Origin of the sequence: Phenylobacterium sp., from assembly GCF_036563385.1 — a bacterium.
In the GTDB taxonomy this organism is placed as follows: Bacteria; Pseudomonadota; Alphaproteobacteria; order Caulobacterales; family Caulobacteraceae; genus Phenylobacterium.
The window spans coordinates 278,676-334,079 of the sequence record NZ_DATCML010000011.1 but is presented as its reverse complement, the minus strand read 5'-3'; the positions used below and the strand labels follow the sequence as shown (position 1 = coordinate 334,079).

The following is a 55,404-nucleotide window of genomic DNA, read 5'->3' as shown; positions in this document are numbered from 1 at the left end:
AAGAGGCGGTGATCAGCTACACCCACTACCTCGCCGAGATCGATGAAGGCCGCAGCGAGAACGTCGCCGCTCCCGAGATCGCCATCCGCTACTGGAACCTGCCCAGGACGGCGACGCTGCGCGACGTGGTCGAGGTGGTCCGCGCCGACGAGGCCCACCACCGCGACGTGAACCACGGCTTCGCCAACGAGATCGCCGGCCTGCCCGAGATCGCCGTGGCGCCGTGCCCGCCCCACGTGGTCCTCGAGCCGAACTGGAAGCAGGCCGCTTAGCGGTCCTCAGGAGGGCGGCGGTCGATGCGGCCGCCGCCCCGTTATCGCCCGCAGCACACTGACATGTTCTCTAAAGTGCCATATTGACTTCAAATCGTGGAGCGATAGGGAGCATTTGTAGAGAGGGCATCCGGTGTCACAGGAGTTCTATACCGTCGAGGCGGCGGCCGGCCGGCTGGGGCTGCACCCCAAGACGGTCTTGCGGTTCATCCGTGACGGTCGGCTCAAGGCGGCGCGGATCGGCAAGTCGTACCGGATCCAGCGGTCCGAGCTCGACCGCCTGGCCGGCGCGCCGACCCGACCTGCGGCCGCGGCGCGTGTCACCAGCATCGTCGACGTGGAGGGGGTCGATGCGGCGCTGGCCCAGCGGCTCACCAGCCACCTGACGGCCGTCCGCGGCGGAGCGGCCCCGGGGCGCGAGGCGCTCAACGTCGACGTCGCGCACGATCCGGAGCACGGGCGCCTGAAGATCATCGTCGTGGCCGGACCGGCGGACGCCGCGGCCATGCTGCGGCTCGTCCAGGGCCTTCTGGAGCCCTGAGGTGGCGCAGGTGGAGATCTTCGCCGGGCGGCGCGTCCTGGTTTGCGACCCGGAAGGGCCGCCGCTCGCCGGAGACCGGCACGCGGGCGACCTGGTGGGCGAGGCCCTGGGCGCCGGGGCCGAGGTGGTGGCGATCCCCACCGCCCGCGTCACGCCAGCCTTCTTCGATCTCAGGACCGGCCTGGCTGGCGCCGTGCTCCAGAAGTTCGTGAACTACCGCCTCGTGCCGGTGATCGTCGGCGATATTGGCGCGGAGCTGGCGCGTTCGTCCGCCCTGCGCGACTTCGTCCGCGAGTCCAACCGAGGGCAGACGGTCTGGTTCGTGGCCGGTCTGGACGAACTGCGGGCCCGCCTCGGCTAGGCCTTGCCGGCCGCCGGTCCCGCCGCCAGCTGACGAAGCCGGTCCAGGCGCTCGCGCAGCCCGACGGTCGCCCGGCCCTCGCCGAACAGCCGCCGCCGGTCGCGGCGGTTGGCGGCGCGATGCGCCAGCAGGGCCGGGACATCGATCGCCGCGCCAGCCGCCGCCAGCACGCCCGCCAGGGCGGGATGGGCGAACTGCGCCAGGCGACGGCGGTGCTGCAGGCCGGCCAGCCGGTCGTCCAGCATGCGCTGCGGGATCGCCGCGCCGGCGAGGTCGCGCGCCGCCAGCAACTGGGCTTCGAGGGCGCGGCGGAGCAAGGGCGTGCTGGCGAGGGTGTTCAGTGCGGCCCAGTCCGGATCGGCCTCAGCGAGGGCGGCGATGTCCAGCAGGTGCCGAAGGTCGAAGGTCCCGCGCCAGTAGTCGCCGTCGTGGAACTGGTCGTGCAGCACCAGCTGGAAGATCTGCGCCGCCGGTTCGGCCACGCGGGCGGCGACCCCGTCCCAGGCGACCCGCCGTTCGCCGCCGCCCCACGCCGCCTCGGCCGCGCCTGGCGGGCCCGGCGCACGCTGGTGAAGGTCCAGGAAGCCCACGTCGCTTGGACGGCCGAGCTCGGCGAAGACATGCACCTCCGAGCCCTGGTAGCGGTTGTGCAGCTCGAACCCGGCGGCCTTCAGGGCGGCGAGGGCCGTCTCCGCCTCGTCGGGCCGCACAAGCAGGTCGAGGTCGTTCAGCATCCGGTCGAAGGTCGCCGGCCGACCCTGCGCGACCCAGAGCGCCGCGCCCTTCAGCAGGGCGGGCTCAATATTGGCCGCATTGAGCGCGCGCAGGGCGTCGGCCAGCTGGGCGAAGAGCCGCCGGTTGCGCTCGCGGTTGCGCGCGCGGACCTCCGTCAGGAAGGGCAGGCCGTCCGCGGGCAGGCGCTCGGATGCGCCGGCCGCCTCGGCCGCAGTAAGGATCTGTGGCGTCACCAGGCTGGTGTTCGCCAGCCAGAGCACAGCCATCCAATCCGCATCGGGCGAGGGCGCGCCCCGCAGGGCCGCGCAGAGCGCCTCGAGGTGGGCGCGCCTAGTCATCCAGCAGGCCGGCGATCAACGCGACGGCCGCGTCGAGGTCGCTGTAGACCAGGCGGTGGGGGCGAGCCCGCGCGACGCTGCCGGCAAGCCCCTGCAGCGCCGCCGCGTCCAGGGCGCCCCGGGCGGAATAGGCGCTCGCCAGGATGGCCGTCAGCGCGTCCACGGCATGCAGCGGCTGCAGGGCCGCGGCGGCTCCGGCCTGCCGATCGAGCAGGAGTACCGCGTCCAAGGTGCGCGGACTGCGCTCGGCCCGGTTCGGGGGGAGGTAGTAACGCACGCGCTGGCTGTCGGCGCGCAGCCAAGTGGGCAGGCCCGCTACGGCCGGCGCAAAGGCCTCGACCAGAGGCCAGGCCCCGGACTTCACCGCAGCCGCGAAGGGCGCGGCGAGCACGCGACCGTCCGGCTCGATCCGCACGATGTCGTCGCCGCCGTACTGGAAGCCGGCGGCGCTCAGCGCGAGCGTCAGCGTCGTCTTGCCCGCGCCCGGATCGCCGCTCAGGAACACGGACCGGCCGTCACGGACCAGCAGCGCGCCGTGCGCCAGGAATGCGCCGCTCACCGCCTGGACGTAATGGTCGGTGAGCGTCGCCTTGATCGCAGGGGCGAGGCCGTCTGGCCCCACCGGCGGCAGCGATCGGCCGCCGACGAACAGGACGTAGAGGGCGCCGATCCCGACCACCGCGAGCCGGACCCCGTCGCCGGGCCGGCCGGCGCAGAGGTGGCCGAACACGGCGTCGACGGCCGCCACGTCCACGCTCCCGTGGAAGGACAGGGTGACCGAAAGCTCGTCCAGCGCCACATGGCGGACGGCGACCGGCGCCTGAGCCAGCGCGTCCAGGGCGGCGGTCGGAATGAGCTGCCCGCCGGCCAGCCAGGCCTGCAAGCAGCTCTTCACGAATGCGTCGGCGTCAGTCGGTGCGACGCCGAGCGCGACCAGGGTTTCGACCACCTGGGACGGCGGCTCGCCCGAGGCGACGCCTCGCCAGATCAGGTCGGCGGTCGGGTTCAACTCGACCAGCTGCTGCCCGGCCTCGCCGAACAGCAGCGGTCGGCCGTCGACCTCCACGCGCACGACCCCTGGAGCCGCCACATAGGACGTCTCGGCGACGGGCGCGGCGAGGTCGGCGGCGAGCAGGCTCACGGCGATCAGCCGCCCTTGCCGTTCTTGCCGCCTTTGTTGTCCGGATTTCCCGGACCCATGTTCGGGCCGGTGTCGTTCGGCGGCGGGTTGCCGGGCGGCTGCGGGTCGTAGCCGTTCCCGACCCCGTTGTTGCCCTTGATCTTGCCGCCGCCGCCGGAGGCGGCGATGGCCGGAGAGGTCATCGTCGTCGAGAGCAGAACGCTCATGGTCGGCGGGACGACGACTGCGAACTTGCCGGCGGTCGCGAGGAAGGCGCGCCGGTCCGTGCCGGAGGTTTCAGGGGTAGGTTTGTCTTCGTGCATGTGCAGCCCCAGTGGATTTCTACGGGCGGTCTCTTCAGGGGGATCCTGACAGTCCAGCCGGCCAACCGGCGGAGCGCTGCCATTGTTCCGCCGCAATGTGCTCAGGCCGCAGAAAAATTTCGCGCTCGGCTGACGACGGTCTCGATTGTCATTGCCGAGCTCGAGCGTCAGGCCGAGGGGAAGCATGGCGACGAGCTTCTTCGCGCCGTAATCGGGCGCAAGACCGCCGGCTGGGGGATCAGCGTGCTTTCCGTGGAGACCACCAAGGTAGGCAGGGGCGACGCCTGCGGCCCACCTCCATGGTCGACGCCATGAACCCCGACGGCTGCTGGCGCTCGCCCACGCGGCCGCCGCCCCCGTAACGAGGTAGGCGGTCGGCGCGCCGAACTCCCGTCGGACTGGATCGTGGCGCGGGTCGGGCCCTAGACCATGCCCGCCTTGCGCAGCGCCTGGTAGGCCTTGATCACCCGCTGCAGCTTGTGCTCGCCCGAGCGGTCGCCGTTGTTGGCGTCGGGGTGCAGCCGGCGGACAAGTTCGGTGTAGCGGGTGCGGATCTTGGCGCTGTCGGCGTTCACGTCCAGGTCGAGGTCAGCCAGGGCGTTTCGCTCGATCTTGCCGATCCGGCGATCCTCGGGTTCGGGCGCGCGGGCCTGACCACCGGCGCCGCCGAACAGGTTGAACGGGTCCTTATAGCCCTCGCCTTTGCCGAACTTGGCGGAGAAGGCGGCGGCTTCGCGGCTGAATCTTCCGGCCTTCATCTCCCAGGTGGGACGGCCGCCGGTGAACAGCTCCTCCTGCTGGCGACGGCGCACCTCGCCCTCGCTCATGCCGGCGAAGAAGTTCCAGTTGCGATTGTACTCCGCCGCGTGCGGCTGGCAGAACCAGTAGTGCTCGTTCAGCATGTCCCGCGACTTCGGCGCGCGCGCCGTGGCGGCCAGCCGGCAGCCGGGATGGTCGCACGCCCGTTCGCCCGGCTTGAGCGCATGTACGTCTGCCTCCCGCGCGTCCTCCTCCTTGGAGGGCGGGCGAACGCGGATGTCCTTGAACTTGGGCTTGTATTGAAACGCGCCGGGCATCCGCCAAGTATGGTGGGAAGAAATCCCCCTTCAAGAATTGAAGACGGAGCCGATGGGCGCTATCCTAGAAGCCATCCACAACAAGCTTACGGCCACGTTCCAGCCGACCCGGCTGGAGGTCGAGGACGATTCCGCCCGCCACCACGGGCACGCCGGGGCGCGGCCCGGCGGCGAGAGCCATTTCAATGTGCTGATCGAGGCTGACGCATTCAGCGGCGCCCCAAAGGTCATGCGCCAGCGCATGGTCTACAAGGCGCTGGCCGAGGAGCTGGCCGGCCCGGTGCATGCATTGTCCGTGAAGGCGCTGGCGCCCGGCGAAACCTAGGGGCTAGACTAAACGCACGTTTGAAGAGCCGCCTCGTGCGGCCGCCGACAATCAGGGAGGGGCGCGCTTGCGGACCACGATCACCGTCAATGGCGAGTCGCGGTCGCTCGACCTCGACCCCCGGACCACCCTGCTGGACGCGCTACGGGAACACCTGAGACTGACGGGCTCCAAGAAGGGCTGCGACCATGGCCAGTGCGGCGCCTGCACGATCCTGGTGAACGGCGTGCGGATCAACAGCTGCCTGTCCCTGGCGGTGATGCACGACGGGGACGAGGTGACCACCATCGAGGGTCTGGGGACGCCGGACCGCCTGCACCCGCTGCAGCAGGCATTCCTGGCAGCCGACGCCTTCCAGTGCGGCTACTGCACGCCGGGCCAGATCTGCTCGGCGGCCGGCCTGCTGGACGAGATCGAGGCCAATTGGCCCAGCCAGGCGACGGACGACGTGGCGGGGAAGGTGGCGTTCACCGACGAGGAGATCCGTGAACGGATGAGCGGCAACATCTGCCGCTGCTCGGCCTATCCGCAGATCGTCGAGGCGATCCGCAAGGCGCGGGAGGCGCTCGCGTGAGGCCGTTCACCTACGAGCGCGCCGCCGACCCGCAGGCGGCCGTGAAGGCCGCGGCCGAGACACCGAACGCCAGGTTCATCGCCGGCGGCACCAACCTGCTCGACCTGATGAAGCTCGACATCGAGCAGCCCTCGCACCTGATCGACGTAGGCCGCCTGCCGCTGGCGCAGATCGAGGATACGGCTGACGGCGGCGTGCGCATCGGCGGCCTGGCGACCAACAGCCAGGTGGCGGCGGACATGCGGATCCGATCCCGTTGGCCGGTGCTGGCCCAGGCCATCGTCGCCGGCGGCTCGCCGCAGCTGCGCAACAAGGCCAGCGTCGCCGGCAACCTGCTGCAGCGGACCCGGTGCAACTACTTCTACGACACCACCAAGCCCTGCAACAAACGCCGGCCGGGCTCCGGCTGCGGGGCCCTCGAGGGGCTGAACCGCGGCTCGGCGATCCTCGGCGCCAGCCACGCCTGCATCGCCACCCACCCGTCCGACATGGCCGTGGCGCTGGCGGCGCTGGATGCGCAGGTGGAGGTGCTGAGCCCGGCCGGCGGCGAGCGGCGGTTCCCGCTCCTGGAGCTGCACCGCCTGCCCGGCGAGACGCCGCACGTCGACACCCACCTCGTCCCGGGGGAGCTGATCACCGCGGTGCTGCTGCCCCCGCCGCCGGAGGGGGGCCAAGTCTACAGGAAGGCGCGGGACCGGGCTTCCTTCGCCGCAGGGCTGGCCAGCGTCGCCGTCGCCGGCGGGCAGGTGGCCCTGGGCATGGTGGCGCACAAGCCCTGGCGCGCGGCCGACGCCGAAGCGGCGCTGGCGGGCGGCGCCACGGCGGAGGAGGCGATCTCCGCCGAGCTGGCGCAGGCCAGCGACAACGGCCGCAACGGCTTCAAGATCACTCTGACCGCCCGCCTCGCGGCGGCGGCCATCGACGAGACCCGGGGGAGGGGCGCATGAGCTCGGTCGCCGACTGGGAGGCTCCCAATCCGGTCAAGGAGAACCGCTCCGGCCTGATCGGCAAGCCGGTCGACCGCTACGAAGGCCCGCTGAAGGTCACCGGCACGGCGCCCTACGCCTACGAGGTCGAGCCGCCCGCCGCGCCGGTCTACGGGATCATGGTCCCGGCCGCCATCGCCCGTGGCCGGATCGTGGAGGTCGACACCGCCGAGGCTGAGGCCGCACCCGGGGTCCACCTCGTGTGGACCCACCGCAACGCGCCCGAGCAGGGCGAGCGGGGCGCTCGGGTCCACCCGCGCTCCACCGCCCCCGCGCGGCCGGCCCTGGAAAACGATCGCGTCGCCTACTTCGGCCAGCCGGTGGCCTTCGTGCTCGCCGACACCCTGGAGAACGCCCAGGCCGCCGCCGACCTGGTGCGCATCGCCTACGCCGAAGAGCCGCCGGAGGCCGACTTCCGCGCCAGCCTGGATCGGGCGATGGACCCGCCCGGCGAGGAGGACGTCCGGGTCGGCGACTTCGAGGCGGCCTTCGCCGCTGCGCCGGTGAAGGTGGACGACACCTGGTTCACCCCCGTGCAGAACCACTGCCAGATGGAGCCCTGCGCCACCACCGCCTGGTGGGACGGCCCGACCTGCGTGGTGCACACCTCGGTGCAGATGGTGAAGCCGGCCCAGCACGGCCTCGCCGAGACCCTGAAGATCGGCCGCGACGACGTGCGCCTGCTGACCCGCTACATCGGGGGCGGCTTCGGCGGGAAGGGCCAGACCTACGACGAACTGACCCTGGCCGCCCTCGGCGCCCGGGCGCTGGGCCGGCCCGTGAAGGTGGCCTTCAGCCGCCAGCACATGATGCACGGCACGATCCACCGCCCGGCCACGCTGCAGCGGGTGCAGCTTGGGGCGACCGCGGACGGCAAGCTGACCGCTATGTCGCTGATGACGGTGACCCACTGCCACCGCGAAGGTCACTTCGTCGAGCACGCGTCCAACTTCGCGCGCAGCCTGTACGCGGCGCCGAACCGGCTGACCGGCCACCGGCTGGTGAAGCTCGACCTGCCAGGGGCCGGGCCGATGCGAGCGCCCGGCGAGGCCTCGGGCATGCTGAGCCTGGAAGCGGCCATGGACGAGCTGGCCGAGAAGCTGGGCCTGGATCCCGTGGAGCTGCGCATCCGCAACGAGCCAGAGGTCGACCCCGAAACCGGCAAGCCCTTCTCCGTGCGCCAGCTGGTGCGTTGCCTGCGCGAGGGCGCGCAGCTGTTCGGTTGGGACCGGCGCATGCCCCAGCCGGGGCGCGTCCGGGACGGTCGCTGGCTGGTGGGCATGGGCATGGCCGCCGCCATCCGGGGCAACTTCCTGCTGCCGGCCAAGTGCAGCTTCTCGGTGGACGCCGAGGGGGTCATCACCGTCAAGCAGGGCATGACCGACATCGGCACCGGCACCTATACGGTGCTCGCCCAGATCGCGGCGGAGACGCTTGGCGTGCCGCTGAAGGACGTCCGCGTCGAGATCGGCGACTCCGAGCTGCCTCCAGCCCCGGGTTCCGGCGGCCAGTTCGGGGCGGCGACGGCCGGCTCGGCCGCCCTGGCGGCGGGCATGAACCTGCGCAAGGCGCTGGCCGAGCTTGCCGCCAACGACCCCGAGTCGCCGCTGCAGGGTGGGCCCACCGACCAGGTCACGTTCGAAGACGGGGTGATCGCCATCGGCAACCGCTCCGAGCGCATCGCCACGCTCGTCCGCCGCGCCGCGCCTGACGGCCTCACCGCGGAGGGGGAGATCCGCCCGGCGGCCGACGCCCGCAACTGGAGCCAGCACACCTACGGCGCGCACTTCTGCGAGGTCGCGGTGGACCCGATCACCGGGGAGACGCGGGTGCGGCGGATGCTCGGCGTCTTCGCGGCGGGCCGGATCCTCAACTGGAAGACCGCGCGCAGCCAGCTGACCGGCGGCATGATCTGGGGCGTCGGCTCGGCCCTGCACGAGGGCAACGCCGTGGACCCCCGCTACGGGTCGTTCATCAACCAGGACCTGGCGCAGTACCTGGTCCCCGTGCAGGCCGACATCGGCGAGCTCGACGCCATCATGCTCGACGAGGTGGACGACAAGGCCAACCCGATGGGCATCAAGGGGGTCGGCGAGCTGGGCATCGCCGGCGCCGGCGCGGCGGTGGCCAACGCCATCTACAACGCCTGCGGCGTGCGGGTGCGCGAGTACCCGATCACCCCGGACAAGCTGCTGGCGGGGCTCGTGGCGCAGGGGCGCTGACGAGAGCGTTTTCAATTGCGCAGAACAGCTCTGCGCAATTGGGCTCTACCGTGACGTCGGTAACCGTCTATCTCCCGCGTCCTTGCTGAAAGGCAGGCGCATCGAGGAGACGGGACATGAAGATCTTGCTGTCGCTGACCTTCCTGGTCGGCGCCGTCGGCATTTCGCTGATCGGCGGCGGGGCGCGCGCGTTCGGCTACCTCTAGCCGACGCGCTCGCGCAGCTCGCCGAGCACGCGCGCCAGGTCGCCCTCGCGGAACGGCTTCTGGAGCACGGGGGAGCCCTTGTCGACGTCGCGCAGGCCAGCGTCGCCGTAGCCCGTGGCGAAGGCGAACGGCGCGCCCTTCTAACGCAGCAGGTCGGCGAGCGGGAAGATCGGCTGCCCGCCGAGGTTCACGTCCAGCACCGCGCAGTCCAGCTCGGCCTCCTTGGCCAGCTGGATGGCTTCGTCGAGACGCGAGGCGGGGCCCACGACGGTGCACCCCAGGTCGCCGAGCATGTCCTCGATCAGCATCGAGACCATCATCTCGTCTTCGACAACCAAGACGCGCAGGCCGTCCAGCTTCGCAGTATCCGTCATTCCGTGGGCTCCAACGCGTGCATCGGCAACTCGATGCGGCAAAACAGGCCTTCCGGCCGATAGTCAAGCAACACCTGGCCGCTGAGTTCACCGGCCAGTCCCTGCTCCAGAAGTCGACCGCCGAACCCGCGCCGTTTCGGCTTTTCCACCGGCGGTCCGCCGCTCTCGATCCACTCCAGGACCAGGGCTCGGCCGACACTAGACGCGGTCACACGTGAACGCACGCTGACTCGTCCGCCGGAAGCGGAAAGGGAGCCGTATTTCACGGCGTTGGTGGCCAGTTCATGGATCGCCATGCCGAGCGCCACCGCCGCCTTCGGCGTCAGCCGTACGTCGCGGTCGGAGTCCAGCCGGAACCGGTCCCCACCCGCGTGGGGCTTCAGCTCCAGCATCAGGATGTCGCGCAGGCTGGCGGCCTCCCAGCTGCGGTCGGTGAGCAGGTTGTGGGTCTGCGACAGCGCCAGCAACCGCGACTCGAAGGCGTCTCGGAACGCGTGGCCGTCTATGGTCGAGCGGAGCGTCTGGCTGGCGATCGACTGGACGGTGGCCAAGGTGTTCTTCACCCGGTGGTTCAGCTCGTTGAGCAGCAGCCGCTGGCGCTCTTCCGCCCGTTTGCGCTCGGTGACGTCCAGAGAGACGCCCGCCATCCGCCGGACGCCGCCCTCGTCGGCCGTCTGAGCCGCCCGCCCGCGGGCATGCACCCAGCGCACATCGCCCGACGGGTGCAGCACGCGGTACTCGATGTCGTACTCCGCGCCCGTGCGGATGGCCGCCTCGATGGCCGCGCGCATCCGCTCGCGGTCTTCCGGGTGGATGGCGGCCAGGAGATCCTCGTAGGTGAAGGTCTCGTGCGGGGCGCGGCCGTAGTTGGCCTTGCACAGGTCGGAGGCTTCGTAGGCGCGGGTCTCCACGTCGAGCTCCCACGAACCTAGGCGCCCGGCGTTCAAGGCGAATTGCAGCCGTTCGCGGGTGGCGAACTCGGCGGTGGCGTCGCGTCGCGCCGCCGCAGCAAGGCGGACGTTCTCGAAGGCCACCGCCGCCTGGGCGGCGAGGCCGTCCATGAGCGCTTCCAGCCGCTGGCCGAACATGCCGGTCGCGGAGTGCCCGAAGAACAGGCCGCCCAGCACTTCGCCCGCGTTCGAGACCACCGAGGCGGCGAGGTAGCTGCGCACCGGTAGGTGCCCCTTCGGCATGCCGTGATAGGGCGGGTTCTTCCCGTATCGCGGATCCTGGGTGATGTCCTCGGAGCGGACGACCGCCTCACCCACGAAGGTCGGGTGGAACACAGCGGTGTTGCGCGGCATGGGGAAGTTCGCGAAGGCCGAGCGGGGCGCCCCGGCCAGCGTATAGAGCGTGTAGCTTTCGCCCTGTTCGTCCACGAGGTTGTAGAAGAAGGCCCCGAACTCGGCCCCGGTCAGCTCAACGCCGCCGTCCACCACCGCCTGCACGACGCCGTGCAGGTCGCCGCCCGCTGCAATGGCGGCCGCGATCCGGTTGAGGGCATCGGCGCGCTGCCTCTCCTCCGCGAGCGCGGACTCGAGGGCCTGGATGCGAAGCTGCAGGTCAGCGGTCGTCCCGGTCTCACGGGCGACTGCGTCGGCGATGGACATCAGCGGGACCGATCCCCCGATCGAAGCTTGACTACAACACCCATCGCCCGGTGGGAGTTCCCTCACGAAACCGCCGATCGAGGGGCAAGGTCAAGCGCCCGACGCGCCAAACCGCGCCACGGGACCTAGTCCGAAGCCGGCTCGGGAGCCGACACCTGCAGCACGGTGAGCTGATTGGCCTTGCGTTCGACGACCCGGAACTCATGGCCATGGAAGGCGAACACCTGGCCCACGTCGGGGATCTGCCGCGCCTCGTGGATCAACAGGCCGGCGACCGTCACCGCCTCGTCGTCCGGCAGTTGCCAGTTCATTGCGCGGTTCAGGTCGCGGATCGTCACCGCTCCGTCCACGATGACGGAGCCGTCGGGCCCCGGCCGCACGCCGGGCGCCATCACGTCGTGCTCGTCCTCGATCTCACCGACGATCTCCTCGAGGATGTCCTCGAGCGTGATGAGCCCTTCGAGGGCGCCGTACTCGTCGACCACCAGGGCGAAATGGCTCTGGCGCTTCAGGAACGCGGCGAGTTGGTCCTTGAGGCTGGTGGTCTCGGGGATGAACCAAGGCGGCCTGACCAGGGCCTTGACGTCCAGGGCGTCGATCTTGCCGTCCGCGCCGGCCAGCGCCCGGAGCAGGTCCTTGGCGTGCAGCACGCCAACGATGTTCTCCGGCTCGTCGCGATAGAGCGGCAAGCGGGTGTGGGCGCTCTCGAGCGCCGCCGCCAGGATCTCCCGGGGGGGCAGGTCCGCGTCGATCATCGCGATGCTCTTGCGGTGGACCATGACGTCGCTGACGTACATCTCGCCAAGGTCGAGCACCCCGCCCAGCATGTAACGGTCCCGGGTCTCCACCAAGCCTTCCGAATGGTGGTATTCGACCGCCCCTCGGATCTCCTCGTGGGCGGCCAGGACGTCGGTCTCCATGTCCAGCTTGATGCCGAACGGGCGCAGCGTCAGTCGCACGATCCATTGGGCGCCGCGCGCCAGCGGCCCGAAGATCTTCACGACCCAGTAGGTCGGGATGGACAGCACCCGCGCCACGTCGTCGGCCCGGGCGATGGCGAGGGTCTTCGGCAGGATCTCCGAAAACACCACCACCAGCACGGTCATGATGGCCGTGGCGATCAGCGGTCCCAGCGCCGAGCCGGGCGGGAAGACCGAGGTCAGCACCGAGGTGGTCAGTGCGGACGCGAAGATGTTGATCACGTTGTTGGAGAGCAGGATCGCCCCGATCATGTTCTCCTGGTCGGCGATCAGGCGGTTGACCCGCCGGGCGGCGCGGTCTCCCTCGCGCTCCAGCTGGTGCATGCGCCCACGGGACGCGGCGGTCATGGCCGTTTCGGCCGCCGAGATCAGGCCCGACAGCGACAGCAGCAGAACCAGGGTGGGGGCGAGCGCCAGCAGCTTGGCGATCACGGCGCCGTTCATGCGGCTGCGCCCTCCGCGAGCAGGAAGTCACGCACGGCATAGGCAGGCACGTCGCGGGCCACGAAGGCCTCGCCGATCGCGCGAGCCAGGATGAAGGTCAGCCGGCCGCCCTCGGCCTTCTTGTCCTGGGCCATGTGGCGGACCAGCCGCTCGGCGGCGAACGGAGATCCCGGAATGTCCGCGAGGCGCGTCGGCAGGCCCGCCGCAGCGATGGCCGCCTGGGCGCGGGAGGCGTCCTGCGCCGGGCATAGCCCTTGCGAGGCCGAGAAGTGGAAGGCCAGCGACATCCCCGCAGCGACCGCTTCTCCGTGCAGCAAGGCCTCCCCGTAGCCGGTCTCGGACTCCAGGGCGTGGCCGAAGGTGTGGCCGAGATTCAGCAGAGCACGGCGGCCCTGTTCCTTCTCGTCCTCGGCCACGATCTCGGCCTTCATTTCCACCGAGCGCGCGACGGCGTGGGTCAGCGCGTCGGGATCGCGCGCCAGCACGTGACGACCATTCGCCTCCAGCCATTCGAAGAAGGCGAAGTCGCCCAGCAGGCCGTACTTCACGATCTCGGCGTAGCCCGCGCGCATCTCGCGGTCGGGCAACGCGCCCAGCACCTCTAGGTCGGCGAGCACCAGCCTGGGCTGATGGAAGGCGCCCAGCAGGTTCTTGCCGCGCGGGGTGTCGATCGCCGTCTTCCCGCCGACCGAGGAGTCCACCTGCGCCAGCAGGGTGGTCGGGATCTGCACGAAGTCGACGCCGCGCTTGTAGATGGCGGCGGCGAAACCAGCCAGGTCGCCCACCACGCCGCCGCCGAACGCCACAACCACGTCGCCGCGGTCAAGCTCCAGCGCCAGGAGACGGTCACAAACGTCCGCCAGCCCCTCGAAGCTCTTGGTCTGCTCGCCGGGCGGGACGATCACCGGGGACACGTCGATGCCTGAGCGGTCCAGCACGCCCGAGAGGCGGGCGCCGTGCAGGCGCCAGACGGTTTCGTCGCTGACCACCGCGACCCGCCGGTTCTTGAGGAATGGCAGGAGCCGTTGACCCGCCTCATCCAGCACGCCCTCGCCGATCACCACCTCGTAGGCGCGGGCGCCCAGCCCCACAGGCACGATGCGGGTCATGGCGCGCGGGTCTCCAGATGGTCCGACAGGGCGCGGATGACTTGGTCCACCGTCACATGATGCGCGGAGTCGCCCGTCTCCACCGTCACGTCCGCCTCGGCGTAGGCCGGATAGCGCGCCTCCGCCTGAGCCCTGAGCACCTCCAGCGGATCCTTGCCGGCGAGCAGCGGACGGTTGTCCTTGCGGCCGACGCGCCTGGCGAGAACCTCCAGGTCGGCCTTCAGCCAGACCGAGACGGCCTTGGACTTGATGAGCGCGCGGGTCTCGGCGTTCATGAAGGCGCCGCCTCCGGTCGCCAGCACATGCGGCGGCTGGTCCAGCAGGCGGGCGATCACCCGGCGCTCCCCCTCGCGAAACACGGCCTCGCCGAGATCCGCGAAGATGTCCGAGATCGAACGCCCCGCCGCCGCCTCCACTTCCGCATCGGCGTCGCGGAACGGCAGGTCCAGCGCGCTGGCCAGCCGTCTGCCGACACTCGATTTTCCGACCCCCATCAGGCCGACGAGGGCGATGGTGCGGCGGCGCAGCGGGTCGAAGCGGTCCATGGAGGGCCGCAGGCTTACACGAGCGCGCGCCCTCGCGCCAACTCCGGCGGTTGGCTATGGTCGCAGGATGGTCCGGATCGTCCTGGCGTTCGCGCTTTCCGCCTGCCTTGCGGCCTCAGTCGCCGCCCAGCCGGTGCAGGTCGCGCCGCTCGCCGCGCCGGACTCCTTCTCGGTCCCGGGCCGCCCGACGGGCCTTGCCGAGACCCTTTGGCAGGGCAGCTCGGTAGAACTGCAGCGCACCGTCCTGCCGATGCTTGCGGCAAAGCCGCTTTCGCCGGCCGCAGCGGCCCTGGCCCGACGCGTGCTGGCCACCGGCGCCCGTGGGCCGGACGGCGCCGAGGATCCAGCCCTACTGGCGCTGCGGGCCAACGCCCTGCTGGCGCTGGGGGACAGCCTGGCCGCCGCCGAAATCCTGCAACGCGCCCCCGGCCTGGAGCGAAACGCCGACCTGTCCCGCGCGGCGGCCGAGAGCGCCCTGCTCGCCGGCGACGACACCCGGGCGTGCGCCATCGAACGTGCGCTGGGGGTGGGCCGCGAGGCGGCCTACTGGCTTCGGCTGCGGGCCTTCTGCCAGGCTCAGGCGGGGGAGACCGCCCAGGCCCAGCTGACCTACGACCTCGCCCAGGCCCAGGCGCGCGACGCCGTGTTCGGCCGGCTGATGGCGGCCGGGCTCGGGGCGGGCGCGGCGGGCGAGCCCTCGCTCCGCAATGGGCTGGACTACGCGCTTTCGCGCAGCCTGGGGCTCGATCTGTCCAGGGCGCCGGCAAGCCCGGTCAGCGCCGGCGCCCGGGAGCCGGAGTTCAACCTCGCGTCGCTGTCGGGCGGCGTCGCCGAACTCGCCCAGGCGATCGCGGGCGGCCAGGCGATGTCGGAGGAAGGCGCCTCGGCGCTCATTGCGGCGGCCGCAGAGGCCGACGCCAAGAGCCGCGCTCGGCTGCAGGGCCAGGCGCTGCTGATCGCCGCCTTGAAGCCGAGACTCACCCCGGACGATCGCCGCCGCCTGGCCGCCTTCGCTGCGCCTGAGGGCAAGGCTCCGGCCGCGCGCAACCTCGCCGTGGAGGACGCCGCAGGACGGAAGCTGCCCGGCGAGACCGCGCTGATCGCCCTTTGGACGGCGGCGGACGCAGGCGCCGCCGGTCCCGCGCTCGCGGACCGGGTCCGGATCGTCCACGCGCTCGCGGAGGCGGGCCTTGAGACCGACGCCCGGGCCTTCGCGCTCGAGGGGCTGGCCACGCTGAAATGAGCAAGGGCGCCGCCTGGGCCGAGGCCTTCCTTGAAATGATGGCCGTCGAGCGGGCGGCCGCGAAGAACACGCTGGCGGCCTATACGCGTGACCTGGCGGATGCGGCCGCCTTTCTCGCGGGCCGGGGACGCGACCTCGCCGACGCCACGGCCGAGGACGTGGAGGCCTATTTCGCGCACCTCGGCGCCCGCGGCCTCGCGCCCGCGACGGCTTCGCGGCGCCGCGCGGCGGTGCGGCAGTTCTACCGGTTCGTGCTCGGAGAGGCTTGGCGGGCCGACGACCCGTCGCGCCGGGTGGAGGCGCCGAAGAAGGGCCGCAGCCTGCCCAAGGTGCTGAGCCGCGACGAGGTGGACCGGCTGATCGCTTCCGCCGCCGCGCGGGACGGCGCCCAGGGGCTGAGGCTCGGCTGTATGGTGGAGCTGGCCTATGCGTCCGGATTGCGGATCTCGGAGCTGACAGGCCTGACGCTGGCCGCCCTGGCGCGCGATCCGGCCTACCTGATCGTGAAGGGGAAGGGCGGCAAGGAGCGGCTGGCCCCGCTGAACGAGGCGGCGCGGGCCGCGGTCAAAGCCTACCTCGAGATCCGCCCGCAATTTCTGCCGAAGGGCGACAAGGCCAATCCCTGGCTCTTTCCATCGCGGGGCAAGGGCGGGCGGCTGACGCCCCGCCGCTTCGCCCAGCTGCTGGATGAAGCCGCCGCCGACGCCGGCATCGATCCCGCCCGGGTCAGCCCGCATGTCCTGCGTCACGCCTTCGCCACCCACCTCCTGGAAGGGGGCGCGGACCTGCGGGTGGTGCAGAAGCTGTTGGGCCACGGGGACATCGCCACGACCCAGATCTACACCCACGTCGCGGGGGACCGCCTGGCGCATGTGGTGGCCAGCAAGCACCCGCTCGCCAAGAAGGGCTAAGAAAAAGGCCGCCCCGAAGGGCGGCCTCCGCAGGTGTGGCTGAGCCGGTTAGCCGGTGATCCGGTAACGGCCCTGGCTGTCGGGGCAGACCCGCACATAGCGGTAATCCTGCCCGTTGGTGTCTACCGGCGCGGGCGCCAGGCGGCACCGTTGGGCGGTGTAGTAGCTGTAGCGCGACGAGCGCTCGTTCACCGCCTCGCGGTACGGGATCGTCTCGTTGTAGCTGAAGTACGGGCCGCGGTTGTCGCACTTGTAGTTGTCGTTGGCCCGGCCGACGGCGGCGCCGAGACCGCCGCCGACCACCGCGCCGAGGACGGCGCCTTCGGTCCGGGCGTTGCGGGCCGCCACGTTCGAGCCCAGCACCGCGCCGGCCAGGGCGCCGATCACGCCGGCGGTGACGGTGGAGTTGTTGTTGCAGCGGACGCTGGTCGCGCTGGCGTTGGTCCCGTAGTAGGGCGCGGCCGGCGCGGCGTAGCCGTAGCGGTCGTTCGAGCCATAGCGGTCGTTCGAGCCGTAGCGGTTGTTCGACCAGTAGGCCTCGTCCCACACCGGTCGGGCGTGCATGCGGGCGTAGGCGCCGTAGCCATAGCGGGCATCGTACCGGGCGCGCTCACGCTCCCAGTTGGCCAGTTGCCGGTCATAGTCGCGCCGCGCCTGATTGTAGTCGCGGCGGGCCTCGCGATAGGACTCGCGGCTGTTCTCGTACTGGGCGCGCTGGGAGTCATACTGCGCCTGGGCAGCCTGGTATTCCGGGGTGGGGCGGTAGTACTGGGCGCCGGCCGGGGCCGCCATCGCCAGGGCCAGGGCCGATGCCATCCCGATCTTCAAGGGGGCGTTCATGATCTTGCTCCGTTTCTCCTCGAGCGCGGCGCTGTGCCAGGGCGTTGATCCGCGCATTCCAAAGGCGCGCGCCAGGTCCGGCCTCCTGCCCCCCATCGGACGTGGGCCCGGCTCGACCTCGGGCACACAAACGATAAGCCGGCGGCCTGGGTTGCACGCGGCGCGCGCCCGGCGCTGACGGTTCCGTGAGCTAGGCGGTCCCGGTCTGGCTGTGCGGGGCGCCCACCGGCTTGCTCTCCGGCGAGCCGCGCTCGCGCAGGAAGATGGCCAGCACGACCAGGACCGCGGTCGACAGGAACTCGCTCTGCCAATTCTGGAAGGACTCAAACCAGAACTGCGGCGCCGCGAGGTACTCCGTCAGGCTGGGCGGCGGCTGGTGGTGTTGCAGCGCTTCCTCCACCGCCTGACGATGGCTGTTCAGCCAGTGCAGCACGAAGGAGCTGCCGAACAGCACCGCCAGCACGCCGCCGAGGGAATGGGCGTAGAGGCCGCGCGCGAGCCCGCCCAAGCGGACCGGGCCGGGCGCGTCCGGCTTGCCGGCGTCGAGGGCGGGGTCCCGATCCTGCGGGGCGGGCTTGTCGGGGTCCTTGGACTCCGGCGATCCCCGCTGGAACAGGTAAGCCGTCAGGGTGACATAGGCCCACATCTGCAGGAACTCGCTCTCCCAGTTCTCGAAGAGGGTGGAGAGGAAGGTCCCCCCGACCAGGAACTCGCCGAATGAAACCAGCGCCTGGCCATGCTCCAGGCGCTCTTGGTTCTCATACGAGAAGCCGCTGAGCATCTGGCCGACGAGGCTGGCGAGGAACAGAAGACTGAGCGCGATCGTCAGCCCATTGTCACGAAGCAGCTTCTTCATACCGGCAGGAAAGCCGCGCCAACGGTGGAGGTTCCCCGCTAGGCGGGGACCCGGCGAGGCCGTACTTGTGGGGGAGGGGGAACCCGCCTAATTTCCGCCGCCTCTCGTCACGGCAGGAGCCGCACCCCAGAATGGCCGCCCACTACCTCGAGTTCGAGCGCCCGATCGCTGAGCTCGAAGCCAAGATCGAGGAACTGTCCAAGCTGTCCGAGACCGCCGGTCCCGGTGCGTTCGACGCCGAGATCGAGGCGCTGCGTGCGCGCGCCCAGGACCTGCGGCGCGACGCCTACGCCAACCTCGACGCCTGGCAGAAGACCCAGGTGGCTCGGCATCCTGACCGGCCGCACTTCACCGACTACGTGAACGCCCTGGTGGAGGACTTCCAGGAGCTGCGCGGCGACCGCGCCTTCGCCGACGACCAGGCGATCGTCGGCGGCATCGGCCGGTTCCGCGGCCGGCCGCTGGTGATCATGGGGCATGAGAAGGGCCGCGACACGGTCACCCGCGTGAAGCACAACTTCGGCATGGGCCGGCCCGACGGCTACCGCAAGGCGATCCGGCTGATGGAGCTGGCCGAGCGGTTCAACCTGCCGGTGGTCACCCTGGTGGATTCCGCCGGCGCCTATCCGGGCATCTCGAGCGAGGAGCGCGGCGTGGCCGAAGCGATCGCCCGTTCCACCGAGAAGTGCCTGCAGCTGGACACGCCGAACGTCACCGTCATCACCGGGGAAGGCATGTCGGGCGGCGCGATCGCCATCGCCGCCACCAGCCGGGTGCTGATCCTGGAGCACGCGATCTATTCGGTGATCTCGCCCGAAGGGGCGAACTCGATCCTCTGGCGCGGGGCGCGGACCGCCGCGGACGCCGCCAAGGCCATGAAGATCACCGCCCAGGACCTGCTGGGCATGAAGATCGTCGACCGCATCATCCCGGAGCCCACAGGCGGGGCGCACTCCGATCCCGAGGCCGCCATGGCCGCGGTTGGCGACGCCGTGGAGGAAGAGCTGCGGACGATGGACGGCCTTTCGGCCGAGGAGCTGCGAAAGCGGCGCGCCGAGCGGTTCTACGCCATCGGGCGCTCGGGCCTGCAGTAGGCTGTCCGCAAATCCGGTTGCCTGACGCCGCGTCCGGCTGTTGAGTTCGTCCAAACGATTGTTTGGAGGAACGTCGCATGGCCTTGAAGACGCGGTTCACCGAGACGTTCGGGATCGAGCACCCGATCGTCCAGGGCGGCATGCAGTGGGTCGGCCGGGCCGAGCTGGTCGCCGCGGTGGCCAATGCAGGGGGCCTGGGCTTCATCACCGCCCTGACGCAACCGACGCCCGACGACCTGCGCCGCGAGATCGACCGCTGCCGCAAGCTGACCGACAAGCCGTTCGGGGTGAACCTGACGATCCTCCCGGCCATCACCCCGCCGCCGTACGCCGAGTACCGGCAGGCGATCATCGATGGCGGCGTGAAGATCGTCGAGACGGCCGGCTACAAGCCGCAGGAGCACGTCGACCACTTCAAGGAGCACGGGATCAAGGTGATCCATAAGTGCACCGCCGTCCGCCACGCGCTCTCCGCCGAGCGCATGGGCGTCGACGCTATCTCCATCGACGGCCTGGAGTGCGCCGGCCACCCCGGCGAGGACGACGTGGGCGGGCTGATCCTGATCCCGGCGGCCGCCGACAAGGTGAAGATCCCGATGATCGCCTCGGGCGGCTTCGGCGACGCCCGCGGCCTGGTCGCCGCGCTCGCGCTGGGCGCCGACGGGGTGAACATGGGCACGCGCTTCATGTGCACTGTGGAGAGCCCGATCCACCAGAAGGTGAAGGAGCAGATCGTCGCCAACGACGAGCGGCAGACGAACCTGATCTTCCGCACCATGCACAACACCGCGCGGGTGGCGAAGAACGCGGTCTCCGACGAGGTGGTCGCGATCGAGAAGCGCGGCGGGGCCAAGTTCGAGGACGTGAAGGATCTCGTGGCCGGCGCTCGTGGCCGGGTGGTCTACGAGGACGGCGACCCCGACTACGGCATCTGGTCGGCGGGCCAGGTGCAAGGCCTGATCCACGACATCCCCACCTGCGCGGAGCTGATTAGCCGCATTGTGCGCGAGGCCGAGGAGATCATCCAGGGCCGGCTCGGGGGCATGCTGGCCGGGCGCAGGGCGCTCGAAACCGCCTGAGCTCTTCCACATTCGCCAACGAAAAGAGCCGCCGGGGCGACCCGGCGGCTCTTCTGTTTTGACCTCGCAGGTCGCCCGGGTCGCGAGGCCCGGGCGGTGTCGCGACTTAGAAGCGGGCGGTCAGGCCCACCTGGAAGTAGCGGCCGATGAAGTCGTAGGTGCCGTACGAGTTGACGGCGGTGCCGGCGTACAGCGGCGGCTCTTCGTCGAACACGTTGCGGACGATGAAGCGCGCCTTCACGTCGTCGAGGCCCACGCCCCAGCCGCCCATCATGTCGGAGAGGTCGTAGGTGACCGCCACGTCATGCAGGATGGAGGAACCGACCTTGAGCGGGTAGCGGTTCTCGATCGTGAAGTCGGCGTTGAAGCGCGACTCGTCGATCCAGTTGGTGGTCCACACGATCGACAGCGGATCGCGGATGTAGCTGGTCTCCAGCTTCCAGCGCCAACGGGCGTTGCCGATCTCGCCGGCGAACCGGTCGAGGTCGAAGCCGAGGCCGGTGACCGAGGTCGACTGGCGCTCCACGTAGTAGGCGTCGAAGTTGAAGTTCAGCGCGCCCGGGTTCTCGTTCCAGCGACCGAACGCGCCGCCCAGCCAGTCGGCCAGTTCGACACGGTAGTCGATGCCCGCGGTGGCGCCTTCGAACACGGTGTAGCCGGCGTTGACGAAGCCGCTGAGCGGACCCGCCGCCGTCTGCCCGTTGCCGATCGCTTCACCCACGCCAAGGATCTGGCCCTGGCGGCCCGCCACGGCGCCGGCCGCACCGCGCTGGAAGCGGCTGCAGACGTCCTCGGGCTGTTCCGGCAGGTCGTAGCAGACCTGCAGGATGTTGATCAGGTTGAAGTTGTTGATCGCGTTCTCAAGCTTGATGTCGATCCAGTCCATGTTGATGGCCAGGTTCGGAATGAACGAGGGCTGGTAGACAAAGCCCACGCTCCACTGCTTGGCGATTTCGTTCACGAGGTCCGGGTTGCCCGAGGTGCGGCCTTGCACCGTGGCGGCCTGGATCTGCGAGGTCAGCGAGAAGTTCGCCGGCAGGCCGAGGGCCTGGAAGGCGGCCTCGCAGTTCGCGCGACGCACGGCCGGGTTGGGACCCGAGTTGATGTTCCGGAAGTCGCACGGGTCGACCGCAGCCGACTGGAACGAGGTAGCCAGCGGCAGGAACAGTTCGGTGATCGCCGGCGCGCGGAACGAACGGCCCTTCTGGCCGCGGATCAGCAGGTCGGGGATCGGATACCAGCGGGCGCCGACGCTCCAGGCCTTGTCCTTGCCGGCTTCCGAGTGGTCGATGCGGCGGTAGGCGCCCTCGACTTCCAGGCGGTGCAGGCCGGGGAAGCTGAACTCGCCGCCGAAGACCGGCACGAGACCTTCGACGTACCATTCCTTGGTGTCGAACTTGCCGCTGATGTTGCTGATCGCGGCCGAACGGCCGACGCCCTGCTCCTGCGGGTCGTTGGGGTCGAAGCTCGACTTCTCGTAGCGGGCCTCGAAGCCGGTGGCGAAGCTGACCGCGCCGGCCGGGAGATCGAACAGGTCGCCGCCGAAGGAGCCTTCGTAGACGGTCTGCAGGATCTTGTACTCGGAGCGGAACTGCACGCCGACGTAGTCGAGCGCCGCCTGGCTGGGCGAGCCCAGGCCGAAGAGGTTCAGCGGCGCACAGCCCGCCGCGCGGGCGGCGGCGTTGGCGCAGACGATGGCGCCGGACGCGTCACGCGTGACGTTGATCGCTTCGAGGAAGCGCGTCTGGACGATGTTCGGGCTCTCGAAGTTGCCGTCCGACTGGCCGTGGGCCCAGGACAGGTTCCAGAAGAAGTCCCGATCGGCGAAGTTCAGGTCGCCTTCGATGGCGAGAACGCCACGGATCGACTCGCCTTCGGCCGAAGTCTTGTTGTTGCCCACGTCAATCGAGCCGCGGGACAGGAAGAAGATGCGTTCGCCCGGGTTCGCGGGGTCCGCCGGCAGCGACATGGAAGCCGGCTGCGCCAGGATCAGCGCCCGCGAGGCCGCAGGCAGGAACGGGTTGGCCGTCGAGAAGCGCAGGGCCGCCGAGTTACCGCCGAAGGTCGTGGCGTTGTAGATCGGCTGGTTGAACGGCTCGACTGCGTTGAACTTCGAGTAGAAGAGCTCGGTGTTGACCCGGATGTTGTCGGTCACGTCGAAGCGCGCGAACGCGGTGGCGACATGCCGCTCGACGGGGGACTGCAGCGAGGACAACTCGGCGAGGTTCGCGCCCTGGCCGCCTGCGGACACAGCCGACGAGAAGAAGGTGCCCGGATCGTAGGGGACGAGCACGCCGCCCGGGCCGAACTGGAGCCGGTTACCTTGGGCGTCGACCAGGATGTTGGTCGGTCCGGCGCCAGCCACCGCCGTGCCCGCCGCGTTGGAGCGGTAGGGCACGCCGCCGAAGGTGAATTCCGCGATCCGGCGATTGCGGATCGGCAAGGCGCCCGGGATGTTGTCGGTCGAGCTGGTGTTCAGCGGGTTGACCGCGAAGTTGTACTGTTCAGCCGTGGTCGGACGGTCGGTGTACGCGAGCGCCGAGGTCTCGTTGTACTCGTAGCTGCCGGAGATGCTCAGCCGGTCGTCCATGAACCGGTGGCCGGCGGTGATCCGCGCGCGCCACATTTCGGCGTCGCTCTCGTCGGAGATGCCGTAGAGGCCGTCGACCTCGACGCCTTCGAAGTCCGAGCGGGTGATGATGTTCACCACGCCGGCGATGGCGTCGGAGCCGTAGACCGCCGAGCCGCCCGCCTGGACGGTCTCGATCCGGTCGATCAGGCCCGTGGGGATCACGTTCAGGTCGACCTGGCCGCCGGCGTTGGCGCCGGTGAACAGCGACGCCGGGTTGCCGCCCACGAAGCGGCGGCCGTTCACCAGGGTCAGCGTCCGCTGCGAGCCCAGGTTGAAGATGTTCAGGAAGTTACGGCCGACGCCGAAGGAGCCCTGGTCGCCCACGGGGCTGACCGGCACGCCCATGGTCGGCAGCTCGTTCAGCGCATCGGCGACGTTGGTGAAGCCGCGCTCTTCCATCGACTGGGTCGTGATGACCTGCAGCGGCTGGACCGAAGTCAGTTCGGGGCGACGGATCCGCGAGCCGGTGACGACGATCTCGTCGACGTTAACCTCAGAGCTCGACTGGGCTTGGGCGAAGGTCGGCGCGGCCAGCAGGCTCGCCGCCGCTGCGGAACCGAGCAGGGCGGTTCGAAGCATGGTTTTCATCACAACTTTCATTCTGCGGCCCCCGGGCCTGGTAGGAATGATGGGCTGCGCAAGGGCGGCGCCCTGACGCTGCTGTCGGCCATCCGTGGTGGTCCAGGCGCCGCCCCCAACAGGCGGGATAGCCCCCCGAACCGCCCAAAAACGGCGAGCGCGCAAGCTGTCACGCACGCGCCGGAGCGGCAACGGAAAGCCGCCACAATGTTACCTCGATGGTTACAGTTGTTTCACATTTCGGCCTAGGTGCGCCCAAGGCGCCACACATCGCCGCGCGCGACGCCCAGCCGGAGGCGAACTCGACTGTTTCCCGCTGGGCGGACGGTGTCGGCGCGGCGCTCAGGCCACCTGGCGCAGGGTCTCGCCCAGCTGGTCGACCGCCTCGGGCGTGGTGGCCCAGGAGCACATGAACCGGACCGAGCCGTCCAGGAAGCGATAGACGAACCAGCCGGCGGCGTGCAGCCGGGCGAGCCGCTCGTCGTCCATCTCCACGAAGACCGCGTTGGCCTCCACCGGGTGGCGGATCGGGAAGGGGGTCAGGTCCGCCAGCCGGCGCGCCATGGCGTTGGCGTGGGCGGCGTGGCGCACGAAGGCGCCGGATCCGAGCATGCCGATGAAGGGGGCCGCGTAGAAGCGGCCCTTGGACGGAAGCTGGCCGGACTGCTTCAGGCGCGCGTCGAAGCGGCGGGCGAGGTCGCGGTCGAAGATCACGACGGCTTCGGTGGGCGGCATGCCGGCCTTGGTGCCGCCGACCACCAGCAGGTCGACGCCGAGCCGGCTGATCGCCTTGAGGTCGAAGCCCGCAGCGGCGGCGTTGGCCAGGCGGGCGCCGTCCAGGTGCACGCCGTAGCCCTTGGCCTTCACGGAGGAGATCAGGCGCCGGAGTGACTCGGCGTCGTACACCGTGCCGTACTCGGTGGCGTTGGTCACCGAGAGGGCGGCGGCGGACTGCCGGTAGGAGACGTCCGGCTGAGCCAGGGCGGCCTCGAGCGCGGCAGGGTCGATCTTTCCCGAGGCGCCGGGCAGGCCGATCAGGCCCACCCCGTGGCCGAACAGGCCCGGGGCCCCCGTCTCGTCGGTGCATATATGTGCGTGTTCGTGCGCGAGAACAGCTTCGAAGGGGCGGGCGAGGGCGGCGACGCTGATGGCGTTGGCGGCGGTGCCGGAGGCGACGAAGCGCACCTCGGCGTCCGCGTCGAGCATCTCGCGGACCAGGTCCGCGGCGCGGGCGGTGATCGGGTCCGTGCCGTAGCCGGACGTGAAGCCGGTGTTGGCGGCCACCACCGCGTCCATGGCTTCCGGCGCGGCGGGGGCGGTGTTGTCGGACGCGAAGTCGTAATGGGCCATGGCCGCCGTTTAGCGGTCAGACCTCGCGCGCCCAAGCCCTGACTTCGTCGACGAAAAGCCCGGGCTCCTCCATGGCCGCGAAGTGGCCGCCGCGCGGCATGTCGGTCCAGCGGACCACGTTGTAGGCCCGCTCGGCGAAGCTGCGCGGGGGCGCGGAATAGAGCGGCTCGCCGGGGAAGTTGGCGAAGGCGGTCGGCGTCTCGCAGCGCTCGCCCGGCTGGAAGGCCAGGGCCCCTTCCTCCACCAGGCCCCGGTAGTACCAGGCGCCCGTCGCGAAGCTGTCCGTCATCACATAGAGCATGATGTTGGTGAGCAGCCGGTCCTTCGGATAGGCCTCGTCCATCGACCGAGCGCTCAGGTCGGACCAGTCGTGGAAGCGCTCGGCGATCCAGGCGGCCTGGCCCACCGGGTTGCCGGCCCCCATCCAGGCGATCGACTGGGGCTTGGAGACCTGCAGGCGGAAGTAGGCGCCCATGACGTCCATCATCCCGGCCTGCTTCTGGGCCCAGGCGACCTCCTCGGGCGTCTGCGGGCCGCCATGCGGGCGAAAGCCCAGCATGTTCAGGTGGATGGCGCGGGCGTGGCCGCCGTGCTCGCGGCCCAGCCAGGAGGTGACCATGGCGCCCCAGTCGCCCCCCTGGGCGAGGTAGGACCCGTAGCCGAGCACCTGCGTCATCAGGCTGTTGAGCAGGCGCGCGGTGGTCCGCTGGCCCACCGGTCGTCGCGGCTTGGACGAGAAGCCGAAGCCCGGCAGGGACGGGATCACCAGGTCGAAGGCGTCGTCGGGCGAGCCGCCGAAGCGGGACGGGAAGGCCAGCGGCTCGACCGCCTGCCAGAACTCGTAGTGCGAGCCCGGCCAGCCGTGGGTGATCAGCAGCGGCCGCCGGCCTCCGGCCTCGCCGACCACGTGCAGGAAGTGGAGGTCGAAGTCCTCCACCGTGGCGGTGAACTGGGGGAAGCGGTTGAGGTCGGCCAGCGCCGCGCGCCAGTCGTAGCGGTCGGTCCAGTGGGCGCAGAGGTCCTTCAGATAGGCCGCGTCGCAGCCGTAGGCCCAGCCATCGGGAACGTCCGGGATCGGCGGCCAGGGATAGCTCCTGACCCGCTGCAGCACGTCGGCGACCTTTGCGTCGTCCCAGCGCGCCTCGAACGGCTTCGGCCCGGCCATCTGTCTCTCCCGATCTGTTGCGGAGAGCCTGGACCGGGCGCCGCCGGGAAGGTCAAGCGCCGGGACGCAGCCCGCGCCCCAGCACGCGGGCCAGCCCGTGGTGCAGCTCCTGGGCGGCGCCGGGCTGAAGCTTCCCGGCCAGCTCCAGGACCACCACCCCGTGGATGGCGGACCAGAACATCATTCCGATCTGCTCGGGATCGCCCGTCATGACGCCCTCGTCGATCTGGTCCTGCACCCAGGCGGTCATCGTCTCGCGCGCGCGCTGCGCCGCGCGCACCAGCTCGGGATAGTCGTCCTCGTGCGGCTGGTTGAGATCGAACATCAGCTTGTAGGTGTGCGGGTGCTCGAAGGCGAAGTCGACATAGGCCTGGCCCACCGCCGCGCCGCGGGCGCGGGCGCCGCTCGCGCCGTCGCGGGCCTTCTCGAGCGCCTCGGCGAAGCGGTCGAAACCGTTGGTGCGGATTGCGGCGAGGATGTCGTCCTTGTCCTTGAAGTAGCGGTAGGGCGTCATCGGCGACACCCCCAGCTCGGCGGCGAGCTGGCGCATGGTCACCGCATCCGGCCCGCGCTCGGCGAACAGGCGCTCGGCCGCCTCGCAAAGCCGCTCCCGGAAGTCGGCGACATCGGCTTCGGAGAGGACGCGCGGCATGAAACCTCAGGACTCAGGCGAAAGGGCCTTGCCAACGGCTAATGCTTACCCGATAAATTTACAACGTAAGTTTCAGCCGGCCGGAGGAAGCGCCATGGATGGTGACGTTCGGATCAACCCCTACCTGGCGGGCAACTTCGCCCCGGTACGCAGCGAGGACGACTTCGACCTTCCGGTCGCCGGCGAAATCCCGCGCGAGCTGCGCGGCGCCCTGTTCCGGATCGGGCCGAACCCGCAGTTCGAGCCCCGCGACCCCAATCACCACTGGTTCGGGGGCGACGGCATGGTCCACGGGTTCTACGTGGCCGACGGGAAGGTCAGCTACCGCAACCGCTACGCCCGTACCCCCAAATGGCGGCTGGAGAACGAGCACGGCCGCTCGCTGTTCGGCGCCTTCGGCAATCCCATGACCACCGACCCGTTGGCGTTCGGCAACGAGGGCGGCACGGCCAACACCAACATCGTCTGGCACGGCGGGAAGCTGCTGGCGCTGGAAGAGGGGCACCATCCCTTCGAGATGGACCCAAGAACCCTCGAGAGCCGCGGCTATGTCCGCGACTACCAGGGCCGGGTCACCGCGCACCCGAAGATCGATCCGCGGACCGGCGAGATGGTGTGGTTCGCCTACGGGGTGGGCGACATGCCGCTCTCCGCGGGAATGAGCTACGGCGTGACCGACCGCGAGGGGCGGGTCGTCCGCCGCTCGGATTTCCAGGCCCCCTACGCCGCCATGATCCACGACTTCATGGTCACCGAGAACCACGTGCTGTTCCCGGTCCTGCCCCTGACCGCCAGCCTGGAGCGGGCCATGACCGGCCGGCCGGCGTTCGCCTGGGAGCCGGAGAAGGGCAGCCATGTGGGGGTGATGCGCCGCGACGGAGACGTGGCCGACATGCGCTGGTTCAACACCGAGGCCTGCTACGTCTTCCACCCGCTGAACGCCTGGGAGGCTGACGGCAAGATCTTCGCCGACGTGATGCGCTACGACGTGGCGCCGCTGTTCCCCCGCGCCGACGGCGGTCCGGGCGAGAAGTCGGCCGCGCGGCTGGTGCGCTGGACCTTCGACCTGGCCGGCGACAGCGACGCCATCAAGGAGACGCCGCTGGACGACCTGGACGGCGAGTTCCCGCGCGTCGATCCGCGGGTCGAGACCCGCGCCCACCGGCACGGCTGGTACGCCGCCGACACCTCCGGCGCCCGGACCGTGAAGCAGAACGCCATCGCCCACATCGACCTCGGCACGGGCAAGCGGCAGGTCTATGAGCTGACCGGCGGCGACCTGACCTCGGAGCCGGTGTTCGTCCCGCGCTCCGCCGATGCCCCGGAGGGGGATGGCTGGCTCACCGCCGTGGTCTGGCGGGCGGGCGAGAACCGCTCCGACCTGCTCGTGTTCGAAGCGCAGGACGTGGCGCGCGGCCCGATCGCCACAGCGGCGATGCCTCGGCGGGTGCCGTTCGGCTTCCACGGGAACTGGGCGAGCTTCTAGGGGCAGAGTCTCCTCTCCCGCGCCACAGGCGGGGGAGAGGGCGGGGTGAGGGCCGGCTGTAACCGGTGGACCACTCCGGATGGCGGCCCGAGGGCCCTTGAGTTCTCATCCGGCGCGGGTCTGTCTCACGAGCCGGCCCTCACCCTACCCTCTCCCGCTGGGCGGGAGAGGGGGCGTCTGTGGGGTTGGCGATCCTGGCTCCTGCTTTACAGACTCCGCTTGGGTCCCGGCTTTCGCCGGGATGAGCGGAACGGGGGTGGGAATGCGTGTGATCGGGGCCTGGGCGCTGTTGCTCGGAGTGAGCCTGTCGTCGACCAACCTCCACGCCGCGCCCGATCCGAAGGACCGGCAGGACTTTGCGTTTGCGGAGCGGGGCTTCGTCGGCACCCGGGCCGAGCCGAAGATCGTGGCCGCGGACGGGCGGGTGGTCTGGGACCTGGCGGCCTATGATTTCATCAAGGGGACCGCGCCCGCCAGCGTGAACCCCAGCCTGTGGCGGCAGGCGCAGCTGTTGTCCAAGCACGGCCTGTTCAAGGTGACGGACGGTGTCTGGCAGGTCCGCGGCTTCGACATCGCCAACGTCACCTTCGTCGCCGGCAGGACGGGCTGGATCGTCATCGACCCGCTGACCGCCGCCGAGACGGCCCGCGCCGCCCTGGACCTGGCCAACGAGAAGCTGGGGGCCCGGCCGGTGTTGGCGGTGATCTACACCCACAGCCATGTGGACCACTTCGGCGGCGCGCGGGGCGTCTTGCCGGCGGATGCGGGCGAGGCCGCGAAGGTTCAGGTCATCGCGCCCGCCGGCTTCCTGGAACATGCCGTCAGCGAGAACATCATCGCCGGCGCGGCCATGAGCCGGCGGGCCGTCTACCAGTTCGGGACCAGCCTTCCGCGCAGCACGACGGGGCAGGTGAGCGCCGGCATCGGCCAGGCGCCCGCGGCCGGGACCCAGACGCTCGTACCGCCGACGCGCGACATCACGCGCACCGGCGAGGAGCTCACCGTCGACGGGGTGCGGATGCAATTCCAGCTGACCCCCGCCACCGAGGCGCCGGCGGAGATGAACATCTACTTCCCGGACCTGAAGCTGCTGGACCTGGCCGAGAACGCCAACGCCACCCTGCACAACGTGCTCACGCCCCGCGGAGCCCTGGTGCGCGACGCCAAGGCCTGGGCGGACTACCTGTCAGAGAGCCTGCGCCTCTACGGGAGCCGGACGGATGTGCTGATGACCAGCCACGCCTGGCCCCGGTTCGGGCGGGCCACGATCGTCGACTACGTCGGCAAGCACCGCGACGCCTACAAGTTCCTGCACGACCAATCCGTCCGGCTGATGAACGAGGGACTGACCGGACCTGAGATCGCCAACCGGCTGAAGCTGCCCGAGGTGCTGGACCGCGAGTGGTACAACCGCGGCTACTACGGGACGCTGAGCTTCAATGCGCGTGCGGTCTACCAGCGCTACATGGGCTGGTACGACGCCAACCCGGTGAACCTGGCGCCTCTGGAGCCGACCGACGAGAGCGCGCGCTATGTGGCGATCATGGGCGGCGCCGAGCGGGTGCTGGCGGAGGCGGGGAGGGCGTTCTCGTCCGGCGACGACCGCTGGGCCGCCACCCTGGCGAACCGGGTGGTGCTCGCCGACCCACGCAACACCGCGGCCCGCGGCCTGCTGGCCCGCATCTACGACCGGCTGGCGGCGCAGGCGGAGAGCGCGCTGTCGCGGAACATGTATCTCACGGCCTCCCAGGAGCTGCGCACCGGCGCGACGCCAGCGCGGGGGGCGGCGGGCGGGGCGCCCGACCTGATCCGCAACACGCCGACGCCCATGCTGCTCGACCTGATGGCCGTGCGGCTGGACCCTGCCAAGGTCGGCGCCGAGACGTTGGCGCTCGACCTGGCGTTCCCGGAGCGGCAGGAGCGCTACCGCGTAACGGTTCGCCACCAGGTGTTGACCTACGAGCCGCTGCCGGCGGCGGGACGGGCCGACGCGGCGGTCAGCCTGCCGCGCGCCGAGTTCCTGGCCCTGGCCGGCGGCCAGTCGCCGCCGCAGAGCGGGGCGCAGGGAGACATCGCCGCCCTGCGCCGGTTCTTCGGCTGGTTGACGCCCCCACGCGGCGACTTCCCCGTCGTCTGGCGCTAGCCCTTCGCGCAACCTGCGGTCGGCGATCCCCTTGCGCCGCGCTCGCCGGGCGTGACAGGCTCGACGCCTCATCAGGAGGCGTTGCGTCTTGTCCAGGTTTCCCGTGGCGTTGCTCGCCGGCGTCGCCTTCATCCCGGCGCTGGCCGTGGCGCAGGACGCGCCGCGACAGTCGCTCACCATCTACAACTCGAACCTGGCCCTGGTTCAGGACACCCGCACCCAGGCCGTGGCCGCCGGGCGCTCCAGGCTCGAGTTCAAGGACGTCTCCGGCCAGATCCGGCCCGAGACAGTGTCGCTCTCGGGCGCGGGCGTGGGCGTGGTCGAGCAGAACTTCGACTTCGACCTGCTGACCCCCGGCAAGCTGATGGAAAAGGCGATCGGCCGGCAGGTGCAGATCGTCCGCATCAATCCCGGCAATGGCCAGCAGACCACCGAGACGGCCACCGTCCTCTCCGTCAACGAAGGCGTGGTGCTGAAGATCGGCGAGCGGATCGAGGTGCTGCGCGAGGATGACATCCCGACGCGGGTGATCTTCGACCGGATCCCCGAGAACCTGCGGGCGCGGCCCACGCTGTCCGTGACGGTGGACTCGGCCAGCGCCGGGGTCCGGCCGCTCACCCTGACCTACCTGACCCACGGCCTTTCGTGGAAAGCCGACTACGTGGCGCTCTTCGACGAGGCGGGCGGTCGGCTGGACCTGCAGGGCTGGGTCACGCTGAGCAACAACTCCGGCGTGACCTACCGTGACGCCGACGTCCAGCTGGTCGCCGGCGACATCAACCTGGTGCGCAGCGAGCAGGAATACTTCGCCCGCTACGGCCAGCGACGCGGCGCGACCCGCAGAGCCGGGACGGAGACGCCGACGGGGCCGGAGTCGGTGGCCGACTACTACCTCTACCCCCTGCCGGCGCGGACCACGGTGGCGCAGAACCAGACCAAGCAGGTGAGCTTCCTGGACGTGAAGGGCGGCCGGGCGCGCAAGGGCTACGCCTGGCGGGCCTATGGCTTCCAGACCCTGGAGGAGCCCCAGGCCGCCGACGTGGCCGTGGAGTTCACCAACTCGACGGCGGGCGGGCTGGGCGCCCAGCTGCCGGCCGGGATCGTGCGGGTCTATGTGAAGGACCAGGCCGGCGAGCCCAAGTTCGTGGGCGAGAACCGTGTGGACCACACGCCCCAGGGCTCGGACGTCTCGGTCAAGATCGGTGAAGCCTTCGACGTCACGGTGCAGCCGACGGTGGTGGCGCACGAGCGGAGCAAGCACAACCACTCGCGCTACCGCATGGAATACGTCGTGCGGAACGCCCGGCCCCAGCCGGTGACCGTCACCCTGCGCCAGGGCGGCATGTGGCGGGACGGCAAGGTGCTGGAGGAGAGCCTGAAAAGCACCCGGGTGGACGCCTACAACCTGGCCTGGGACGTGCCCGTGCCGGCGAACGGCGAGACCCGGCTCACCGCCTACATCGACACCGGGCACTGATGCGCGCCACGGCGTCCTTTGCGCTGGCGCTGGCGCTCGCGGCCACGGGCGCCGAGGGACAGATCGTGTCTGAGGCGCCCCAGCGGGCGGCGGTGACCATCTATCGTGACGGCGAGCCGGACTATTCCACGCCCGCCTACGAGGCGGAGCTGGATCCCTGGTCAGGGCTGGCCCTGATCAGCGAGACCCGGAGCGTGGACCTGCCGGCTGGGCGCAGCCGCATCAGCTTCCGCGGCGTAGCCGAGACCATGGTCGCCGAGACGGCGGCGGTGCAGGGGCTGCCCGGCGCGGTCATCGAGCGCAACCAGGACTATGACCTGTTGAGCCCCGGCGCGCTGCTGGAGGCCGCCATCGGCGAGACGGTGCGGCTGGTGCGGACCAACCCTGTGACAGGGGAGGCGACCGTGCGCCCGGCGGTGGTGCGCTCGGCGCCGCACGGGCCGGTGCTCGAGGTGGATGGCCGGATCGAGCCCCTGCGCTGCAGCGGCCTGCCCGAGCGGATCGTGTTCGACCGGGCGCCGGACGGGCTGAGCGAGCGGCCGACCTTCTCCGTGCTGGCGGAGGCGCCGAGGGCAGGGCGCTACACCGTGCGGCTGAGTTACCTCGCCACCGGCTTCAACTGGGCCGCCGACTACGTGGCGAAGCTGGCGCCCGACGGCCGAACCGTGGACCTGACCGGCTGGCTGACGCTGGTGAACCACACCTCCACCAGCTTCGCCCTGGCGCCGACCGACGTGGTGGCCGGCGAGCTCTCGCGGGACGAGGAGACGGTCCCGGTGCAGGCGGAGGCGAAGCCGGTGACCACCGGCTGCTGGGGATCGCTGGACCGCCCGGCGATCCCGCCGCTGCCGATCCCCGAGGTGGCGTATCGCATGGGTGCGCCCGCGATGGACAACGTCGAGGAGATCGTCGTCACCGGGTCGCGGGTCGCGGTCCAGAGCGAGCTCGGCGACTACAAGCTCTACACCCTGCCGGAGCCCACGACCGTTGCGGCGCGACAGACCAAGCAGGTGCTGTTCCTGGATCAGAAGGCCGTGCCGGTGGAGCGGGTCTATGCGTTCCGGGTCGACGACGACACCGAGCTGGACGACCCGGAGCCTGGGCCCACCACGGTGGCCCTGCGGTTGCGCAACGAGGCGAAGACGGGACTCGGCAAGCCGCTGCCCTCGGGCGTGGTGGCGGTGATGGCGCCATCCGAGCGCGGGCTGGTGCTGGCGGGCGAGGACAAGGTGAAGGACACGCCGGTCGGCCTGCCGCTCGACCTGGAGATCGGCCGCTCGTCGGACGTGCAGGCCGAAGTCCGCGTGCTGCGCGACTGGGAGGAAGGGGGCTTCGACCGGAAGGCGATGGAGGTCACCTTCACCAACGCCCGCGGCCAGCCCGTGCTGGTGGAACATCGCCAGGCCCCGACGGGAGAGGACTTCAAGGTCCGCCGCGCCTCGGAACGGGCGGGCTTCCTCAAGGGCGACGCCTTCTGGCGCCTGCAGGTTCCGGCCGGGGGGCAGGTGCGGCTGACCTATGAGGTCGCCGCCCGCTCCTGAGCCGTTTGCGTGACGCGGGGGAACCGGGGCAGCCTGCCCGCAAAGCGTCGGGAGGAGAGAAGATGGCGGACGCCCTGCCCAAGGCCTGCATCATCGGCGCGGGCTGTTCCGGCTTCACCACGGCCAAGCGGCTGCAGGACCTGGGCGCGCCGTTCGACTGCTTCGAGATGTCGGACGACGTCGGCGGCAACTGGTACTTCAATAACCCGAACGGCCTGTCGGCCTGCTACGAGAGCCTGCACATCGACACCTCGAAGTGGCGGCTGGCCTTCGAGGACTATCCCGTCCCGGCCGACTGGCCCGACTTCCCCCACCACGCCCAGCTGCTGCAGTACTTCCGTGACTACGTGGATCACTTCGGCCTCAGGCCGAAGATCACCTTCAACACCCGCGTGGACCGGGCGGAGCGGACGGCGGACGGCCTGTGGTCGGTGACCCTCTCCAGCGGCGAGACGCGGCTCTACGACGTGCTGTTCGTCTGCAACGGCCACCACTGGGACGCGCGCGTCCCGGACTACCCCGGACATTTCGACGGGCCGCACTTCCACGCCCACGCCTACCGCAACCCGTTCGATCCCGTGGACATGCGGGGCAAGAACATCGTCGTGGTGGGGATGGGCAATTCGGCCATGGACATCGCCTCCGAGCTCTCCCAGCGGCCGATCGCCAAGACGCTGTGGGTGGCGGCCAGACGCGGGGTCTGGGTGCTGCCCAAGTACATGGACGGGCGGGTCGCCGACAAAGCCTCAATGCCGGCCTGGATGCCGCGCAAGCTCGGCCTGGCGCTCGCCCGAAAGAAGATCAAGCGGGCGGTGGGGCGGATGGAGGACTATGGCCTGCCCAAGCCCGACCACGAGCCGCTGGAGGCCCACCCTTCGGTCTCCGGCGAGTTCCTGACGCGGGCGGGCTGCGGCGACGTGAAGTTCAAGCCGAACATCGCCGAGCTGATGGGCCGCCAGGTGCGCTTCGAGGACGGCTCGGTGGAGGACGTGGACGCCATCGTCTACGCCACCGGCTACAACATCAGCTTCCCGTTCTTCGTGGACCCGGCGCTGCAGCCCGACGCCGAGAACCGCTTCCCGCTCTTCAAGCGGATGATGCAGCCCGGCGTGCCCAACCTGTTCTTCATGGGGCTGGCCCAGCCGCTGCCCACCCTGGTGAACTTCGCCGAGCAGCAGGCGAAGCTGGCCGGCGCCTATCTGACCGGCCGCTACCGCCCGCCGCCGCCGGAGGAGATGAAGCAGGTGATCGCCGCGGACGAGGCCCTGCATCTGGGCCCCTACTACAAGGCGGCGCGGCACACGATCCAGGTGGATTTCGCGATCTATGTCCGCGACCTGCTGAAGGAGATCGAGCGGGGAGAGAAGCGGGCGGCGAAGGCGGGGTACGCGCGTCCGGTGGCGGCCCGGGCGGCGGCCGGGTCCCCGCAGGCCCTGGCAGCGGAGTAGGACGCGTCGGTCGAGGAGGAGGGCTCTAGGCTAGTCGTCCTCGCCCTTGTCGCAGGCGATCTCGTCCACGAGGCGGGTGGCCTGCCAGAGCTCGACCACCGGGATGTCGTCTTCGCAGAGGTCCTCGGCGGCCTTGGCGATGGCCTGCTCGTCGTTGGTGGCCTCGACCCAGTTGGCGCTCAGGATGCGGCGCCGGCCGTCCAGCTGGTAGGCGCGATAGGTGGTCATGCTCGATGTCCCCCGCTGAAGCTATCCGTAAACGAGTGCAGCTTCAGCGGGTTGCATGGCGGGAACCCGGCTAGACCAGGGCTCCGTGGCAGTGCTTGAACTTGCGGCCCGAGCCGCAGGGGCAGGCGGCGTTGCGGCCGGTGTCCTCCCAGCCCTGGGGCAGGGCGCTGGTCGGCAGGGCGCTCCGCTGGTCGGCCGGGATGCCGTCGGGGAGGGCGCCCATCTGGGCCGCGTTCTCGCCGGTGAGCGGGTCGAGGTGGATCTCGGTGAACTGGCCCGTGGAGGGCGGGGGCGGCGGCTCCTCAAACTGGAACTCCACCGTCATCAGCCAGCGGGTCACGTTCTGGCGCAGGTCGACCAGCAGCTTCTCGAACAGCGAGAAGGCCTCGGTCTTGTACTCGTTCAGCGGGTCGCGCTGGCCGTAGCCGCGCAGGCCGATGACATTGCGCAGGTGGTCGAGGTGGGTGAGATGCTCGCGCCACTGCATGTCCACCTGCTGCAGCAGGAAGCTCTTCTCGACGCTGCGCATGTGGTCGCCCACCAGGGCCTCGCGCTCGGCCGCGCGGGCGTCGGCGGCCTGGATGATGCGCGCCTCGATCTCCTCGTTGGCGATGCCTTCCTCGGCGGCCCACTCGCGGACCGGCAGCTCCAGGCCCAGGAACTGGCGCAGGTGGTTGTCGAGGCCCTCGATGTCCCACTGCTCGGCGTAGGCCTTGGGCGGCAGGTGCTGCTCGACGAAGTCGCGGATGGTGTCGAGGCGGAACTCGCGCACGATCTCCGACAGGTCGGCGGCCTCCATGAACTCGTGGCGCTGCTCGAACACGGCCTTGCGCTGGTCGTTCACGACGTCGTCGTACTTCAGCAGGTTCTTGCGGATCTCGTAGTTGCGCTGCTCGACGCGCTTCTGGGCGGTGGCGATGGCGCTGTTCAGCCACTTGTGGGTGATGGCCTCGCCTTCCTGCACCCCGAAGGTCCGCATGATGGAGTCCAGCCGGTCGCCGGCGAAGATCCGCAGCAGGTCGTCCTCGCAGGACAGGAAGAACTTGGAATGGCCCGGGTCGCCCTGACGGCCGGTCCGGCCGCGCAGCTGGTTGTCGATCCGCCGGCTCTCGTGCCGCTCGGTGCCGAGGACGAACAGGCCGCCGGCGGCCAGCGCCTGTTCCTTCAGCGAGCGGATGTCGGCCTCGATGCGCTCGCGCTCGGCCTGCAGCTGCTCCGGCGTGACCTCGACGCCCAGGCCCTGCTGCTCGTCGCGCCACTTGGTCAGGCGCATGTCGACGCTGCCGCCCAGCTGGATGTCGGTGCCGCGGCCGGCCATGTTGGTGGCCACGGTGACCGCGCCCGGCACGCCCGCGTCGGCGACCACATGGGCCTCGCGCTCGTGCTCCTTGGCGTTCAGGACGTTGTGCGGGATGTTGTGGGCGGTAAGCAGCCGCGACAGCTCTTCCGACTTCTCGATCGAGGTGGTGCCCACCAGGATCGGCTGCCGGCGGGCGTAGCATTCCTCGATCTGCTTGATGATCGCGGCGTTCTTCTCGGCGGAGGTGCGATAGACCTCGTCGTCGTCGTCGATCCGCGCCACCGGACGGTTGGTGGGGATCTCGACCACTTCCATCTTGTAGATGTCGCCGAACTCCTGGGCCTCGGTGGCGGCCGTGCCGGTCATGCCGGACAGCTTCTCGTAGAGGCGGAAGTAGTTCTGGATGGTCACCGAGGCGAGGGTCTGGTTCTCCGGCTGGATGAACACGCCTTCCTTGGCCTCGATGGCCTGGTGCAGGCCCTCGGACAGGCGGCGGCCGTGCATCATGCGGCCGCTGAACTCGTCGATCAGGATCACCTCGCCGGCGCGGACGATGTAGTCCTTGTCGCGGGTGTAGAGGACGTTGGCGCGCAGCGCCTGGTTCACGTGGTGCACCACCGAGACGTTGGCGGCGTCGTAGAGGCCCGTGGAATCCTCGGCCAGGTGGCCGCCGGCCTGCAGGATCTCCTCGATCTTCTCGGCGCCTTCCTCGGTGAGGATGACCTGCCGCTGCTTCTCGTCGAAGTCGTAGGTGGCGGTGTCCTGGATCAGCTGTTTGATGAGCGCGTCGACGGTCTTGTAGAACTCGCTCCGGTCCTCGGTCGGGCCCGAGATGATCAGCGGCGTGCGGGCTTCGTCGATGAGGATGGAGTCCACCTCGTCGACGATCGCGAAGTGGTGGCCGCGCTGGACCATCTCGCCCGCGTCATAGACCAGGTTGTCGCGCAGGTAGTCGAAGCCGAACTCGTTGTTCGTGCCGTAGGTGATGTCGGCGGCGTAGGCGGCCTGGCGCTGGCCCTGGCTGAGGCCGTGGACGATGGTCCCCACCTGCAGCCCGAGGAAGCGGTAGACCTGACCCATCCAGTCGGCGTCGCGCTGGGCGAGGTAGTCGTTGACCGTGATGACGTGCACGCCCTTGCCGGCCAGCGCGTTCAGGTAGACCGGCGCGGTGGCGACCAGGGTCTTGCCTTCGCCCGTCCGCATCTCGGCGATCCCGCCCTGGTGCAGGACCATGCCGCCCACCAGCTGCACGTCGTAGTGCCGCTGGCCGAGCGTGCGCTTGGCCGCCTCGCGGACCACCGCAAAGGCCTCGTCCAGGATGTCGTCCAGCGTGGCGCCCTTGGCCAGGCGGTCCTTGAACTCGCGGGTCTTGGCGCGCAGCTCCGCATCGGAGAGGGCCTGGATCTGCGGCTCGAGGGCGGTGATCCGCTGCGCCCGCGCCTGCATGCCCTTGACCTTGCGGTCGTTGGAAGACCCGAAGAACCGTTCGAAGATGCTCAAGGGAAGGTGTCCGGTTGAGGGGCCGAGGCGTGGCGCAAGGCCCTCGCCGGCCGGCAAAAGTCGCTCTTTTCAGGGCGCGCGAGACTTAAGCAGCGCCCCTGCCAGTGTCAACGGAACCGCCGGATGGACATAGCGTCGCTATGGGCGCAGTCTCCCTCACCATGAAGGCCTAGTCGCACACGCGCGCCGCGGACATCCGCCGGCATTCGACGCGCAGCCGCAAGGCTGCGCCAGCGACCTCCTGCCTTCGAGATCCTCATGACCACCACCAACCGGTACGGCGCGATCGCCGCCGAGATCTATGACCTAGACAAGCCCTTCGGGGCCTTGCCCGACACGGCCTTCCACCTGGCCCGCTTCCGGGATTTCAAGGGCTCGATCCTCGAGCCCGCCTGCGGCTCGGGGCGCACCCTCTTGCCCTTGCTGGAGGCAGGGCTCGACGTCACGGGCTTCGATCCCAGCCCCGAGATGCTGGCGCGGTGCCAGGCGCGCTGCGCAGCGGCGGGCTTCGCGCCGGACCTCACGCGCCAACGCTTCGAGGACTTCGCCTATGACCGTTCCTTCGACGCCATCCTCGTGCCGGTGGGCTCCTTCACCCTGATCGATCGCTTCGAAACCGCGCTGGACGTGCTTCGCCGCTTCCACGCTCACCTGAGGCCCGGCGGCGTGCTGGTGATCGACAACCAGGGGCTCGAGGTCCTCGCCCCAGCACCCGACGACCGCCGCCGCTGGACGACGCCCGACGGCGACCTCCTGACGCTGGAGGGGATCCGCACCGCCACCGACTGGCTCGCTCAGCGGGCGGAGACCACCTACCGCTATGAACGTTGGCGCGATGGCGTGCTGGTGGAGAGCCAGATCGACGTGATGGCCCAGCGCTACTGGGGCTGTGACGAGTTCCGCCTGGCGCTCGAGGCGGCCGGGTTCAGCCAGGTGACGGTGACCGGCGGCTATCGTCCTCGTCCGCCGCGGGCGGGGGACCGGGTCCTCACCTACGAAGCGGTGAGATAGATCCACCAGACGAGAAAGGCCCCGGGATCGCTCCCGGGGCCTCCTTACTTGGCTTAGATCCTGACGTGCGCCGGGATCGGCCGATCTCAGTACACCTCGAACAGGCCGGCCGCGCCCATGCCCCCGCCGATGCACATGGAGACCACGACGTTCTTGGCGCCGCGGCGCTTGCCTTCCTGCAGGACGTGGCCGGCGAGGCGGGCGCCGGTCATGCCGAACGGGTGGCCGATGGCGATGGAGCCGCCGTTCACGTTGTACTTCTCGGGATCGATGCCGAGCTTGTCGCGCGAGTAGAGGCACTGCGAGGCGAAGGCCTCGTTGAGCTCCCAAAGGTCGATGTCGTCGATCTTCAGGCCGTGCCGGTCGAGGAGGCGCGGGATGGCGAACACCGGACCGATGCCCATCTCGTCCGGCTCGCAGCCGGCCACCGCCCAGCCCTTGAAGACGCCGAGCGGGGAGAGGCCGCGGCGCTCGGCTTCCTTGCGCTCCATGATCACCACGGCGGCGGCGCCGTCGGACAGCTGCGAGGCGTTGCCGGCGGTGATGTACTTGCCGGGGCCGCGCACCGGCTCGAGCTTCTGCAGGCCTTCCAGGCTGGTGTCGGGACGGTTGCACTCGTCGCGATTGACGACGTAGTCGACGATCGACTCTTCCTTCGTCTCCTTGTTGACCGTCTTCATCTTGGTGTTCATGGGGACGATCTCGTCCGCGAACTTGTTCGACTGCTGGGCGGCGGCCATGCGGCGCTGGCTCTCCAGAGAGTACTCGTCCTGGGACTCGCGGCTCACCTTGTAGCGCTCGGCCACGATGTCGGCCGTGTCGATCATCGGCATGAAGATGGCCGGGTACATCTGGGTCAGCTGCGGATCGAAGTTCTCCTTCGCCTGGCCGAGGTTCGGCATGGAGATCGACTCCACCCCACCGGCGACCACCACGTCCGCGCCCTCCTCGCGCACATAGTTGGCGGCCATGGCGATAGTCTGCAGGCCGGAGGAGCAGAAGCGGTTCACCGTCACGCCGGAGGTGGTGATCGGCAGGCCGGCCAGCAGCGAGGCCTGGCGGCCGAGGTTGCCGCCGCCGTGCGCCACGTTGCCGAGGAAGACGTCCTCCACGGTGTCCTTCTCGACGCCCGCCCTCTCGACGGCGTGCTTGATGGCGTGGGCCGCCATGGACACCGTCGGCGTCATGTTGAAGCCGCCACGGCCGGACTTGGCCAGGCCGGTGCGGGCATAGGAAACGACAACCGCTTCGCGCATTTTCAATGATCCTCCCGGGAATATGCCTTGGCGGCGAAAGGCGCAGGGGCCCCCGCCCAAACTCGGGCGCAACCTTTGCACTCCGCGGGTTAGTTGGCTAGGGACGGGCCGCGCTGGTCGCGCTCCCACTCGAGAGGGACATCTTCCGCATGGCGGCTGCGAAGCCCTTCCGTCCGTTGCTGGTCGCCGGCCTCGTCGCCGGGCTGGCGCTCGGCGCGTGCGGCCGCGAGGGCGGCGGGGAACAGCCGCCGGAGCGCGGCGACCAGGCGGTGGCCCGCGTGGACGGCCGCACGGTGTGGGCGTCCGACGTAAAGCGGGAGGCCGTGGCGCAGGGCAAGATCGGGGAGGGCGAGCCGCTCGACGTCTCCGCGCCGCTCTTCCAGCAGGTGCTGGAGGAGGTGGTCGACCAGAAGCTGCTCGCCGCCGAGGCGCTGAAGCGCAAGCTCGACAAGGACCCCGTCGCGCAGCGCCGGCTGGCCGCGGCGCGGGACCGTATCCTCGGCGACATGCTGGTGGAGAACGTTGTGTCGGACGCCGTCAACGACAACGCGATCCGCGGCCTCTACCAGGAGCAGCTGAAGCTGGCCAAACGGTCCGAGGAGATCCGCGCGCGGCAGATCCTGCTGGCTTCCCAGGCCGAGGCCGACCAGGTGCGCAAGCTGCTCGCAGCCGGGGCCAGGTTCGAGGCGCTGGCCATGGAGCGCTCGACGGACGCGGCGAGCCGTTTCAACGGCGGCGACCTGGGCTATTTCACCACCGACGTCATGCCGCCGGCCTATGACGCCGCCCTGCGCGACGCCCGGGTCGGCCAGGTGGTCGGGCCGTTCGCCACCGAAGGCGGCTTCGCCATCCTCAAGGTCGAGGATCGGCGGCTGGAGCAGCCGATCACGCTGGAGGCCGCCCGGCCGCAGATCGTCCGCTTCCTGACCTACGACGAAATCCGCGACCTGCTGGAGAAGCTGCGCGGCAAGGCCAAGGTCGAAATCCTCGTCGAGGGCGAGGCCCAGCGTCGCCCGCCGCCAGCCGATGCGCCCAAGCCGGCGCCTGCCCAAGTTCAACCGCAAGCCAAGGGGGCCACGCCGTGAGCAAGAAGCCCGCGAAGACCGCCGCCTCCCCCCGCCGCAAGGCGGCCGCCAAGCCGGTGGAGGTGGTGGCCCAGACCCTGGACCGCGCCTTCGATCCGCTCGCCAGCGCCCTGAAGCGCGCCGCGCTGAAGCGGGCGGACAAGCAGGCCAGCCAGTTCGCCGCGCCGGCGCCGCCTGCCGCGCCCGCGGCCCCTTCGGGCGGCAAGGCCCTGCCGGTCTCGCCTCTGGCCGTGCCGTTCCCGGAAATGCCGCCGATCCCGGGCGTTGAAATGGCGACCGGCCGGGCCGGCTTCTACAAATACGACCGCGAAGACCTGCTGGTGATGCACTTCCCGGAGGGCGCCAGCTGCGCCGGCGTCTTCACGCGCAGCTCGGTCGGCTCGGCCCCGGTGGACTGGTGCAAGCGCCAGCTGGAGGCCACCAAGGGCGATGGCGTCCGGGCGCTGGTGGTCAACGCCGGCTGCGCGAACGCCTTCACCGGCCGCCCGGGCGCGGACGCCGTCCGGCGGGTGGCCTCGGCGGTGGGCAAGCGCTTCGACTGCCGCCAGCGCGACGTGATGGTCGCCTCCACGGGGGTGATCGGCGTGTTGCTGGACGACGCCAAGATCAGCCACCGCCTGCCCGAGGTGGAGCAGCGCCTGACCCCGGACGGCTGGGCCGGCGCCGCCCGCGCCATCATGACCACCGACACCTTCCCGAAGGGCGCCTATGCCGAGGCGAAGATCGATGGCGTGACGGTCCGGATCGGCGGGATCTGCAAGGGCTCGGGAATGATCGCGCCGGACATGGCCACCATGCTGGCCTTCGTGGTCACCGATGCGGCGATCACGCCAACGGCGCTGCAGAACCTGGTCAACCTCTACACCCGCAACACCTTCAACGCGGTCACGGTGGACGGCGACACCTCCACCAACGACACCCTGCTGCTGTTCGCCACCGGCGCGTCCGGCGCGCCGAAGATCAGCCGGGCGGGGGACCGCCGGCTGGCCGACTTCCGCGACAAGCTCGAGCAGGTGCTGATGAACCTCGCCCACCAGCTGGTGCGCGATGGGGAGGGGGCCACCAAGTTCATCAAGGTAACGGTGACCGGCGCCGAGACCGCCGCTTCGGCCCGCAAGATCGCGCGGACGATCTGCGACAGCCCGCTGGTGAAGACGGCGTTCGCGGGTGAGGACGCCAACTGGGGCCGCATCGTCATGGCGGTCGGCAAGGCCGAGGAGCCCATCGACCGCGACAGCCTGTCGGTGAAGTTCGGCCCCTACTGGGCCGCCCAGGACGGCCTGATCGCCCCCTCCTACGACGAGGAGAAGATGAGCGCCTACATGAAGCGGCAGGACCTGGAGGTCACCGTCGACGTGGGCATGGGCCGCGCCTCGGCCTCGATCTGGACGTGCGACCTCACCAAGCGCTACGTCGAGATCAACGGTGATTATCGGAGCTAGGCTTCGCGCGACGCAGCGCTGAAAAACGAAAACGGCGCCGCCTGCTGTCCGCGGGCGGCGCCGTGATCGTGAGGCGGCCGGGAGAGTCCCAGCCACGACCAGCGTGAGGTCGGACCTAGTGGTTCGACCACACCCCTTCGCGTCGTCCACCGCCGCCGCCGCCGCTGCTGCTGCGGCCACGGCGCGGACCCTTGAAGCCGCCGCCGGCCGGCTTGGCCTGCGCCGGCCGCTCGCCGCCGCCGCCGGAACGCGCGGGCGCGCCCTCATGACGGTGGCCCGGCTTGGCCGCGGAGTGGTTGCGGTTGCGCTTCGGCTGGTGCTGGCCGCGGTGCGGCTGGGCGCGGGGCTGGCCGCGGGTGTCTTCGCGGTCCGGCTTGCCGACCTCCGGCATCACCGCCGTGGCGGCGCCCAGCTGCTTGTCGTTGCGGCGATCGAAGGACGGGATCCGCTGACGCGTCACCTTCTCGATGTCCTTCAGCAGCCCCCGCTCATCGTCGGCGCAGAAGGCCACGGCCGAGCCGTCGGCGCCGGCGCGGGCGGTCCGGCCGATCCGGTGGACATAGGCCTCCGGCACGTTCGGCAGCTCGAACTGCACCACGTGGCTGACCGCGTCGATGTCGATGCCGCGGGCGGCGATGTCGGTGGCCACCAGCGCGCGGACGCGGCCGGCCTTGAACTCGGCCAGGGCCCGCTCGCGCTGCCCCTGGCTCTTGTCGCCGTGGATGGCGGCCGCCTCGACGCCCACCTGCTCGAGCGACTTGGCCACTCGGTCAGCCCCCCGCTTGGTGCGGGTGAAGACGATGACGCGCTTGAAGCTCTGGTCGTCGAACAGCTCGGCCAGCAGGGCGCGCTTGCGCTGCTGCTCCACGAAGAGGACCTTCTGGTTGATCCGTTCCACGGTGGTGGCCGCGGGGGTGACGGAGACCTTCAGCGGGTTCGGGTTGAGGATCTCAGTCGTCAGCTTCTCGATCTCGCTCGGCATGGTGGCCGAGAAGAACAGGTTCTGCCGCTGGCGGGGCAGGAACTTCACGATGCGCCGGATCGGCACGATGAAGCCCATGTCCAGCATCTGGTCGGCCTCGTCGAGGACGAAGGTCTCCACGCCTTCCAACGTGATGGTCTTCTCCTGGATGTGGTCGAGCAGGCGGCCGGGGGTGGCCACCAGCACGTCGATGCCGGGCGCCAGGGCCTTCATCTGGGCGCCGTACTTCACGCCGCCGAACACCACCGCCACCGAGATGCCGAGGTGGCGGCCGTAGGCCTTGAAGCTTTCGCCGATCTGGGTGGCGAGCTCGCGGGTGGGCGACAGCACCAGGACCCGGGCGCTCTTGCGGGGCGCCGGCTTCCGGTTCTCGGCCAGGCGATGGAGGATCGGCAGGGCGAAGGCGGCGGTCTTGCCGGTGCCCGTCTGGGCGATGCCCAGCAGGTCGCGGCCGTCCATGACGCCCGGGATCGCCTGCGCCTGGATCGGCGTGGGCGTGGTGTAGCCTTCGTCGGCCAGCGCCTTGAGAAGGGGCTTGGCCAGGCCAAGGTCAGTGAATTGGGTCAAGCTTCAGCTTTCACGTATGCGCCGAGCGCGCCCAGTCGGACTCTGCCGAGGGCGCGGGACGCGGGTCTTTGGGGAAGCGCCCCGCGTGATGGGCGATCTATGAGAAGGTCCGTTGCGCTCGACAGGCTGAGCCTCTTGCGAGGCCCCACGCGGCTGGAGCGCGGACATACGCCTTCTTTAAGGGCGTAGCGGCCAGATGGGCGATGCAGTCTGTGAAGTCAACCCGCGTTCGGCGATTGTTCCGGGGCCGTTGCATTTTGGGCGCAGGCGGGCGAAGGCCGCGGCATGACCGGGAAGTCCATCGTGCTCGTGGCCGCCGCCGCCCTGATCGACAGCGACGGGCGGGTGCTGATCTGCCAGCGGCCCGAGGGCAAGCAGCTCGCCGGGCTCTGGGAGTTTCCGGGCGGCAAGGTGGAGGCCGGCGAGACGCCGGAGGCCTGCCTGATCCGCGAGCTCGACGAGGAGCTGGGCATCAAGGTGAGCCACGCCTGCCTCGCGCCCTTCGTGTTCGCCAGCCACGAGTACGAGGCCTTCCACCTGCTGATGCCGCTCTACCTGGTGCGGCGCTGGGAGGGCCGGCCCGAAAACCGGGAGCACAAGGCCATGGCCTGGGTGAAGCCGGCGCGCCTGGGCGACTACGAGATGCCGCCCGCGGACGCGCCTCTGGTGGCCTGGCTGCGGGACCTGGTCTGATGCGCCAGGCGGCGCACACGCTGGCGATCCAGACCCGGGGCCAGGGGCTGCACGAGTTCACCCGCGACGCCCAGGGCTGGGCGACGGCGCAAGGGATGCAGACGGGGCTGCTGACCCTGTTCTGCCGGCACACCTCGGCCAGCCTGCTGATCCAGGAGAACGCCGACCCCGACGTGCGGCGCGACTTGGAGGACTACTTCGCCCGGCTGGCCCCCGAGAGCTCCGGCTACCGCCACCAGGACGAAGGCCCGGACGACATGCCGGCGCACCTGCGCACCGCGCTCACCCAGGTGCAGCTCTCCGTGCCGCTGGTGGGAGGGCGGCTCGCGCTCGGCGCCTGGCAGGGCCTCTACCTCTTCGAGCACCGCGCGCGGCCCCACCGCCGGGAGGTGGTGCTGCACTTGCTGGGCGATTAGGGAGGGCCCGCCTCCGCCCACCTCTTCCTAGGCGCTCGGCCGACGGTCCCCCTCCCCATGATCGGGGAGGGCAGGTCACCTGCCCCAGTTCGCCTTCTGCACTCCGGCTTTCGGCCCCTTCACCGCGTCGGTCACGCAGCTCGCCGGCTCCAGCATGGCGTGGACGCCCAGGCAGTAGACGTCCTCGTAGTGCGGGCCGGCGCTGGCCAGGCACTGGTAGAGGTTGAGCTTGGCCATCTTCAGGCACATGCCGCTGCGCGCCTCGCTCATCAGCGCCTTGCCGCGGCCTTCCTCCCCGAGCACGGAGAGCGCCGCCAGGGCCACCCCGCGTTGGATGACGGGCGAGGGCGCGCCGCTGCGCCGGCCGCTGTCGGCGACGGCGCGATAGAGCTGGGCCTGGTCGCCGGCCGCGGGCCGGTAGCCGGTGGCCGAGATCGCCTTCACCCGCGCCAGCCGGGCCGGGGCGTTGACCACCTTCTGCTTCGACCAGCCGTGCTTCTGAACGGAATAGGCGGCCTGCTTCACCTTGCGGCCGTCTGTGGCCAGGGCGTCCCCCTGACGGGCCAGGGCTCCGCCCGCGCGGGCCGCGGCGGCCTCGGCGCCCGGAAGCGCCAGGGCGGCGGCGGGGTCGGCGGCGATGCGGCGGGCGAGGTCGCCTCGGCTTGCCCTGCGCACGCCATCCACGAACCGCGGCTCCTGCAGGGCGGCGACGGCGGCGTAGGCGACCATGCCCGCCTGCAGCTCCTGCGGGTCGTAGCCTGCGCCGACCTGCAGGGCGGCGGCGACGTCGGCCGGCCCAGAGAAGCCGGCGTCGATCGCCCCGGCCTTGCGCATGAAGCTTTCGAAAGCGCTGGCCCGACCCTCCAGGCCGCGGTCGGCGCGCGCCGCTCCGGAGGGCGCGCGCTCGGGCGCCTTTGCCGAGACGCGGCCGCCGCCGCTGGCGCAGCCGGCCAGGATCGCGGCGCAACCGGCCGCCGTCGCCAGGGCAAGGCCCCAGTGTCCGATGTTGGATGTCACAACTGACTCCCGTCTTGGGAGCCCCCCGAAGCGCCACCGTAGGCCTAGCCTGCGGAAGCGTAGCCGCGGTCGGTTGTCGCGCTTTTAGGTTAGCGGAGGATTAGGAAGCTTAGCGGCCGCCGGGCAGCCGGTGCTCGACGGTCCCTAGGGCGTCGGCCAGGCGCATCTTGGCCGAGCCCGGCTGCAGCGGCTGCGGCTGGCTGACGTGCGGCGCCCAGCCGGTGAGGGTGATGATCTCGAATGTGGCGCGCACGCGCCCGTCCGGGTCCGCGAACCGTTCGCTGTAGATCTCGAAGGCCCGGTGCAGGATGGCGCGGGTGAGCGCCTTCGGGTGGCGCTCGGCGAGCACGCTGGTCTCGCCCATCTGGCGCAGGTCGTAGAGCAGTTTCAGCGGGTGCTCGTAGGTGACGCTGATCCGGTCGAGGTCGGCGACGGGCAGGGCGAAGCCGGCCCGCTGCAGCAGGCTGGCGGCGTCGGAGGTGTCGGCGAAAGGAGAGACCCGGCTGCCGGCGCCCCCCAGGATCTCAGCCTCCGCCGCCACCAGAGACTGGCGCAGCTCGGTCAGCGTCTGGCCGCCCAGGAAGGCGCCGATGAACAGGCCGTCGGGCTTCAGCGCGCGCCGGGCCTGGATGAGAGCGCCCACGACGTCGTTGGTCCAGTGGAGGCCCAGGGTCGAGACCACCAGGTCCAGGCTCTCGGGCGCGAAGGGCAGGCGCTCCTCGTCCAGCACCACGCGGGGCCCGGCGCGGCCGCCCAGCATGCGCGGCGACAGGTCGGCCTCGATCAGTGTGCCGATGCGGGCGGCCGCCGGCCCCGCCGCCAGTGCTTCCCGGAAGGCGCCGCCGCGCGCCGACAGGTCGACGGCCAGCGGGAAGTCCCGCATGATCGCCTCCAGCCGCTCGGCCACGTCGAGGGCCGCGCGGCGCTGCAGGAAGTCGGCGCGGGCGTAGCCGCCGGCGGCGCGGTCCAGGCGCTTGCGGTGCAGGGCGCGGTCGAAGATCAGGGGCGGGGCGGACATGGCCGCGGAAGATGGTCGCTTCGAGGGCCGATGGGAACCGGGGCCGCGCGCAAAAGCGCTGTGGCGCGGGGCGCTCGACATGATCTTCCCGCCGCAGGCGCTGGACGGCGGGCCGGCGCCCCTGGCCGGCGGCCTTTCGGCGGAGACCTGGAGCCGGATCCACTTCCTCGACGGCCCGGTCTGCGACGGCTGCGGCCAGCCCTTCGAGTACGATCCGGGCGAGCGCTGCCCGGCCTGCCTGGCGAAGCCGCGGTCCTTCGATGCGGCGCGGGCGGCCTGCCTCTACGACGAGGTCTCGCGCGAGCCGATCCTGATGCTGAAGCACGGCGACCGCCTCGACCTCGCCCCGCTGCTCGCCCGCTGGGTGTCGCGCTCCGCCCGCGAGTTGCTGGAGACGGCCGACGCCATCGTGCCTGTGCCGCTGCATCCGTTGCGCCTGCTGCGCCGGCGCTACAACCAGGCCGCCGAGATCGCGCGGCCGCTGTCCGGCCTGAGCGGCGTGCCCTACCTGCCCGACGCCCTGGTCCGCCGCCGCGCCACCGAGACCCAGGCGGGAAAGTCGGGTTCAGGGCGCATGCGGAACGTCGCCGCCGCCTTCCACGTCCCGGCCTCGCGCGCCGGTCAGGTGCGGGGCCGCCGCATCCTGCTGATCGACGACGTGATGACGACCGGGGCGACGGCGGAGGGTTGCGCGCGGGCCCTGAAGGCGGCCGGCGCCGCGCGCGTGGACCTCGCTGTGGTGGCCCGGGTGAAGGAACGCGGGGGACTCACTATATGAAACCGCTCCCGACTGGCTTTTGTTAGAGCGCCATGGCCAACGTCACCATCTACACCAAGCCCTACTGCCCCTACTGCATCCGCGCGGTCTCGCTGCTGGAGAAGAAGGGGGTCGCGTTCACCGAGATCGAGGCCGCCTTCGATCCCGAGAAGCGCGCGGAGATGATGCAGCGCTCCGGCCGCGCGACGTTTCCGCAGATCTTCATCGGCGAGCAGCACATCGGCGGCTGCGACGACATGATGGCCCTTGAGCGCGAGGGCAAGCTCGACCCGCTGCTGCAGCAGGCGGCCTAGCGCGCCTTCCGCCTCCGCTCCGGAGGAAAGCCCGGCCCTCTGGCGTCGCCGTAGGGCCAGCGCCTATATGCGCGGCATGATCAAGTACGCGCTCACCTGCGAGCACGACCACGGCTTCGAAGGGTGGTTCGGCTCGTCGGCCGACTTCGACGACCAGCAGACGAAAGGGTTGCTGGAGTGCCCCCTGTGCGCCTCCAAGGCGGTGCGCAAGCAGATCATGGCCCCGGCGGTCGCCGGCACCAAGCGCACGGCGCTGAAAGACCAGCCGAACCCGCAGATGCAGGCCATGATGATGCAGGCCCTGGGCCAGATCCGCCGGCACGTGGAGGAGAACTTCGACGACGTGGGCGACGCCTTCGCCCGCGAAGCCCGGGCCATCCACGAGGGCAAGGCGGAACAGCGCGGCATCTACGGCCAGGCGACGCCCAAGGAGGTTCGCGAGCTGGTCGAGGACGGCGTGCCGGTCGCCCCGCTGCCGCCCGAGCCGCCGAAGAAGACCGAGGTGAACTGAGCTTTGGTCGCGGCGTTCAGCCGCCATGACCACGCGGCTCAGGGCGGACCAGCTGAAGCGCTACAGCCTTGAGCTCTACGGGCCGGGCGGGGCCGAGGACCTGCTGTGGAAGGTCGACAGCGACGATCCGTTCACGCCCATGAACAGAGGCGACCGCCTGCAGCCTCTTGACCTCGAGGGCGCGCATCCGGGGCTCGTTCACGAGATCACCGGCATCGAGCACGTCATCTGGACGGCCGGCGAGCAGGTCCGCTACGTGACCCGCGTCTACACCCGGCCCGCCGAACCCCTGGGCTGAGACCAAGGCGGCTTGCGCCCGCGCTCCATCGCGGTCCAAGCTTGGCCATGGGACCGGGGGGTGTGGAATGATCCGACTTCTGAGCATCGTGGCGGCGATCGCCGTCTTTCTGGGTGGGCCGGCCGTCGCCGCTTCGCCGCCGTTGGCGATCTACGGGCGCCTGCCGACCATCGACGAGGCCCAGGTGGCCCCCGATGGGTCGGCCTTCGCCGTCGTGATGGTCAAGGACGGTCAGCGGCAGCTGCTCATCCGCGATCTGAAGGATGGCTCCACCGCACGGTTCGGGCTGGGCGAGGTCAAGGTGCGCGGCATCGACTGGGTGGGGTCGAGGGACGTCGTCCTGACGACCTCGCGCACCGGGACACTGATGGGGGTGACGAACACGCGGCGGCGCGAGCACCTCCAGGCCTTCCACCTGAGCCTGGCGACCAACAAGCTGCAGCGACTGCTCGGCGCACCGCCGGTCCGGCAGCAGACCGGCAGCCACATGAAGGGCAAGGGAAAGAACGACGAGGTCAGCGGCACGCTCAACGTGCTGGCGGGGCCGCCGGAGGTCCGCATGGTCGGCGGCCAGCCGGCTCTCTTCCTCCGTGGTGTGGCCTTCCGCGACACCTACGGGGTGCTCACCCTCTTCAAGGCCAACCTCAGCAACGGCCAGAGCGACGTGGTGGAGTTCGGCGGCCGCGACACGGAGGACATGCTGATCGGACCGGGCGGCGAGCCCCTGGCGCAGACGCTCTACGACCAAAGCTCCGGCCGCTGGGCGCTCAAGCTGAAGGACGGGATCGCGTGGAAGGAGGTCCGCAACGTCCAGGCGCTGAACGAGCCGCCTTATCTCGCCGGACTGGGGCGTGACGGCAAATCCGTTCTGATCGGTGAGATGGCGGCCAACGGCTATGTGCTGCGAGAGATCGGTCTCGATGGCTCGCTTGGCGAGCCGCTGCCGGCCGAGGACGTTGATCACCTGGTCTTCGATCCGGTCAGCCAGCGCCTGATCGGCACGTACGCGCTCGTGGGCGACGAGGACCGTTACACCTTCTTCGATCCCGCGGACGACCGCGCCTGGAGGAGCGTGAGGGCCGCGTTCAAGGGCGGCCGCCTGACGCTCGTGTCCTGGTCCAACGACCGGAAGGTGATCATCGTCCTGACCGATTCTCCGACCGAGGGGCCCGCTTACGCCCTGGTCGACCTCGATCAGAAGAAGGCGAGCTTTATCGGCCCTGAGTACGTGGACCTGACGCCCGAGCACATCTCGCCGGTCGCGCCCCTGCGGTTCAAGGCCCGGGACGGGCTGGAACTCGCCGGCTACCTCACCACGCCCCGCGACGTCCCCGCCAAGAACCTGCCATTGGTGGTCTTTCCGCACGGCGGGCCGGCCGCGCGCGACGCGCCGGGCTTCGACTGGTGGGCGCAGGCCATGGCCTCGCGTGGGTACGCCGTCCTGCAGGTCAACTTCCGCGGCTCGTCGGGGTACGGGTGGGATCACCTGTCCGCCGGCTTCGGCCAGTGGGGGCGCAAGATGCAGACCGACCTCTCCGATGGGGTCGCGCACCTGGCCAGCCAGGGCGTCATCGATCCGCGCCGGGTGTGCATTGTGGGGGCGAGCTACGGCGGCTATGCGGCCCTGGCTGGCGCCGCGCTTGAGCCCGAAGCCTACCGATGCGCGGCTTCGGTGGCTGGATTGTCGGACCTGAAGCGCTTCGTCGACTGGGCGGCGGACCAGCGAGGCGTCGCCGCGCGGCGGTGGTGGACGCGGTTCATGGGGGCGGAGAACAGCCGCGACCCGGTGTTGGCCGCCTATTCGCCAGCACTGCACGCCGACAAGGTCAAAGGCCCGATCCTGCTCGTGCACGGCCGCGACGACACGGTGGTGCCGTTGGAGCAGAGCCGCGTCATGGCGGAGGCCCTGCAGCGCGCCGGCAAGCCCGTGGAGTTGATCGTCCAGCCGGGCGAGGACCACTGGCTTTCGCAGGCCGACACGCGGCTGGCCATGCTGGAGGCGGTGATCGCCTTCCTGGAGCGGCATAATCCGCCTGCGTGACGGAGCCCTCCAGCTGAGGCGCCGCCGGCCCGCGCCGGCGGATGTGATTTCACGGTCGGTGGGACTTGTGTGACCTTTGCGCCACACTACATCCGCTCACGGTAAGGGTCGTGCTTGCTCAAGGCGACCCCTGCCAATCCGCCTGAAGAGGGGACCCGATGAACATCGACATCTATTCCGACCGCGCCAAACAGGCGATCCAGTCGGCCCAGAGCCTGGCGCTCGCCCGCCGCCACCAGCAGCTCGCGCCCGAGCATCTGCTGAAGGTGCTCCTGGAGGAGCGCGACGGCCTGAGCCGCGCCCTGATCCAGAGCGCGAGCGGCCGCCCTGACGAGGCTGACCGCGCCGTGGACGCCCAGCTGGGGAAGCTGCCCAAGGTGGAGGGCGGCTCGGGCCAGCTCTACCTGAAGCCGGAGACGGCGCGCGTCTTCGCCGACGCAGAGCAGGGGGCCAAGGCCGCTGGGGACGCCTTCGTGACCACCGAGCGCCTGCTGATCGCCATCGCCCGCGAAGGCGGCGACGCGGCCAACGCCCTGAAGGCGGCCGGCGTCAACACCAAGGCCCTGGAGACCGCCGCCGGCGAGCTGCGCAAAGGGAAGACCGCCGACAGCGCGTCCGCCGAGGAGGGCTATGACGCCCTGAAGCGCTACGCCCGCGACCTCACCCAGGCCGCCCGCGACGGCAAGCTCGACCCTGTGATCGGCCGCGACGAGGAGATCCGCCGGACCATCCAGGTCCTGTCGCGCCGGACCAAGAACAATCCCGTCCTGATCGGCGAACCTGGCGTCGGCAAGACCGCCATCGTCGAAGGCCTGGCGCTGCGGATCGTCAACGGCGACGTTCCGGAGAGCCTGAAGGACAAGAAGCTCCTGGCGCTCGACATGGGCAGCCTCATCGCAGGCGCGAAGTACCGCGGCGAGTTCGAGGAGCGGCTGAAGGCGGTGCTCAACGAGGTCACCGCAGCCGAAGGCTCCATTGTCCTCTTCATCGACGAGATGCACACCCTGGTGGGGGCCGGGAAGACGGACGGCGCCATGGACGCCTCCAACCTGCTGAAGCCGGCCCTGGCCCGGGGCGAGCTGCACTGTGTCGGCGCGACGACCCTCGACGAGTATCGCAAGCACGTGGAGAAGGACGCCGCGCTCGCCCGCCGCTTCCAGCCCGTGATGGTGACGGAACCGACGGTGGAGGACACCGTCTCGATTCTGCGCGGGCTGAAGGAGAAGTACGAGGTGCACCACGGCGTGCGCATCTCCGACAGCGCCATCGTGGCCGCTGCGACGCTCTCCAACCGCTACATCACCGACCGCTTCCTGCCGGACAAGGCGATCGACCTCGTGGACGAGGCGGCCAGCCGAGTGCGGATGGCGGTGGACTCCAAGCCGGAGGAGCTGGACGAGATCGATCGCCGAGTCGTGCAGCTGAAGATTGAGCGAGAGGCGCTGACCCGGGAGACCGACGTCCCGTCCAAGAACCGGCTGGAGAAGCTGGAGGAGGAGCTGCGCGAGCTCGAGGCCCAGTCGGCCGAGATGACCGCCCGCTGGCGCGCCGAGAAGGAGAAGGTGGGCAACGCCGCCCAGGCCCGGGAGGCGCTTGACCGCCTGCGCGCCGAACTCGTCAACGCCCAGCGCCGGGGCGACCTGCAGCGCGCCTCCGAGATCGCCTACGGCGAGATCCCGGCCCTCGAGAAGCGGCTGGCCGAGGCGGAGGCCGCCGAAGGCGGGCAGGACGCCATGACGCCCGAGGTGGTCGACGCCGAGCAGATCGCCGCGGTGGTCTCCCGCTGGACCGGCGTGCCCGTGGAGAAGATGCTCGAGGGCGAGCGCGAGAAGCTGCTCCAGATGGAGGACAAGCTGCGCGACCGCGTTGTCGGCCAGGAGGAGGCCCTCGTCGCCGTCTCCGACGCCGTGCGGCGGGCGCGCGCCGGCCTGAAGGACCCGAACCGTCCGATCGGCTCGTTCCTGTTCCTGGGTCCCACTGGTGTGGGGAAGACGGAGCTGACGAAGGCGCTCGCCGAGTTCCTGTTCGACGACGAGGCGGCGGTCACCCGCCTCGACATGAGCGAGTACATGGAGAAGCACTCGGTCAGCCGGATGATCGGCGCGCCTCCGGGCTACGTCGGCTACGACGAAGGCGGCGCGCTGACGGAGAGCGTGCGGCGGCGCCCCTACCAGGTCGTGCTGTTCGATGAGGTGGAGAAGGCCCACCCGGATGTGTTCAACGTCCTGCTGCAGGTGCTCGACGACGGTCGCCTGACGGACGGCCAGGGCCGCACGGTCGACTTCCGCAACACGCTGATCATCATGACCAGCAACCTGGGTTCGGAGTACCTGGCCAACCTCGCCGACGGCGACGACGTGGACACCGCGCGCCCCGCCGTGATGGACGTTGTGCGCCGCCACTTCCGGCCGGAGTTCCTGAACCGGATCGATGAGATCATCCTCTTCAAGCGGCTCGGCCGCGCGGAGATGGACAACATCGTCCGCATCCAGCTGAAGCGCCTGGAGCAGCTGCTGGCCGACCGCCGCATGGCGATCAGCCTGGACGCCAACGCTATGCACTGGCTGGCCGAGCGCGGCTACGACCCGGTGTACGGCGCGCGCCCGTTGAAGCGGGTGATCCAGAAGGAGCTGGTCGACCCTATCGCCCGCAAGCTTCTGGCGGGCGAGCTGGACGACGGCCAGGTGATCGAGGTGGGCTCGTCGGGCGATGGCCTCGCCATCGGCCGGGCGAAGGTGCACTGACTTCGGAGGTCCTCCCCCGCGTCAGCGGGGGAGGATCGGCGGCCTACCGGCTGCGGCACTCGCGGCGGGTGACGTAGCCGCGGTAGTAGCTGTCGTAGGTCCGCTTCAGCTTGCATTTGATCCGGCGGCCGTCGGGACCGATCATCCCGTTCGGGTCGGGCCCGTACTGGTCGACCGGCACATTCCCGTAGCCGTAACCGCCGGCGTAGCCGCCGCCCAGAACGGAGCCGAGGACCGCCCCGGCGATGCCGGCGAGCGAGCCGTCATTCCCGTAGTAGCCACGGTTATAGTTGTACCCAGGCGCATAGTACCCGTTGGGGTAGCCGTTGTTGTAATAGGGTCCGGGGTTGTACCCGCCATAGTAGGGCTGCGGGTTATAGTAGTAACCGGGCTGGGCCTGGGCGGTGGAGGTCATGGCCGCCGCGCTGCCGACAAGGGCGAGGCCTGCCACCGTTGCGCCGATGATCTTGCGCATGTCGTCTTCTCCTCGGTGCATCCCTCAAGTCGCGGGGAACCGGGAGAGCGGCCTTCGGTTCCTAGCGCCGAGCTTCGGCCACCTGCAGCACGCAGGCCCGGGTGACGCCGGGCGCCACCTGGATGCGGTCGGTGCGGGGGTCGTACCCCGGGTAGGTGGCCAGGCAGTCCGCGATCCGGCGCTGGCGCGCGGAATAGCCCTTCTCGGTGACCGGGCCCTGGTAGCTCGCCGGCTGGGCGAAGCGCTGGGCCGATGTGGCGCGCTCGGTCTTGGCGGCCAGGGCCTGCTGCGCCGAAGCCGGGACTCCGAACGCAAGTGTTAGGATGCAGGCCAGGGCGGCCCCGAAGGCTGGGCGCATGTGCAGATCTCCCACCGGCGCGTGCAGCCGCGCCGCCGGTTAGCGGAACCCCGTGGAAGAACGGAGGTTCAGCGCAGCCTTGGGATTCTTCGCCTAGAGTTCGAGCGCGACGGTGCGCCCGCCGCGGGTGATCACCCGCCGCATCAGCGCCACGCTCTCGCCCTGTGGCTCGCCGACGGGCCGGGCAGTGGTGATCACGTACCAGGCGCCGTCGGCCAGGCCCGAGAAGCTGAACCGATCCTGGACGTCGCAGGTGGTGCGCTTCACGTACGGCCCGGCGTCGCCGGCCGGCGCGTTCGGCGTGCGGGCGCGCACCGCCTCGGTCGGCAGCGCCGCCCGTTCGGTGGAGCCGTAGAGCGCCGCCATGCGGGCGCGCGACCAGGGCGTCTCGGGCGTCAGCACCACCCCGGCTCCTGCGCAGCTGTAGCGGGTCGCGCCGCGACGGTGGGCGACGTGGCCCGCGACGCCGTTGCGGCCCGCTGCCTGCGACCAGGCGAAGTCGGCGGCTTGGAACCCCGGCGGCCCGCTCGGCCGGCCCGGAGGCGGCGGGCCCAGGCTCGGCGCGCAGGCGGCGACGGCGAGGCTCGACAGGGCGGCGGCGGTGATCGGGCTAAGCTTCCACATGGGTCGCAAGCCTATACGCCAATGCGACCAAATGAGGCCAGTCCTCCGGCGCTAGTCGTCGCCTCGCGGACGGCCGCGCATGGCCTTGACGGTCGACCGCTTGGTCTTGCCCTCGAGACGCTTCAGCTTC

The 55,404-nt window shown here is 70.4% G+C and carries 52 protein-coding genes (2 of these 52 running past the window's edge); 27 read left to right on the top strand and 25 right to left on the bottom strand.

Annotation, left to right across the window (positions count from 1 at the left end):
- The 3 genes from VIL67_RS09755 to VIL67_RS09745 all read left to right on the top strand — a co-directional run.
- Window positions 1-272: the end of an alternative oxidase gene (locus VIL67_RS09755; RefSeq protein WP_332048686.1), read on the top strand. Its footprint begins 418 nt before the window's first position; 272 of the gene's 690 nt are visible here — the last part of the coding sequence; its start codon lies off the left edge, out of view; it ends in the stop codon at window positions 270-272.
- 133 nt (window positions 273-405) lie between these two features.
- Window positions 406-813: a helix-turn-helix domain-containing protein gene (locus VIL67_RS09750; RefSeq protein WP_332048685.1), complete on the top strand. Its 408-nt coding sequence runs from the start codon at window positions 406-408 to the stop codon at window positions 811-813.
- 1 nt (window position 814) lies between these two features.
- Window positions 815-1,174, top strand: coding sequence for a DUF4180 domain-containing protein (locus tag VIL67_RS09745; RefSeq protein WP_332048684.1), 360 nt, complete (start codon window positions 815-817; stop codon window positions 1,172-1,174).
- On the opposite strand, the gene VIL67_RS09740 is transcribed toward VIL67_RS09745, so the two are convergent.
- From VIL67_RS09740 to VIL67_RS09725, 4 genes are all read right to left on the bottom strand, one after another.
- A complete protein-coding gene (locus VIL67_RS09740; protein WP_332048683.1) occupies window positions 1,171-2,247 on the bottom strand; it encodes a nucleotidyltransferase family protein in 1,077 nt (358 codons plus the stop codon). The genes VIL67_RS09745 and VIL67_RS09740 overlap by 4 nt on opposite strands.
- Window positions 2,240-3,388: a hypothetical protein gene (locus tag VIL67_RS09735; RefSeq protein WP_332048682.1), complete on the bottom strand. Its 1,149-nt coding sequence runs from the start codon at window positions 3,386-3,388 to the stop codon at window positions 2,240-2,242. Before VIL67_RS09735 ends, VIL67_RS09740 begins: the two co-directional genes overlap by 8 nt.
- Before the next feature lie 5 nt (window positions 3,389-3,393).
- Window positions 3,394-3,876 carry a hypothetical protein gene (locus VIL67_RS09730; protein ID WP_332048681.1) on the bottom strand — a complete coding sequence of 161 codons (483 nt, stop codon included), beginning with the start codon at window positions 3,874-3,876 and terminating at the stop codon, window positions 3,394-3,396.
- A gap of 236 nt (window positions 3,877-4,112) precedes the next feature.
- Complete coding sequence (locus tag VIL67_RS09725; RefSeq protein ID WP_332048680.1) at window positions 4,113-4,766, bottom strand: J domain-containing protein; 654 nt, start codon at window positions 4,764-4,766, stop codon at window positions 4,113-4,115.
- A gap of 52 nt (window positions 4,767-4,818) precedes the next feature.
- Here VIL67_RS09725 and VIL67_RS09720 point away from each other — a divergent pair, with 52 nt between their 5' ends.
- From VIL67_RS09720 to VIL67_RS09705, 4 genes are all read left to right on the top strand, one after another.
- Window positions 4,819-5,091 (top strand): BolA family protein, encoded by a 273-nt coding sequence (locus VIL67_RS09720; RefSeq protein WP_332048679.1) that lies wholly within the window; start codon window positions 4,819-4,821, stop codon window positions 5,089-5,091.
- A 67-nt stretch (window positions 5,092-5,158) separates the two neighbouring features.
- Entirely contained in the window at window positions 5,159-5,665 is a 507-nt protein-coding gene (locus VIL67_RS09715) for a 2Fe-2S iron-sulfur cluster-binding protein (protein ID WP_332048678.1), read from the top strand.
- Window positions 5,662-6,612: an FAD binding domain-containing protein gene (locus tag VIL67_RS09710; RefSeq protein ID WP_332048677.1), complete on the top strand. Its 951-nt coding sequence runs from the start codon at window positions 5,662-5,664 to the stop codon at window positions 6,610-6,612. Before VIL67_RS09715 ends, VIL67_RS09710 begins: the two co-directional genes overlap by 4 nt.
- The gene (locus tag VIL67_RS09705) at window positions 6,609-8,873 is read left to right on the top strand and encodes a xanthine dehydrogenase family protein molybdopterin-binding subunit (RefSeq protein WP_332048676.1); all 2,265 of its coding nucleotides are present in this window, start codon (window positions 6,609-6,611) and stop codon (window positions 8,871-8,873) included. Before VIL67_RS09710 ends, VIL67_RS09705 begins: the two co-directional genes overlap by 4 nt.
- A 346-nt stretch (window positions 8,874-9,219) precedes the next feature.
- Here the strand turns inward: VIL67_RS09705 and VIL67_RS19635 are convergent, their stop codons facing one another.
- The 5 genes from VIL67_RS19635 to VIL67_RS09680 all read right to left on the bottom strand — a co-directional run bounded on the left by VIL67_RS19635 (window position 9,220) and on the right by VIL67_RS09680 (window position 14,141).
- Complete coding sequence (locus VIL67_RS19635) at window positions 9,220-9,453, bottom strand: response regulator (protein WP_414696196.1); 234 nt, start codon at window positions 9,451-9,453, stop codon at window positions 9,220-9,222.
- Window positions 9,450-11,063: an HWE histidine kinase domain-containing protein gene (locus VIL67_RS09695; RefSeq protein ID WP_332048675.1), complete on the bottom strand. Its 1,614-nt coding sequence runs from the start codon at window positions 11,061-11,063 to the stop codon at window positions 9,450-9,452. Before VIL67_RS09695 ends, VIL67_RS19635 begins: the two co-directional genes overlap by 4 nt.
- A 125-nt stretch (window positions 11,064-11,188) precedes the next feature.
- Window positions 11,189-12,487 (bottom strand): HlyC/CorC family transporter, encoded by a 1,299-nt coding sequence (locus tag VIL67_RS09690; protein WP_332048674.1) that lies wholly within the window; start codon window positions 12,485-12,487, stop codon window positions 11,189-11,191.
- Window positions 12,484-13,596, bottom strand: coding sequence for a 3-dehydroquinate synthase (gene aroB / locus VIL67_RS09685; RefSeq protein ID WP_332048673.1), 1,113 nt, complete (start codon window positions 13,594-13,596; stop codon window positions 12,484-12,486). The genes VIL67_RS09690 and aroB overlap by 4 nt, the downstream gene beginning before the upstream one ends.
- Entirely contained in the window at window positions 13,593-14,141 is a 549-nt protein-coding gene (locus VIL67_RS09680; RefSeq protein WP_332048672.1) for a shikimate kinase, read from the bottom strand. The genes aroB and VIL67_RS09680 overlap by 4 nt, the downstream gene beginning before the upstream one ends.
- A gap of 67 nt (window positions 14,142-14,208) precedes the next feature.
- Between VIL67_RS09680 and VIL67_RS09675 the strand changes: the two genes are divergently transcribed.
- Both VIL67_RS09675 and VIL67_RS09670 read left to right on the top strand, forming a co-directional pair.
- Complete coding sequence (locus VIL67_RS09675) at window positions 14,209-15,384, top strand: hypothetical protein (RefSeq protein ID WP_332048671.1); 1,176 nt, start codon at window positions 14,209-14,211, stop codon at window positions 15,382-15,384.
- Window positions 15,381-16,295 carry a site-specific tyrosine recombinase XerD gene (locus VIL67_RS09670; RefSeq protein ID WP_332048670.1) on the top strand — a complete coding sequence of 305 codons (915 nt, stop codon included), beginning with the start codon at window positions 15,381-15,383 and terminating at the stop codon, window positions 16,293-16,295. Before VIL67_RS09675 ends, VIL67_RS09670 begins: the two co-directional genes overlap by 4 nt.
- Before the next feature lie 48 nt (window positions 16,296-16,343).
- On the opposite strand, the gene VIL67_RS09665 is transcribed toward VIL67_RS09670, so the two are convergent.
- Together VIL67_RS09665 and VIL67_RS09660 are read right to left on the bottom strand one after the other, a co-directional pair.
- Window positions 16,344-17,135 (bottom strand): glycine zipper domain-containing protein, encoded by a 792-nt coding sequence (locus tag VIL67_RS09665; protein ID WP_332048669.1) that lies wholly within the window; start codon window positions 17,133-17,135, stop codon window positions 16,344-16,346.
- Window positions 17,136-17,325: 190 nt separating this feature from the next.
- Window positions 17,326-17,991, bottom strand: a complete 666-nt coding sequence (locus VIL67_RS09660; RefSeq protein WP_332048668.1) for a DUF6766 family protein — start codon at window positions 17,989-17,991, stop codon at window positions 17,326-17,328.
- A 131-nt stretch (window positions 17,992-18,122) separates the two neighbouring features.
- Here VIL67_RS09660 and VIL67_RS09655 point away from each other — a divergent pair, with 131 nt between their 5' ends.
- Together VIL67_RS09655 and VIL67_RS09650 are read left to right on the top strand one after the other, a co-directional pair.
- On the top strand, window positions 18,123-19,085 hold the full coding sequence (locus tag VIL67_RS09655; protein ID WP_332048667.1) for an acetyl-CoA carboxylase carboxyltransferase subunit alpha: 963 nt from the start codon (window positions 18,123-18,125) through the stop codon (window positions 19,083-19,085).
- A 77-nt stretch (window positions 19,086-19,162) separates the two neighbouring features.
- The gene (locus VIL67_RS09650; protein ID WP_332048666.1) at window positions 19,163-20,164 is read left to right on the top strand and encodes an NAD(P)H-dependent flavin oxidoreductase; all 1,002 of its coding nucleotides are present in this window, start codon (window positions 19,163-19,165) and stop codon (window positions 20,162-20,164) included.
- Between the two features lie 106 nt (window positions 20,165-20,270).
- Here the strand turns inward: VIL67_RS09650 and VIL67_RS09645 are convergent, their stop codons facing one another.
- From VIL67_RS09645 to VIL67_RS09630, 4 genes are all read right to left on the bottom strand, one after another.
- A complete protein-coding gene (locus VIL67_RS09645; protein WP_332048665.1) occupies window positions 20,271-23,384 on the bottom strand; it encodes a TonB-dependent receptor domain-containing protein in 3,114 nt (1,037 codons plus the stop codon).
- 333 nt (window positions 23,385-23,717) lie between these two features.
- Complete coding sequence (locus VIL67_RS09640) at window positions 23,718-24,725, bottom strand: beta-eliminating lyase-related protein (protein WP_332048664.1); 1,008 nt, start codon at window positions 24,723-24,725, stop codon at window positions 23,718-23,720.
- 16 nt (window positions 24,726-24,741) lie between these two features.
- Window positions 24,742-25,890 carry an epoxide hydrolase family protein gene (locus VIL67_RS09635; protein WP_332048663.1) on the bottom strand — a complete coding sequence of 383 codons (1,149 nt, stop codon included), beginning with the start codon at window positions 25,888-25,890 and terminating at the stop codon, window positions 24,742-24,744.
- 52 nt (window positions 25,891-25,942) lie between these two features.
- A complete protein-coding gene (locus VIL67_RS09630) occupies window positions 25,943-26,542 on the bottom strand; it encodes a TetR/AcrR family transcriptional regulator (RefSeq protein WP_332048662.1) in 600 nt (199 codons plus the stop codon).
- A 94-nt stretch (window positions 26,543-26,636) separates the two neighbouring features.
- On the opposite strand from VIL67_RS09630, the gene VIL67_RS09625 reads away from it, so the two are divergent.
- From VIL67_RS09625 to VIL67_RS09605, 5 genes are all read left to right on the top strand, one after another.
- Window positions 26,637-28,028, top strand: a complete 1,392-nt coding sequence (locus VIL67_RS09625; protein ID WP_332048661.1) for a carotenoid oxygenase family protein — start codon at window positions 26,637-26,639, stop codon at window positions 28,026-28,028.
- A 262-nt stretch (window positions 28,029-28,290) separates the two neighbouring features.
- Entirely contained in the window at window positions 28,291-30,171 is a 1,881-nt protein-coding gene (locus VIL67_RS09620) for an alkyl/aryl-sulfatase (RefSeq protein WP_332048660.1), read from the top strand.
- Between the two features lie 88 nt (window positions 30,172-30,259).
- Window positions 30,260-31,648 (top strand): DUF4139 domain-containing protein, encoded by a 1,389-nt coding sequence (locus VIL67_RS09615; protein WP_332048659.1) that lies wholly within the window; start codon window positions 30,260-30,262, stop codon window positions 31,646-31,648.
- The gene (locus VIL67_RS09610) at window positions 31,648-33,189 is read left to right on the top strand and encodes a DUF4139 domain-containing protein (protein WP_332048658.1); all 1,542 of its coding nucleotides are present in this window, start codon (window positions 31,648-31,650) and stop codon (window positions 33,187-33,189) included. Before VIL67_RS09615 ends, VIL67_RS09610 begins: the two co-directional genes overlap by 1 nt.
- Window positions 33,190-33,251: 62 nt before the next feature.
- Window positions 33,252-34,637 (top strand): flavin-containing monooxygenase, encoded by a 1,386-nt coding sequence (locus VIL67_RS09605; protein ID WP_332048657.1) that lies wholly within the window; start codon window positions 33,252-33,254, stop codon window positions 34,635-34,637.
- Window positions 34,638-34,667: 30 nt separating this feature from the next.
- On the opposite strand, the gene VIL67_RS09600 is transcribed toward VIL67_RS09605, so the two are convergent.
- Entirely contained in the window at window positions 34,668-34,865 is a 198-nt protein-coding gene (locus tag VIL67_RS09600) for a hypothetical protein (protein ID WP_332048656.1), read from the bottom strand.
- Between the two features lie 70 nt (window positions 34,866-34,935).
- Window positions 34,936-37,665, bottom strand: a complete 2,730-nt coding sequence (secA, locus tag VIL67_RS09595) for a preprotein translocase subunit SecA (RefSeq protein ID WP_332048655.1) — start codon at window positions 37,663-37,665, stop codon at window positions 34,936-34,938.
- A gap of 258 nt (window positions 37,666-37,923) precedes the next feature.
- Between secA and VIL67_RS09590 the strand changes: the two genes are divergently transcribed.
- Window positions 37,924-38,676 carry a class I SAM-dependent methyltransferase gene (locus VIL67_RS09590; protein ID WP_332048654.1) on the top strand — a complete coding sequence of 251 codons (753 nt, stop codon included), beginning with the start codon at window positions 37,924-37,926 and terminating at the stop codon, window positions 38,674-38,676.
- Between the two features lie 86 nt (window positions 38,677-38,762).
- Here the strand turns inward: VIL67_RS09590 and VIL67_RS09585 are convergent, their stop codons facing one another.
- Window positions 38,763-39,932 (bottom strand): acetyl-CoA C-acyltransferase, encoded by a 1,170-nt coding sequence (locus VIL67_RS09585; protein WP_332048653.1) that lies wholly within the window; start codon window positions 39,930-39,932, stop codon window positions 38,763-38,765.
- A gap of 149 nt (window positions 39,933-40,081) precedes the next feature.
- Here VIL67_RS09585 and VIL67_RS09580 point away from each other — a divergent pair, with 149 nt between their 5' ends.
- Window positions 40,082-41,017 (top strand): peptidylprolyl isomerase, encoded by a 936-nt coding sequence (locus VIL67_RS09580; RefSeq protein ID WP_332048652.1) that lies wholly within the window; start codon window positions 40,082-40,084, stop codon window positions 41,015-41,017.
- A 230-nt stretch (window positions 41,018-41,247) separates the two neighbouring features.
- Window positions 41,248-42,459: a bifunctional glutamate N-acetyltransferase/amino-acid acetyltransferase ArgJ gene (gene argJ / locus VIL67_RS09575; RefSeq protein ID WP_414696205.1), complete on the top strand. Its 1,212-nt coding sequence runs from the start codon at window positions 41,248-41,250 to the stop codon at window positions 42,457-42,459.
- Between the two features lie 115 nt (window positions 42,460-42,574).
- Here argJ and VIL67_RS09570 read toward each other — a convergent pair whose 3' ends face one another.
- Window positions 42,575-44,008 carry a DEAD/DEAH box helicase gene (locus tag VIL67_RS09570; RefSeq protein ID WP_332048651.1) on the bottom strand — a complete coding sequence of 478 codons (1,434 nt, stop codon included), beginning with the start codon at window positions 44,006-44,008 and terminating at the stop codon, window positions 42,575-42,577.
- Window positions 44,009-44,293: 285 nt separating this feature from the next.
- On the opposite strand from VIL67_RS09570, the gene mutT reads away from it, so the two are divergent.
- Together mutT and VIL67_RS09560 are read left to right on the top strand one after the other, a co-directional pair.
- Window positions 44,294-44,701: an 8-oxo-dGTP diphosphatase MutT gene (mutT, locus tag VIL67_RS09565; protein WP_332048650.1), complete on the top strand. Its 408-nt coding sequence runs from the start codon at window positions 44,294-44,296 to the stop codon at window positions 44,699-44,701.
- Window positions 44,701-45,117, top strand: a complete 417-nt coding sequence (locus tag VIL67_RS09560) for a secondary thiamine-phosphate synthase enzyme YjbQ (RefSeq protein ID WP_332048649.1) — start codon at window positions 44,701-44,703, stop codon at window positions 45,115-45,117. Before mutT ends, VIL67_RS09560 begins: the two co-directional genes overlap by 1 nt.
- A 75-nt stretch (window positions 45,118-45,192) precedes the next feature.
- Here VIL67_RS09560 and VIL67_RS09555 read toward each other — a convergent pair whose 3' ends face one another.
- Complete coding sequence (locus tag VIL67_RS09555; protein WP_332048648.1) at window positions 45,193-46,134, bottom strand: hypothetical protein; 942 nt, start codon at window positions 46,132-46,134, stop codon at window positions 45,193-45,195.
- A 109-nt stretch (window positions 46,135-46,243) separates the two neighbouring features.
- Window positions 46,244-47,152: a methyltransferase domain-containing protein gene (locus tag VIL67_RS09550; protein ID WP_332048647.1), complete on the bottom strand. Its 909-nt coding sequence runs from the start codon at window positions 47,150-47,152 to the stop codon at window positions 46,244-46,246.
- On the opposite strand from VIL67_RS09550, the gene VIL67_RS09545 reads away from it, so the two are divergent.
- The 6 genes from VIL67_RS09545 to clpB all read left to right on the top strand — a co-directional run bounded on the left by VIL67_RS09545 (window position 47,151) and on the right by clpB (window position 53,817).
- On the top strand, window positions 47,151-47,930 hold the full coding sequence (locus tag VIL67_RS09545; RefSeq protein WP_332048646.1) for a ComF family protein: 780 nt from the start codon (window positions 47,151-47,153) through the stop codon (window positions 47,928-47,930). The two genes, VIL67_RS09550 and VIL67_RS09545, sit on opposite strands and share 2 nt — an antisense overlap.
- Window positions 47,931-47,962: 32 nt before the next feature.
- Complete coding sequence (gene grxC, locus VIL67_RS09540; protein ID WP_332048645.1) at window positions 47,963-48,223, top strand: glutaredoxin 3; 261 nt, start codon at window positions 47,963-47,965, stop codon at window positions 48,221-48,223.
- Between the two features lie 76 nt (window positions 48,224-48,299).
- Window positions 48,300-48,734 carry a DUF1178 family protein gene (locus VIL67_RS09535; protein ID WP_332048644.1) on the top strand — a complete coding sequence of 145 codons (435 nt, stop codon included), beginning with the start codon at window positions 48,300-48,302 and terminating at the stop codon, window positions 48,732-48,734.
- A 25-nt stretch (window positions 48,735-48,759) separates the two neighbouring features.
- Window positions 48,760-49,032 carry a hypothetical protein gene (locus tag VIL67_RS09530; protein ID WP_332048643.1) on the top strand — a complete coding sequence of 91 codons (273 nt, stop codon included), beginning with the start codon at window positions 48,760-48,762 and terminating at the stop codon, window positions 49,030-49,032.
- A 67-nt stretch (window positions 49,033-49,099) separates the two neighbouring features.
- On the top strand, window positions 49,100-51,073 hold the full coding sequence (locus VIL67_RS09525) for an alpha/beta hydrolase family protein (RefSeq protein ID WP_332048642.1): 1,974 nt from the start codon (window positions 49,100-49,102) through the stop codon (window positions 51,071-51,073).
- Between the two features lie 158 nt (window positions 51,074-51,231).
- Window positions 51,232-53,817, top strand: coding sequence for an ATP-dependent chaperone ClpB (gene clpB, locus VIL67_RS09520; RefSeq protein ID WP_332048641.1), 2,586 nt, complete (start codon window positions 51,232-51,234; stop codon window positions 53,815-53,817).
- A gap of 43 nt (window positions 53,818-53,860) precedes the next feature.
- Here the strand turns inward: clpB and VIL67_RS09515 are convergent, their stop codons facing one another.
- From VIL67_RS09515 to arfB, 4 genes are all read right to left on the bottom strand, one after another.
- Window positions 53,861-54,292, bottom strand: a complete 432-nt coding sequence (locus VIL67_RS09515; protein ID WP_332048640.1) for a hypothetical protein — start codon at window positions 54,290-54,292, stop codon at window positions 53,861-53,863.
- A gap of 61 nt (window positions 54,293-54,353) precedes the next feature.
- Window positions 54,354-54,650, bottom strand: coding sequence for a hypothetical protein (locus VIL67_RS09510; protein WP_332048639.1), 297 nt, complete (start codon window positions 54,648-54,650; stop codon window positions 54,354-54,356).
- Between the two features lie 93 nt (window positions 54,651-54,743).
- Window positions 54,744-55,274 (bottom strand): hypothetical protein, encoded by a 531-nt coding sequence (locus VIL67_RS09505; RefSeq protein ID WP_332048638.1) that lies wholly within the window; start codon window positions 55,272-55,274, stop codon window positions 54,744-54,746.
- 51 nt (window positions 55,275-55,325) lie between these two features.
- Window positions 55,326-55,404: the 3' portion of an alternative ribosome rescue aminoacyl-tRNA hydrolase ArfB gene (gene arfB, locus VIL67_RS09500; RefSeq protein ID WP_332048637.1), read on the bottom strand. Its footprint extends 347 nt past the window's final position; only the last 79 of its 426 coding nucleotides appear in the window; the start codon falls outside the window, past its right edge; its stop codon occupies window positions 55,326-55,328.

Excerpts from the sequence above, each read along its gene's own strand:
- VIL67_RS09740 (WP_332048683.1), bottom strand. The coding sequence starts at position 2,247 with ATGACTAGGCGCGCCCACCTCGAGGCGCTCTGCGCGGCCCTGCGGGGC.
- VIL67_RS09730 (WP_332048681.1), bottom strand. The coding sequence starts at position 3,876 with ATGCTTCCCCTCGGCCTGACGCTCGAGCTCGGCAATGACAATCGAGAC.
- VIL67_RS09725 (WP_332048680.1), bottom strand. The coding sequence starts at position 4,766 with ATGCCCGGCGCGTTTCAATACAAGCCCAAGTTCAAGGACATCCGCGTT.
- VIL67_RS09720 (WP_332048679.1), top strand. The coding sequence starts at position 4,819 with ATGGGCGCTATCCTAGAAGCCATCCACAACAAGCTTACGGCCACGTTC.
- VIL67_RS09705 (WP_332048676.1), top strand. The coding sequence starts at position 6,609 with ATGAGCTCGGTCGCCGACTGGGAGGCTCCCAATCCGGTCAAGGAGAAC.
- VIL67_RS19635 (WP_414696196.1), bottom strand. The coding sequence starts at position 9,453 with ATGACGGATACTGCGAAGCTGGACGGCCTGCGCGTCTTGGTTGTCGAA.
- VIL67_RS09695 (WP_332048675.1), bottom strand. The coding sequence starts at position 11,063 with ATGTCCATCGCCGACGCAGTCGCCCGTGAGACCGGGACGACCGCTGAC.
- VIL67_RS09690 (WP_332048674.1), bottom strand. The coding sequence starts at position 12,487 with ATGAACGGCGCCGTGATCGCCAAGCTGCTGGCGCTCGCCCCCACCCTG.
- aroB (WP_332048673.1), bottom strand. The coding sequence starts at position 13,596 with ATGACCCGCATCGTGCCTGTGGGGCTGGGCGCCCGCGCCTACGAGGTG.
- VIL67_RS09680 (WP_332048672.1), bottom strand. The coding sequence starts at position 14,141 with ATGGACCGCTTCGACCCGCTGCGCCGCCGCACCATCGCCCTCGTCGGC.
- VIL67_RS09675 (WP_332048671.1), top strand. The coding sequence starts at position 14,209 with ATGGTCCGGATCGTCCTGGCGTTCGCGCTTTCCGCCTGCCTTGCGGCC.
- VIL67_RS09670 (WP_332048670.1), top strand. The coding sequence starts at position 15,381 with ATGAGCAAGGGCGCCGCCTGGGCCGAGGCCTTCCTTGAAATGATGGCC.
- VIL67_RS09665 (WP_332048669.1), bottom strand. The coding sequence starts at position 17,135 with ATGAACGCCCCCTTGAAGATCGGGATGGCATCGGCCCTGGCCCTGGCG.
- VIL67_RS09660 (WP_332048668.1), bottom strand. The coding sequence starts at position 17,991 with ATGAAGAAGCTGCTTCGTGACAATGGGCTGACGATCGCGCTCAGTCTT.
- VIL67_RS09655 (WP_332048667.1), top strand. The coding sequence starts at position 18,123 with ATGGCCGCCCACTACCTCGAGTTCGAGCGCCCGATCGCTGAGCTCGAA.
- VIL67_RS09650 (WP_332048666.1), top strand. The coding sequence starts at position 19,163 with ATGGCCTTGAAGACGCGGTTCACCGAGACGTTCGGGATCGAGCACCCG.
- VIL67_RS09645 (WP_332048665.1), bottom strand. The coding sequence starts at position 23,384 with ATGAAAACCATGCTTCGAACCGCCCTGCTCGGTTCCGCAGCGGCGGCG.
- VIL67_RS09640 (WP_332048664.1), bottom strand. The coding sequence starts at position 24,725 with ATGGCCCATTACGACTTCGCGTCCGACAACACCGCCCCCGCCGCGCCG.
- VIL67_RS09635 (WP_332048663.1), bottom strand. The coding sequence starts at position 25,890 with ATGGCCGGGCCGAAGCCGTTCGAGGCGCGCTGGGACGACGCAAAGGTC.
- VIL67_RS09630 (WP_332048662.1), bottom strand. The coding sequence starts at position 26,542 with ATGCCGCGCGTCCTCTCCGAAGCCGATGTCGCCGACTTCCGGGAGCGG.
- VIL67_RS09625 (WP_332048661.1), top strand. The coding sequence starts at position 26,637 with ATGGATGGTGACGTTCGGATCAACCCCTACCTGGCGGGCAACTTCGCC.
- VIL67_RS09620 (WP_332048660.1), top strand. The coding sequence starts at position 28,291 with ATGCGTGTGATCGGGGCCTGGGCGCTGTTGCTCGGAGTGAGCCTGTCG.
- VIL67_RS09610 (WP_332048658.1), top strand. The coding sequence starts at position 31,648 with ATGCGCGCCACGGCGTCCTTTGCGCTGGCGCTGGCGCTCGCGGCCACG.
- VIL67_RS09605 (WP_332048657.1), top strand. The coding sequence starts at position 33,252 with ATGGCGGACGCCCTGCCCAAGGCCTGCATCATCGGCGCGGGCTGTTCC.
- VIL67_RS09600 (WP_332048656.1), bottom strand. The coding sequence starts at position 34,865 with ATGACCACCTATCGCGCCTACCAGCTGGACGGCCGGCGCCGCATCCTG.
- VIL67_RS09590 (WP_332048654.1), top strand. The coding sequence starts at position 37,924 with ATGACCACCACCAACCGGTACGGCGCGATCGCCGCCGAGATCTATGAC.
- VIL67_RS09585 (WP_332048653.1), bottom strand. The coding sequence starts at position 39,932 with ATGCGCGAAGCGGTTGTCGTTTCCTATGCCCGCACCGGCCTGGCCAAG.
- VIL67_RS09580 (WP_332048652.1), top strand. The coding sequence starts at position 40,082 with ATGGCGGCTGCGAAGCCCTTCCGTCCGTTGCTGGTCGCCGGCCTCGTC.
- mutT (WP_332048650.1), top strand. The coding sequence starts at position 44,294 with ATGACCGGGAAGTCCATCGTGCTCGTGGCCGCCGCCGCCCTGATCGAC.
- VIL67_RS09560 (WP_332048649.1), top strand. The coding sequence starts at position 44,701 with ATGCGCCAGGCGGCGCACACGCTGGCGATCCAGACCCGGGGCCAGGGG.
- VIL67_RS09545 (WP_332048646.1), top strand. The coding sequence starts at position 47,151 with ATGGCCGCGGAAGATGGTCGCTTCGAGGGCCGATGGGAACCGGGGCCG.
- VIL67_RS09550 (WP_332048647.1), bottom strand. The coding sequence starts at position 47,152 with ATGTCCGCCCCGCCCCTGATCTTCGACCGCGCCCTGCACCGCAAGCGC.
- grxC (WP_332048645.1), top strand. The coding sequence starts at position 47,963 with ATGGCCAACGTCACCATCTACACCAAGCCCTACTGCCCCTACTGCATC.
- VIL67_RS09535 (WP_332048644.1), top strand. The coding sequence starts at position 48,300 with ATGATCAAGTACGCGCTCACCTGCGAGCACGACCACGGCTTCGAAGGG.
- VIL67_RS09530 (WP_332048643.1), top strand. The coding sequence starts at position 48,760 with ATGACCACGCGGCTCAGGGCGGACCAGCTGAAGCGCTACAGCCTTGAG.
- VIL67_RS09525 (WP_332048642.1), top strand. The coding sequence starts at position 49,100 with ATGATCCGACTTCTGAGCATCGTGGCGGCGATCGCCGTCTTTCTGGGT.
- clpB (WP_332048641.1), top strand. The coding sequence starts at position 51,232 with ATGAACATCGACATCTATTCCGACCGCGCCAAACAGGCGATCCAGTCG.
- VIL67_RS09515 (WP_332048640.1), bottom strand. The coding sequence starts at position 54,292 with ATGCGCAAGATCATCGGCGCAACGGTGGCAGGCCTCGCCCTTGTCGGC.
- VIL67_RS09510 (WP_332048639.1), bottom strand. The coding sequence starts at position 54,650 with ATGCGCCCAGCCTTCGGGGCCGCCCTGGCCTGCATCCTAACACTTGCG.
- VIL67_RS09505 (WP_332048638.1), bottom strand. The coding sequence starts at position 55,274 with ATGTGGAAGCTTAGCCCGATCACCGCCGCCGCCCTGTCGAGCCTCGCC.